The following is a 54,693-nucleotide window of genomic DNA, read 5'->3' as shown; positions in this document are numbered from 1 at the left end:
TGAAGTCGACGGTGAACACGATGGTGGACCAGCTGTCGTCGTTCGCGGACGAGGTGACCCGGGTGGCCCGCGAGGTGGGCACCGAGGGCAAGCTGGGCGGGCAGGCCCAGGTGCGCGGCGTCGCCGGCACCTGGCGCGACTTGACCGACAACGTGAACTCGATGGCGTCCAACCTGACCGCCCAGGTACGCAACATCGCCCAGGTCTCGACCGCGGTCGCCAAGGGCGACCTGTCGCAGAAGATCACCGTGGACGCGCAGGGCGAGATCCTGGAGCTGAAGTCGACGGTGAACACGATGGTGGACCAGCTGTCGTCGTTCGCGGACGAGGTGACCCGGGTGGCCCGCGAGGTGGGCACCGAGGGCAAGCTGGGTGGCCAGGCGGAGGTCAAGGGCGTCTCGGGTACGTGGCGGGACCTGACCGACAACGTGAACTCGATGGCGTCGAACCTGACCTCGCAGGTGCGCAACATCGCCTCGGTCACCACCGCGGTGGCGAAGGGCGACCTCGGTCAGAAGATCACCGTGGACGCGCAGGGCGAGATCCTGGAGCTGAAGAACACCGTCAACACGATGGTCGACCAGCTCTCCTCGTTCGCCGACGAGGTCACCCGGGTGGCCCGCGAGGTCGGCATCGAGGGCAAGCTCGGCGGTCAGGCGCAGGTGAAGGGCGTTTCCGGCACCTGGCGTGACCTCACCGAGAACGTCAACCAGCTCGCCTCGACGCTCACCACCCAGCTGCGGGCGATCGCCCAGGTGTCCACCTCGGTGACCCGGGGCGACCTGACCCAGCGGATCGCGGTCAAGGCGCAGGGCGAGGTCGCCGAGCTGAAGGACAACATCAACCAGATGATCGTCACCCTCCGGGAGACGACCAAGAAGAACGCCGAACAGGGCTGGCTCGACTCCAACCTGGCCCGCATCGGCGGCCTGCTCCAGGGCCAGCGTGACCTCGGCGAGGTCTGCCGCATGATCATGATGGAGGTGACCCCGCTGGTCGACGCGCAGCTCGGCGCGTTCTTCCTGGCGGACACCTCCGAGGGCGTGATGCGGCTGCGGCTGACCGCCTCGTACGGCTATGTGGCCCGCGGGCACGACGTGACCTTCGGGCCCGGGGAGGGGCTGGTCGGCCAGGCGGCGCTGTCCCGCCGCACGATCCGGGTCAACGCGCTGCCCGACGGGCGGCTCACCCTGCGGTCCGGGCTGGCCGAGACGCCCCCGGCCGACCTGGTCGTGCTCCCCGTCCTCTTCGAGGGCGAACTGCTCGGCGTGATCGAGTTCGCCGGCGTGGCCCGCTTCTCCGACCTGCACCTGCAGTTCCTGGAGCGGCTGGTGTCCACCATCGGCATCGCGGTCAACACCATCCAGGCCAACCGGCGTACGGAGGAGCTGCTGGCCCAGTCGCAGCGGCTGGCCCTGGAGTTGCAGGACCAGTCGGCCGAGTTGCAGCGCACCAACGCGGAGCTGGAGGACAAGGCCAAGCTGCTCTCCGAGCAGAAGGGCAACATCGAGACCAAGAACCGGGAGATCGAGCTGGCCCGGCTCGGCCTGGAGGAGAAGGCGCAGCAGCTCACCCGGGCCTCGGCGTACAAGTCGGAGTTCCTGGCCAACATGAGCCACGAGCTGCGTACGCCGCTGAACTCGCTGCTGCTGCTGGCCCGGCTGCTGGCGGAGAACCCGGAGCAGAACCTGTCCCGCAAGCAGATCGAGTTCGCCCGCACCATCCACGGCGCCGGTTCGGACCTGCTCTCCCTGATCGACGACATCCTGGACCTGTCCAAGATCGAGGCCGGCCGGATGGACGTCCAGCCGACCGAGATCCGGTTCGACGAGATCCGCGGGTACGTCGAGCAGGCGTTCGCCCCGCAGGCCGAGGAGAAGGGCCTGGACTTCCAGGTGCGGGTGGCCAAGGAACTGCCGCCGGCGCTGGTCACCGATGCCCAGCGGTTGCAGCAGATCCTGCGCAACCTGCTCTCCAACGCGGTCAAGTTCACCGACGACGGCGCGGTGACGTTGCGGATCGCCCCGGCCCCGGAGGACGCGGTCTTCGACGTGCCGGCGCTGACCAACGCCCGGCAGGTGATCGCGTTCACCGTGATGGACACCGGCATCGGCGTCTCGGACGACAAGCTGTCGCTGATCTTCGAGGCGTTCCAGCAGGCCGACGGCACCACCAGCCGCCGCTACGGCGGGACCGGGCTGGGACTGTCGATCAGTCGGGACCTGGCCCGCCTGCTGGGTGGCGCGATCACCGTCACGTCGGCGCCCGGTCAGGGCTCGACCTTCACCCTCTTCGTACCCGACGTGCTGGCCCCGGACGCGGTGGTGGCGCCGCAGGCCCCGTCGCCGCAGCGCGCGGGCCTGCCCTCGTCGCTGCTGATGCCGCCGATGGAGCTGCTTCCCCAGCCGCCGCAGGCCCCGGCCACCCGGCAGCTCGACGGCGCCACCGTGCTGATCGTCGACGACGACGTCCGGAACGTCTTCGCGCTGACCTCCGCGTTGGAGCTGCACGGCATGACCGTGTTGTACTCGGACAACGGGGTGGACGGTGTCCGCCTGCTGGCCGAGCATCCGGAGGTGGACATCGTGTTGATGGATGCGATGATGCCGGACCAGGACGGGTACGAGACCACGAGGCAGATCCGCCGCAACCACCGTTTCGCGGACCTGCCGATCGTCTTCCTGACGGCGAAGGCGATGCCGGGCGACCGCGAGTCGGCGCTCGCTGCCGGTGGCAGTGACTACATCACGAAGCCGGTCGACCTGGACGACCTGATCGAGCGGATGGCGTCGTGGATCAGCGGCAGCCGAGGCGAGGAGAATCCGTGACGCAGACAGCCAAGGCGTTGCTGGTGGACGACCGGCGGGAGAACCTGATGGCCCTGGAGGCCATCCTCCAGGGCCTTCCGGTGCAGTCGGTCGCCGTGGAGAGCGGCGAGGCGGCGTTGAAGCAGTTGCTGGTGGACGACTTCGCGGTGATCCTGTTGGACGCCCAGATGCCGGACATGGACGGGTTCGAGACCGCGAGCCACATCAAGCGGCGGGAGCGGACCCGGCACGTGCCGATCATCTTCCTCACCGCCGCCGACAAGGACGCCCAGCTCGCCCTGCGCGGTTACGCGGTGGGCGCCGTGGACTACCTCACCAAGCCCTTCGACCCGTGGGTGCTGCGGGCCAAGGTGTCGGTCTTCGTGGAGTTGTGGGTGAAGACCCGACAGTTGGCCGCGCAGTCCGACCTGGTGCGGGAGCGGGACGCCCAGTGGCGGGTGCTCATCGACGCCGTGGACGAGGCGACCGCGCTGCTGCGCGCCAACGACGACCTGGGCCCCCGCGACCGGGCCGTGGAGATCCTCGAACAGGCCCGCTGGGGCAACACCCCCTGACCCACCCCCCCCCGCGAGATCCGCGCACTTTCCGAGAAAGAGTGGCCATTCCCCGCGGAATGGCCACTCTTTCCGTGAAAGTGCGGCCGTCAGGAGTTGGCGGGGCGGGGCGGGTGGCCGGTGGCGGCGCGGCGGGCGCGCCAGCGTTCGCCGAGGGAGTCGATCTCCTCCTGGACGAAGACGAAGAAGTCCCGCATCTCTCTGACCCGCTCGCCGCCCGGGGTGGCCGGCCCCTGCAGAGCGTCCACGCCGGCGTCGGCGATGTCGATGAAGTTCTTGTAGAGGCCGGTCTTGGTGATCGTCGCCTCGTACCAGGGGTTGTCGGGCACCCGGTAGCGGTCGCGGCGGGAGCGGGGCACGGGCTCGCGGACCAGCATGCCGAACTGGGTCAGGTAGCGGACGGCGCCGGAGACGGCCGCCGCGCTGACCCCCAGCCGCTCGCCAATCTCGGCCGCGGTCAGCGGGTCGTCCGCGCTCATCACGGCGAAGAGCACCCGGGCGGCCATCCGCGGGAAGCCGACGTCCGCGAAGGCCATTGCCATCCGTTCGACGAAGAGGTGAACCTCCTCCTCGCGCTTGGCGGGCCGGCGGTCGTCTGACATCGGCGGGCGCTCCTCACTGAGGGTCGGGAAAGTTGATGGTGCCTCAGATCTCACGGTCTTCACAACTTTATGAATCGAGCGTAGCTTCTGATGTATGGAAACTCCCATAGCGGTGACCGGCCTGGTCAAGACTTTCGGCCGGATCCGGGCCCTCGACGGACTCGACCTCAGCGTCCGCGCCGGTGAGGTGCACGGCTTCCTCGGCCCCAACGGCTCCGGCAAGTCGACCACCATCCGGGTGCTGCTCGGCCTGCTGCGGGCGGACGCGGGGGCCGTCCGACTCCTCGGCGGCGACCCGTGGCGCGACGCGGTCGCGCTGCACCGCCGGCTGGCGTACGTCCCCGGTGACGTCACCCTCTGGCCGAACCTCTCCGGCGGCGAGGTGATCGACCTGCTCGGCCGGATGCGCGGCGGGCTCGACCCGAAGCGCCGCGCCGAGCTGCTGGAATCGTTCGAGCTGGACCCGCGGAAGAAGGGGCGCGCCTATTCCAAGGGCAACCGGCAGAAGGTCGGCCTGGTCGCGGCCCTGGCCTCCGACGTCGAACTGCTCATCCTCGACGAGCCGACCTCCGGGCTGGATCCGCTGATGGAGGAGGTCTTCCAGCAGTGGGTGCGCCGGGCCAGGCAGGACGGCCGCACCGTGCTGCTCTCCAGCCACATCCTCGCCGAGGTGGAGGCGCTCTGCGACCGGGTCACCATCATCCGCAACGGGCGGAACGTGGAGAGCGGGACCCTCGCAGAGCTGCGTCACCTGCAGCGCACCTCCATCGACGCCGAGGTCGCCGCCCCGCTGGACGGCCTGGCGGACCTCGCCGGCGTGCACGACCTGCGGGTGGAGGGCAACCGGGTGCGCTTCGACGTGGACAACCCGGCGCTGGACGCCGCGCTGCGGCGGCTCACCGAACTGGGCGTACGGAGCCTGGTCAGCCAGCCGCCGACGCTGGAGGAGCTGTTCCTGCGGCACTACGGGACGGCGACCGAGCAGCCGGCCGGGGCGACCCGATGAGCACGCTCACCGGCACCCGTCACCTGGTCCGCCTGATTCTGCGCCGGGACCGCGTCCTGCTGCCGCTCTGGGTGCTGCTGCTGGCCGTGCTGCCGATGACGTACGCGACGAGCTTCTTCGAGCTCTTCCCGACCGTCGCCGAGCGGGCCGCGTACGTCACCGGCACCGCGACGAACCCCTCGATCGTCGCCCTGCTCGGCCCGGTGTACGGCGACAGCGTCGGCGCGCTCACCGCCCAGCGGGGCGGCTTCCTGACCCTGATCGTCGGGCTGGTCAGCCTGCTCACCGTCATCCGGCACACCCGCACCGAGGAGGAGGCCGGCCGCCGGGAACTGCTCGGCGCCACCGTGCTCGGCCGGTACGCCGGCCTGACCGCCGCGCTGCTGGTCACGTACGCGGCGAACCTGCTGCTCGGCCTGCTCACCGCCGCCGGCCTGCTCGCCACCGGCCTGCCGGCGGCCGGCTCGATCGGGTACGGGTTGTCGGCCGCGCTGGTCGGGGTCGTCTTCGCCACCGTGGGTGGGCTCGCCGCCCAGCTCACCGAGACGGCCGGCGGCGCGCGGGGAATCGCCGTCGCGGTGCTCGGCCTGGCCTTCGCGCTGCGGCTCGCCGGGGACACCGCGGATCGGGACTGGCCGAGCTGGCTCTCGCCGCTGGGCTGGGCGCCGCGCATCCGCGCCTACGAGGGCGAGCGATGGTGGGTGCTGGTGCTGCCCGTCGCGCTGAGCGTGCTGCTCGCCGCGCTCGCGTACCCGCTGTCGGTGCGCCGCGACCTCGGCGCCGGGCTGCTGCCGCCCCGGCTCGGGCCGGCCCACGCCGGCCGCGGGTTCTCCGGGCCGTTCGGGCTGGCCTGGCGGCTGCACCGGGGGCAACTGCTCGGCTGGTCGGTCGGCTTCGGGCTGCTCGGGCTGATCCTCGGCGGCGCGGCGGAGGCCGCCGGCAGGTCGGTCGAGGGCAACGCCCAGCTGGAGGAGATCATGGCCCGACTCGGCGGTACGTCCGCGCTCGCCGAGGCGTACCTCGGTAGCACGCTGGCCCTCGTCGGCCTGGCCGCCGCCGGCTACGGCATCGCGGCCGCGCTGCGGATGCGCACCGAGGAGGTTGCCGGGCGGGCGGAGCCGCTGCTGTCCACCGGGCTGCACCGGTCCCGCTGGGTCGCCTCGCACCTGTTCTTCGCCCTGCTCGGGCCGGTGGTGGTGCTGGCCGTATCCGGGCTCGCCACCGGGCTCACCTACGGCCTCGGCGTGGGCGACGTGCCGGGCCAGCTGCCCCGGATGCTCGGCGCGGGCCTGGCCCAGGTGCCGGCGGCCTGGGTGCTGGCCGGCGTGGCGGTGCTGCTCTACGGGCTGCTGCCCCGGTTCGCCCCGGTGGCCTGGGGGGTGCTCGTGGTCTGTGTGCTGCTCGGGCAGCTCGGCGCGGTGCTGGAGCTGAGCCAGTGGCTGCTCGACCTGTCCCCGTTCACCCACACGCCGCAGGTGCTCGGCGGCTCCTGGACCGCCACCCCGCTGTTCGCCCTCACCGGCCTGGCTCTCCTGCTGGCCACGACCGGCCTGACCACCTTCCGCCGCCGGGACGTCCCGACGATCTGACCCGGTGGGCACCTCTCGTCGATCATGGGGTTGGCGGTGGCTCGGCAGACCGACACCGCCGTCGACCCCGTGGTCGGCGGGACGGTCAGGGGGCGGTTTCGTTGCGGATCATCAGGGCGGAGCGGAGGCCGGTGATGTCCAGGACGCGGAGCAGGAAGTCGCCGACGTTGCTGAGCACCAGCAGGGTCTGCGCGTGGCTGGCCTTGCGGCTGAGCACGACCAGGGTGCCGAGTCCCTGGGAGTCGCAGAACGAGACGCCGCCCAGGTCGAGCACGATGCGCGGCGGGGGGTCGGCGAGCACCTCGTTGACGACGGCCGACAGTTGGCCGGCCGTGAGCATGTCGATCTCACCGGCCAGGCGAAGGACCACTTCATCGCCCGTCCGGTGTACCGTGATGGACAGTTCGGCACGATCCACTCGGTCAGCCTATCGCGATCTCGACGGCCCGGCCCGACGAGACTGTCCCGCCGCCGGGAGCGCGCCGCCGGGTGAGTCTGGTAACCCCGTCCCGGGGTGGCTGCCGACCAGCGGTCCGGCGCTGACACAATGGCGGCACTGTGACCGACACCTTTTCCGCCGGATCCGGCCGCTACCCGGCCGAAGCGCCGGCCTCCGAGGCCCTGTTCGACCGCGCCAAGGCCATCGTGCCGGGCGGGGTCAACTCCCCTGTGCGTGCCTTCCGTGCCGTCGGTGGCACCCCGCGCTTCATGGTCCGGGGGGAGGGGCCCTGGCTCTACGACGCCGACGGACGGCGCTACGTCGACCTGGTCTGCTCCTGGGGCCCGCTGATCCTCGGCCACGCCCACCCCGAGGTGATCGAGGCCGTCCGGGAGGCCGCCGGCAAGGGCACCAGCTTCGGCACCCCCACCCCCGGTGAGGTCGAGCTGGCCGCCGAGATCGTCGACCGCACCCCGGTCGAGCAGGTCCGGCTGGTCAACTCCGGCACCGAGGCCACCATGTCGGCGATCCGGCTGGCCCGCGGCTTCACCGGCCGCTCCAAGATCGTCAAGTTCTCCGGCTGCTACCACGGGCACTCCGACGCGCTGCTCGCCGCCGCCGGCTCCGGCGTGGCCACCCTCGGGCTGCCCGACTCGCCCGGCGTCACCGGCGCGGCGGCGGGCGACACCATCGTGCTGCCGTACAACGACCTCGCGGCGGTGGAGAAGGTCTTCGCCGACGAGGGCCGGCACATCGCCGCGGTGATCACCGAGGCCGCCGCCGGCAACATGGGCGTGGTCGCCCCGCGCGACGGCTTCAACCAGCGGCTCGCCTCGATCGCCCATGCCGACGGGGCGCTGCTCATCGTCGACGAGGTGATGACCGGGTTCCGGGTCTCCCGCGCCGGCTGGCACGGCCTCGACCCGTCGGATGCCGACCTGTGGACGTACGGGAAGGTCATGGGCGGCGGCCTGCCGGCCGCGGCGTTCGGCGGGCGCACCGAGATCATGGCCCGACTGGCCCCCGCCGGCCCGGTCTACCAGGCCGGCACGCTCTCCGGTAACCCGCTGGCCTGCGCCGCCGGCCTGGCCACCCTGCGGCTCGCCGACGACGCGCTCTACCGCACGCTGGACGCCACGGCCGCCGCCGTGGGCCGGCTCGCCACCGATGCGCTGGCCGCCGCCGGGGTCCCGCACCGGCTGTCGTACGCGGGCAACATGTTCTCGGTCTTCTTCACCGACGCCGAGGTGCGCGACTACGACAGCGCCCGCACCCAGCAGGTGCCCGCGTTCAAGGCGTTCTTCCACGCGATGCTCGCCGCCGGCGTCTACCTGCCGCCGAGCGCGTTCGAGTCGTGGTTCGTCTCGGCGGCGATCGACGACGCCGCACTGGAGCAGATCGCCGCCGCACTGCCGGCGGCGGCCGACGCGGCGGCAGCGGCGGGCCACGGGGGGTAGGGAACGTGAGCGCAACGGTTGTCCACGTGCTGCGGCACGGCGAGGTGCACAACCCGGACCAGATCCTGTACGGACGGCTGCCCGGCTTCCGCCTCTCCGAGCTGGGCGTCCAGATGGCCAAGGCGGCCGCCCAGGCGCTCGCCGAGCGGGAGATCGTGCACGTGGTGGCGAGTCCGCTGGAGCGGGCCCAGCAGACCGCCGAGCCGATCGCCGCCCAGTTCGGGCTCCCCGTCGGGGTGGACGAGCGGCTGATCGAGAGCGCCAACTGGTTCGAGGGCAAGAAGGTCTCGCCGGGCGACGGCTCGTTCCGCGACCCGCGCAACTGGTGGGTGCTGCGCGACCCGGTCACCCCCTCCTGGGGTGAGGCGTACCAGACCATCGCGGAGCGGATGTTCGCCGCGCTGCACGCCGCCCGGGTCGCCGCCGAGGGGCGCGAGGCCGTGCTGGTCTCCCACCAACTGCCCATCTGGACGCTGCGGCGCCACGTCGAGCGCAAGCGGCTCTGGCACGACCCGCGCCGCCGGCAGTGCGGTCTGGCCAGCCTCACCTCGTTCCACTTCGACGGCGCGAAGGTCACCGGGATCGGCTACAGCGAGCCCGCCGCGCACCTGATCGCGATGTCGACGACAGCCCGGACGGCCAAGGGGGCCTGATGCGTTCCCGGAGGCCGATCGCCGCCCTGCTCACCGCCGCCACCGCCGTGACGGCGCTGGTCGGCTGCTCCGCCGAGAACGGGGAGAGCCGCTGCGCCAACGACGGCGGCATCATCGCCTGCGCGCCGGACCAGCGCTCGGCCGCCCCGAAGATCGCCGGTGACCTGCTCACCGGCGGCCCGTACGACGTCTCCCAGGCCCGCGGCCAGGTGGTCGTGCTCAACTTCTGGGGCTCGTGGTGCGCGCCCTGCCGTGCGGAGGCCGACGACCTGGAGGCCACCTACCAGGCCACCAAGGGCTCCGGGGTGATCTTCCTCGGCATCAACGTGCAGGACAGCAGGGACAAGGCGATCGCCTTCGAGGAGGGCCGGGTCACCTACCCGAGCCTCTTCGACCCGGCGAGCCGGCTGGCGCTGGCCCTGGAGATCCCGCCGAACACCATCCCGGCCACGGTCGTGCTCGACCGCGACGGCCGGGTCGCCACCGTGATCCGGGCGGCCGTCAAGCAGGACGGCCTGCAACCTATCGTCGAGCGGATCGCCGCCGAGCAGCCGGCCGCCGGTTCCCGCTGATGGGCGAGACGTTCCGCCAGGTCGCCGAGTCGGGTCCGCTGCTGCTGGCCATCGGCGCCGCGGCGCTCGCCGGGCTGGTCAGCTTCCTCTCCCCGTGCGTCCTGCCGCTGATGCCCGGCTACCTGTCGTACGTGACCGGGCTCGCCGGCGCGGACCTGGAGGGCCGGGCGCGCGCCGAAGGGTCGCCGGTCGGCGGCCTGACCCCGCCCGCCGGCGAGGGCCCGGCCGGCGGCGGGGTGGTCGTCGCGGCGCCCGTGGCCGCCCGGCCGGTGGCCGCCGTCAAGGGGCGGGTGCTCGCCGGGACGCTGCTCTTCATCGCCGGTTTCACCGTGGTCTTCACCGCCACCGCGATCCTCTTCGCCAGCTTCGGCCGGGTCTTCTTCGACCACGAGCGGACCCTGGAGATCGTCATCGGCGCGCTGGTCGTGCTGCTCGGGCTGAGCTACCTGGGCGTGGTGCCGGGCATGCAGCGCGAGTTCCGCATCCGGCGGCTGCCCGCCGCCGGGCTGCTCGGGGCGCCGGTCCTCGGTGCGGTCTTCGCGCTGAGCTGGCTGCCCTGCACCGGCCCGACCCTGGGCGCGGTGCTCGGCATGGCCACGGCGGCCGGCAAGACCGACCGGGCGGTGGTGCTGGCCGTGGCCTACTGCCTCGGGCTGGGGATACCGTTCGTCGTCTTCGGGCTGGGCTTCCACCGCCTGCTCGGGGTCTTCCGCGCCGTCCGGCGCAACAGCCGCTGGGTCACCCGCGTCGGCGGCGCCCTGCTGATCCTGGTCGGCCTGGCGCTGGTCACCGGCGGGTGGCAGAACTTCGTGATCTGGCTGCAGACGACCGTGGGCGTGGGCGAGGTGAGCATCTGATGACGACCGTGGACGAGCGGCCGGCCACCCCGCCGACCCAGGCGCCCCGGCCGCGGCCCAACCGGCTGCTGGCCCTGCTGCGCAACTCGTGGCGGCAGCTCACCAGCATGCGTACCGCCCTGGTGCTGCTCTTCCTGCTCGCGGTCGCCGCCATCCCCGGCTCGCTGCTGCCGCAGCGCGGGGTCAACCCGGAGAAGGTCGACGAGTACTTCCGCGCGCACCCGGAACTGGCCCCGCAGCTCGACCGGATCGGCGCCTTCGAGGTCTTCGCCTCGGTCTGGTTCTCCGCGATCTACCTGCTGCTCTTCACCTCGCTGGTCGGCTGCATCCTGCCCCGGATGCGCGACCACCTGCGCGCGCTGGGCTCCCGGCCGCCGGCCGCGCCGAAGCGCCTGGAGCGGCTGCCGCAGCACACCGCGCTGCCGGCGCACGCGCCCACCGACCCGGCGGCGATCGCCGCGGTGCTGCGCCGGCGCCGCTGGCGGGTCGAGGTACGCGGCAACGAGATCTCCGCCGAGAAGGGCTACCTCAAGGAGACCGGCAACCTGCTCTTCCACACCTCGCTGGTCGCCGTGCTGATCGGCGTCGCGCTCGGTTCCTGGTACGGCTGGCACGGCAACCGACTGCTGGTGGCCGGCGAGGAGAACGCCTTCTGCAACACCCGCCAGCAGTACAGCGAGGCCTCGCTCGGCCCGCGGGTGGACAGCGCCGATCTGCCCGGCTTCTGCCTGACCCTGGACGACTTCGACGCCCGGTTCCTCCCCTCCGGGCAGCCGGAGAGTTACCGGGCCTCGGTGACCGTGGACGAGCCGGACGGGTCGAAGCGGACGGCCGACTTCTCGGTCAACTCGCCGCTGCGGCTCGGCTCCGCCAACGTCTACCTGCTCGGCCACGGGTACGCCCCGATCCTGAAGTACACCGACCGGTACGGGCGCAGCCAGACCAGCACCGTGCCGTTCCTGACCACCGGGGACGCGAACATCACTGAGGAGGGGCTGGCCGCCTTCCCGGACGCCAACGTCGACCCGAAGACCGGCAAGCGCGCCCCCGACCAGCAGGTCGCCTTCGACGGGCTCTACCTGCCGACCGCGCCGGAGACCGCGCCCTTCACCTCATCGACGTACCCCACCGAGCGGAACCCGGCCGTGGTGCTGGTGGCGTACCGGGGGAACCTCGGGCTGGACGCCGGCATCCCCGGCTCGGTCTACGAGCTGGATCGGCGGCAGGTCGACAACGGCAAGCTCAAGCAGGTCGGCGAGAAGAAGCTGGGCCTCGGCGAGAAGTGGACCCTGGACGACGGCAGCAGCCTGGAGTTCCTGGGCACGAAGCCGTACATCACCCTCTCGGTGCGGTACGCCCCCGGCCAGACGCTGATGCTCGGCGCCTGCGTGGTGCTGCTGGCCGGGCTGATGGGTTCGCTCTTCGCCCGGCGCCGGCGGGTCTGGTTCCGGGTGACACCCGGCGACCCCGACGGTGGATCTCCGACGGGCGGTAGTAGTTTGGTGGAGGCCGGTGGGCTGCCGCGCACCGAGCATCCAGGGTTCGCCGACGAGTTCGCGCAGCTCGTCGCCGCGGTCAGCGACGACGGGCGGCCCGACGGACGGGCGCGAGAGGGAGCCGAGTGATGTCCGCAGTCTCCGACCAACTGGTGACGTTCGCGATCCTGGCGTACCTGGTGGCGATGATCAGCCACGCCGTCGAGTACGCGCTGGGCAACGTCCGCGCGGTGTCGGCCGCCGCCCCCGCCCGAGAGTTGGTCGGCGCGGGAGTGGGCGCCGCCGGCGGTCCGGTCGAGGCCCCCGCCCCGCCGGCCGGCGGCGAGACCCGGCGGAGCCGGTCCGGCCAGCGGGCCCGGCTGGCCGGGCGAATCGCCGCCTGGGTCACCGTGCTGGCCGCCGCGCTGCACCTCGGCGCGCTGGTCACCCGGGGCATCGCCGCGGACCGGATGCCCTGGGGCAACATGTACGAGTTCGTGCTGACGGTCACCTGGATCGGCACGGCGGCCTGGCTGGCGGTGCTCTGGAAGCGCCCCGCGCTGCGCCGGCTCGGGCTCTTCCTCACCCTGGTCATGGTGCTGCTGCTCGCCTTCGCCGAGCTGAAGCTCTACGTCCAGGTGGTGCCGCTGATGCCGGCGCTGCAGTCGTACTGGTTCATCATCCACGTGTCGACCATCGTCTTCAGCTCGGGCATCTTCCTGCTGGGCGTGGTGCCGGCGGCGGCGTTCCTGATCCGCAACGGGTACGAGCAGGGCCGGCGGAGCTTCCCGTACACGCTGGGCCGGCGGCTGCCCGCGGCGGCCGGCCTGGAGCGGTTGACCTTCGCGCTGCACGCCTTCTCGTTCCCGATCTTCACCTTCGCGGTCATCGCCGGCGCGATCTGGGCCGAGGCGGCCTGGGGTCGGGCCTGGGGCTGGGACCCGAAGGAGACCTGGGCGTTCATCTCCTGGGTGGTCTACGCCGGCTACCTGCACGCCCGGGCCACGCCGAGCGTGAAGCGCAACGTGGCCACCTGGATCGCCGTGCTCGGCTTCCTGACCGTGCTGATGAACCTGTTCGGGGTGAACTTCTTCTTCACCGGCCTGCACTCGTACGCCGGGGTCGAGTGACCCGTCCCGATCGGGGCGGGCCTGCGGCGCGTCACGCCACCGTTCTGCAAAATGTAGAAGTACACTTCTAAGAACTGTACTTCTACGAGATGCGGTGACGGCGTGACCGGGCTGGCGAAGCCGCAAGAGATCTTCGACCGGGACGTCGAGTGGGCCGAGTTGGCCCGCTTCGCCAGTAACGAGCGCTCGGGCGCCACGCTCGGGGTGGTCAGTGGTCGGCGTCGCCAGGGCAAGACGCTGCTGTTGTACGAACTCGCTCGGGCCAGCGGAGGCTTCTACTTCGGCGCCACCGAGGCGACGGCCGCCGAGTCGCTCCGACGGCTCGGCGAGGCGATCGGCGCGTTCACGGGCGCCCCCGGACCGGTCCACCTCCCGGACTGGGCCGCCGCCGTCGACGCGCTGCTCGCCCTCGGACGCGACCGGCCGACGACGGTGGTGATCGACGAGTTCCCGTACCTGGTCCGTGCCGCGCGGGACCTGCCGTCGATCATCCAGCACGCGCTCACCCCGGGGCGGCCGGAGCGGGTCGAATCGCGGACCCGCCTCCTGCTCTGCGGCTCGGCCCTGTCCTTCATGGGCGGTCTCCTCGCCGGTTCGGCCCCGCTGCGGGGCCGGGCCGGCCTGGAACTGCCGGTCCAGCCCCTCGACTACCGCGCGGCGGCAACCTTCTGGGGCATCGACGACCCCGTGCTGGCCGCGAAGGTGTTCGCCATCGTCGGTGGCACGCCCGCCTACCGGAGGGAGTACGTCCAGGACGACGCGCCGACCGGGCTGGAGGACTTCGACGCCTGGGTCGCCCGTGCGGTGCTCAACCCGGCACGCCCGCTTTTCCGGGAGGCGCGGTACCTGTTGGCGGAGGACCCGGACCTGCGTGACACCGCGCTCTACCACTCGGTGCTCGCCGCGGTCGCCGAGGGCAACGCCAGCCGTGGCGGAATCGCCGGCTACATCGGGCGGAAGGCGAACGAGCTGCAACATCCGCTCACCGTGCTGGAGGACGCCGGCCTCCTCGTCCGGGAGCCGGATCCGCTGAGGAGCGGGCGCAGCAGTTACCGGATCACCGAACCGCTCATCACGTTCTACCAGGCCGTCATGCGACCGGCCTGGACGGCGCTGGAGCAACGTCGGGGCGCGGACGTCTGGCCCAGGTCGCAGCGCCGGTACGCCAGCGCGGTGCTCGGACCGCGATTCGAGGAGATCGTCCGGCAGTGGTCGGTGCGCTTTGCCGACCCGGACGTCCTCGGCGGGTCGGTCGCCGAGGCCAGCTCGGCCACGTTGACCGACCCCGCCAGCCGGACCAGTCACGAACTCGATCTCGTCGCGCTCGGCGAGCCGCCCCTTGGCGACGGCCCCCGGCCACTGCTCGCCATCGGCGAGGTGAAGTGGGGCCGTCGGTTGGGCGTATCCGATCTGGAACGGCTCGGCCGGCTGCGCGAACTGCTGCTTTCGCGGCCCGGCTTCGACACGAGCGCCACCCGACTGCTGCTGGCGAGCGCGGAGGGTTTCACGGAGGAGCTGACGGGGGTGGCGAGCGGTCGCGCGGACGTCGTCCTGGTGGATCTCGACGTGCTCTACGCCGAGGCCTAAGACGCACACGACTGGGCGGGTCAGGCGCCGAACCAGCCGGGGACGTCGAGGCGGAAGAAGTGGGGCGGGGTGACCCGCCGCAGGTCGTCCTCCATGGCGCTGACCCGATCCTCGCCGAGCGTGGCCGCCCAGTGCTGGCGCAGCCGGTCGAAGACGACCGCCGAACGGCGCAGCCCGTCGACGCCCCGCTCGGTCATCCGGACCAGCTTGCGGCGGGCGTCGGCGGGGTCGTCGGCGCGTTCCAGGTAGCCGAGCGCGACCAGTCGGTCGACGGTCTTCCCGGCCGCCTGCTTGGAGACGCCGAGGCGCTGGCCCAGCTCGCCGGCGGTGGTGCCGTCGACGCCGACGGCCTGGAGGACGAAGCCGTGCAGCGGTCGGAGGTCCGGGTGCCCCTGCCGGGCCAGTTCGGCGTGCAGGTCGTCGATGAGGGTACGGAAGCCGGCCAGCAACAGCAGGGGCAGCAGGTAGCCGGAGCGCTCGGGGTCAGGTGTTGCCATGTTCGACAACCTCGTTTACTATCTGGTCAACCACGTTGACCATCGTACCCGAGGGGCACGTCATGTCCGTCTTCACCGCCCACACTCCCGAAACCGCACCCGCCGCCGCCCGCCCGACCATGGCCCGCGTGCAGCGCAAGCTCGGCCACCTGCCCGTCGCCGTCGCCCGGATGGCCGAGTCCCCCGAGCTGCTCACCGGGTTCCTCACCGCCAACGCCACCTTCGAGTCCACCGACCTCGACCCGGTCGAGCGGGAGGTCGTCGTGCTGACCGTCGCCACCCGCAACGAGTGCCACGTCTGCGTGGCGATGCACACCGCCACCCTCACGCGGCGCGGCACCGACCCGGAGCTGATCGCCGCGCTGCGGGCCGGCGCGCCGCTGGCCGACCCGAGGCTGGAGGCGCTGCGCCGGTTCACCGTCGCCGTCCTCGACCACCGGGGTGCGGTGCCGGAGGCCGAACTCCACGGGTTCCTCGCCGCCGGCTGGCGCCCCCGGCACGCCCTCGACGTGGTGCTCGGCGTCGGCACGTACACGATCTCCACCTTCGCCAACCGGCTCACCGACGCCCCGCTCGACCCGCCCCTGACGGCGTACGCCTGGGCATCGGCGACCGCCTGACCGGTGAAGGCCTGGGGTCTTCGCCGGCGAGGCCGAACCGATCTCCCCGCGCCCGAAAGCATCACCTGCATTTGTCGGAAGTGGTTGTCGGAGCGGGCGACTACGCTGCGAGGGTTGTCGACAACAGCGAATGCTGAGCGGTTGTTGCACACTTCAGGTTGGTCAGAGTCCCGAACAATTCGCGAGGCTTTCGTGCCTCGTTTGCGTGTTCCCGGCTGGACGGAGGCGGCGTGGCAGCGGGATTATCCGATCATCGAGCATGGCAGTCGGCGCCGCTGCGAACGGACATCGCGCTGAAGCATGGCGACCGACCGATCGCGGTCGTGGAGGCGAAGGCAAGCCCCAAGGATTTCCGTACAGGGGCCCAGCAGGCGCGCCGGTACGCCGACAGGCTCGATGCGCCGTTGGCCTATGCGACCAGTGGGCGCCAGATCATCGAGATCGATATGCGTGATCAGATCGAGCAGGAGGTGACTCACGCCCCGGCGTCGGCGTTGGTCCTTTGTGTCCTTGTGATGATGGAGTGTCGCGCACGCGGTCAGGGCGTGGTCAACAACAGGGTCGATCGGGGAAGATGACGACACGAGCGCGACTCCTGAGACGATCTTCTGGCGTAGACACCCGAAAGATCACCAGAAGTCGCGCTCGTCCCACAACTCCAACCTCGTCCGGTCCCCAACACGGACAGAACACCTCAAGCCAGAACAACGCCGGGGCCGTGCCTCAACCCGGACATCATCATGACTTTGCCGGGACCTGGGGCGAGCACGCCGGCCACGTCGCGATCGAGGCGGCGGTGGCGATGTCGCACGAGAAGTGGATAACGCCGCCCGATGAGGCCCGTCGGCACGGTAACGGGTAACGGGTAACGGGGGCGGTGGGAACCGGCGGGGAATCGGTTCGCAGCGCCCCCGCGTTGGTGGATCGACCAGGTGGACCGGGAGGTGCCTACCCTTCGGTCAGCCGGTAGGCTCGGATAATGGCCTGGTCCACCGTGTTGCCCGCGCTGTCGGTGCTCCTGGCCCGCAGTGACACATAGCCGGCGGTTGCTGGATGACGCACGGTGAGCATCCCGCCAGCGTCGGACCGCTTCAGCTCTGCCCGCTGCCACGTCCGCCCGTCGTCATAGGAGACGTCGACGGTGAGATCACGGACCATTCCGGTGGGCGCACCCGGCTGGCGGTACACGGTCACCGGAATCTTGACGGTGGCTCCGGCCGGCGCCGCGTTGGCCTCGTCCAGCTGCGGAGCGAACCGCACCACCGAGACCGGCAGCGGAGTGCTGCTGCCGGGGCTGGCGGCGGACCGGAACGTCCACTCGACGCTGGTCCGGGTGGCCAGGCTGGACGGCGCGTCGCGTCGGGCGTCGAGCCGGAGCCGGTAGCCGGCCTCGTCGGCGGGCACCTCGAACGTGCTCTCCCACCCTTCCGCCGTGCCGAGCAGGACCCCGTTGCGGTAGAGCGAGGAGGCGTATTCCGCGTCTTCCGAGAGCGCGAACCGGTCCGCCGTGTCCGAGTACAGCGAGAGGTAAGCGCGAATCGTGTTGTCCGTCCGGGCGACTCCCTTCGGTTCGCCGTCCGGGATATCGAGCCCGAAGAAGGCCGGCCCGAACACGCCACGGTTCCAGTTCTCCCGGTAAGTGCGGCCCGGCTGGTAGCGGCCCACGCCCCACAGTGAGGTCACGAAGTGCTGATTGTCCGCGCTGTGCTCGAGAAAGCCGTTTTCCCAGGTCACCCCAGTGTCGACGTTGTAGTACTCGGTTCGGGTCATGGGCAGCGCGAAGTCGACCTCGGCAAAGAAGCCGCCCGTGGGCAGATCCTCGGCCGAGGCGATCGCGTTGAAGCGGCCGCGTAGTCCCGGGGCGGTGCTGGCGTACGAGGCTTGCACCGTGGCCAGTTCCTCGGGGCGTACGTCCCGGACAAACCCCGTGGGCACGCTGCCCCGCACATACCAGGCGAGCCGATAGCCGTACGGGCTGTCGGTCGGGCCGGCGTCGCCGCCCCGGGCCCACTGGCTACCGACCTTCGCCCACACACCGTCGTGCGTGCCGACCGGCCCGAGCTGCGCGCTGTACACCTGGTCGAACGAGTCGCCGAACGTGAGGGTGGCGATGTCGGACTTGTCCTCGGTCGGAACGCCCACGATCAGCTCCGCCTTAAGTGAGCTGGCCGTGGGGTTCGGCACGGTCACCTTCAGCGGTTCAGCCAGCCGGGCGTCGAGGTTGACGGTCTGGTTCCGGGTCAGCTCCAGTCGGGGCTGCACCAGGTGGGTCAGGTCACCGTCGGGCTCGTAGATCCAGGTGCCGACCATGTACGTCCCGCGCGGCAGCCGCAACGTGCCACTTGCCGGCACCAGAAGCCAGTCGGTCGCCCCGTCGATGCGGAAGACCATCGGCTGCACATCGGTGGCCGGGGCGCCGTCCCGGTCGGTGTGCACCAGCGTCATGTCGTAGCTTTCGATCTCCCTACCGACCGACAGTGGCGTGTTCACCACCAGATCGCCGGCGGTGGCGACCAGGTAGCCCCCGTAGTTGCCGTCCGGCGCGTCCAGCCGGGTAGAGGCGGTCAGCGTGGTCTGGGCGGTGCCGCCGGCCGGTACGGTGAGCCGGTTGGCGGCCAGGGTGAACATCCCGGCCGGGGCCGGCTGATTGGTCGGACCGGTGGCCTGGACGGTCAGCGCCAGCTCGATCGGTCCGCTGCTGCTGTTGTGGTAGGTGACGGTCCTGGTCACCGGCTCGTCATCCGCGTGTGGCCACTGCTGCAACCCGAACGCCACGCTTGGTGGACTCGCCGTGATCGACTGCGTGACCGCCCGACCGACGTCCACCCGGCCGGCGCCCTGTTCGAAAACTCCGCTGTCAGGGACCCGAACCGCAGCAGCCATCAGCGTCGCCTTGAGCTGCTCGCCGGACCAGTCCGGATGCTGCTGGGCCAGCAGCGCCGCCGCACCGGCCACGTGTGGGGTCGCCATCGACGTGCCGGAAAGACTCATGTACGCGTCGCCGGGCGTGCCGAGGCCCCCGTCCGAGCTGCGGGCCGCGGTGATGGCGACCCCGGGCGCGGTCAGCTCGGGCTTCGCCGCGGCGTCGGCGGTCGCCGGTCCCCGGCTGGAGAAATCGGCGAGGACGTCGTCACGGTTCACCGCGCCGACGGCCAGCGCGGCGGGGGCGCTGGCCGGTGAGCCGATCGACTGCGCGGGTCCCGCGTTGCCGGCGGCCACCACGAACAGGGTGCCGTACTGGGCGCTCAGGTCGGTCACCGTTTGCTCCAGCGGATCCGTTTCCGGACCGTCCGGGCCGCCGAGGCTCAGGTTGACGACCTTCGCGTGCTGCTCGGTGACCGCCCACTGCATCCCGGCCATGATCCACGACTCGGCGCAACCGAAGACGACACAGACCTTGCCGCTGACCAGGTTGGCGTCCGGTGCCACCCCTCGGTTGCTTCCGTCGGAGGCGGCCCCGCTGCCAGCCACCGTGGACGCCACGTGCGTGCCGTGTCCGAGCAGGTCCCGGTCGTCCTCAAAGCCCTCGGTGAAGTTCTTCGAGGCCGCGATCCGACCGGTCAGGTCCGGGTGATCGCCGTCGACGCCGGTGTCCAGGATCGCCACCGTCACGCCCTTACCGGTGTAGCCGGCCTGCCAGGCGGCCGGGGCGCCGATCTTCGGCACGCTGGTGGCCAGCGCCGGCTTGCGCAGGCCGTCCAGCCACACCTTGCGTACGCCGCTGGTCGGGGCGGCTGCCCGCGCCCCGACGGGCAGGCTCCGCCAGAACTGTCCGGCGTCGCTCCGTGCGGCGCGTACCGCGAAGTTGCCCTTACCCGGCAACGCCCGTACGACTCGGGCCCCGGCTGTGGCCGCGCCGGCCCGCGCGGTCCGCCCGGCGGCGCCATCGGCGTACGTGACGATCAGCGGCAGCTCGGCGGCCCGGTCGTCGTAGCCGCTGTCGAGCAGTGTTGTCACATCGAACAGCCGGCTGTCCAGCAGTCCGTCACGCAGCGGGCCGACCGCGTCGCTCGGCACCACCCGCAGATGGCCGGCGGCCCTGGTGGCGGCGAACGTGACGTGCTCCCGCCCCTTACCTCGGGTTATCGAATAGCGGGCGGCGTCGGCACCGTAGATGGTGACCCGGTCGCCGGTGAGCAGGGTGACCGTCCGTACCGGCTCCACCGGCGTGGGGTTGGTCCGAGGGGCGGCGGCGCTGGTGGTGCCCGCAGTGGCCTGACCGGCCGTGACCTGGGCGCCAGTCAGGACAGCCAAGGCGAGGCCCAACCGTGCGGCGGTATGCCAATGGGATCGCATCAGTTTCCACCTGCCTGGCATTGCCACCGGACCGGCTTGTGCCCGCTCGTACCGGCGGCCTGGGTACCCGCGTCGCTGACCGCGAAGGCATAGGCGTTGTTTTCACCGGGGAGGCTGGGCAGCTTGCGGAGCGTGCCGTCCGCGGAGCGCAGCGAGGCGGTCCGGTCGTCGTGGTTGACCACCATTTCGCCGCCGGAGTTGACGGCCCGGACCTCGCCACCCGACACAGTGGTCGCCTGACCGGTCCGAAGGTCCCAAACCACTGCTACCTTCTGGCTGTCTGCAGTCTGGGCGTCCGGCGTCGGCGGAGTGGCGACCCGGTCGCGGCTGTGCTGGGTCCTGCTCGGCACCTGAGTCGGCCCGGACGGCCCGACTCCCCGACGGAACAGGTCCGCGTACGCCCACTCACCCTGAGCACCGCGCATACGCGAACTAGATAATCCGTCCGGGACGGTCGGGTGGCTGCCCTGTCCCTGAGCGTTCCACATGTAGGCCGAGCCGCCCTGGTCGTCGTCCAGGGCACCGACCACGACCCCGCTGTCCGAGATGCCGAACGCCATCGCCCGGCCCGGTGCCGGAAGGATGTCCACCTGGGCGTTCGCGCTGGTGCCGCGCCATACGGCCGCTGCCGTCCTGTCACCGCCGAAGAGCACTCCAGCCACGTCCCCGCGAGCGTTGATCGCGGTCGCTTCCGCGCCGGTGTAGCCCTCAGGGATCGGCAGAGTGATCACCTTGCCGTTGACGTACGCCCAGGCGACCGACCGGCCACTCGCGTCCTGGCCGCTACCCACCGTGACCCCGCTGTCGTTGACGCCCTTGGCCTCAGCGGGCCCGTTGACCTTGATGGGCTCGGCCCGCGTGCCGTCCCAGCGGACCGGCGTGGCCAGCGCGTTCCCGACCGAGGAGAACCCGGCCAGGAAGCGACCGCTCGGTGAGCCGGCGTTGACCTCGGCGGTCGTGGCCTTCGGCGGTAGCTCCAACGCCGCCACGGTGCAGGGGGCGGAAGGACCCGCGGTGCCGACTGCGGCGGGGCTCAGGACCTGGCTGCCGCTGTCGTCCCGGCTGCGGTCGAACGCGCTCACCCCGCCAACGGTGGCGAGGCTGAGCACGAAGACCCCGGCGACCGCAGCCGCCGACCGGCGCCGGCGACGGGCCCGCCGGCCGTCGGCGAGCAGGCCGGCCGCCGCGACCCGGCCCGGCGGAGGCGCTACTGTGGACAAAAGGGTACGGACTACCGCGGCGTCGCGGTCTTCATCGCCATGCATTACACACTCCTCGATTCTTGAAGACGGCCTTGATCAACGCCAGGCCACTGCTCACTCAAGAGGCGACGCATTGTGGCGAGCCCACGTGATGTCTGGCTCTTGACGCTGCCGGTGGAGCAGCCCAGCGCCGTCGCGGCCTCCTGCACCGACATGTCGCAAAAGAACCGCAGGACCAGCACACTGCGCTGGCCCCGACTCAACGCTGCGAGGGCCGAGCGCACGGCATCGGCGTCCTCCACGCTCGGTCCCGCCGATGACGGCAGCTCGGGCGTCCGCCAGGACAACAGCACCTTCGCCCAGGACCGGCGGGCCTCGTCGAGGTATCGGCGCACCAGGATGCGGTGCACGTACCCGTCGAGGTTCTCGACCGTCCTTATCTTCGACCAGCGCAGGTAGACCGTGACCAGGGCGGACTGCACGATGTCGTCGGCGCGATGCGCGTCGCCGCAGAGCAGATACGCGGAACGCCGTAACCTACTCAGCGCCACCGAGACGTACTCGACATACTCCTCGTCCTCTTCTGCCGACAATTGGTCTCCTCTCTCCGACATCACTTCTATCGGCGCCGCGTCAGGATCCGGTTGTCGGCCATCGCCGAAATCTTGCCGATGCCTCCAGTCGATGCGGCTCATCTTGATCGAGCCGCAGCACAGCGGCGGTGATCGGGCAACAGCAAACGGTCGCGGAAGACGATCGTGGCGGCACTGGTGACCCAGGGCTTGGGTGCCGCTGGCTCGGGTTCGGTGGCGGCGAGGTCGGGGCCAGACGATCACAGCGAGTTAACCAACAGAGTCAACGCCTCCGCTGCGGGATTGCGGTCGTCCGGCAGTCAAGCGTCCGGGGACTGCGGCAGCCGGGGTGCGCGTGGGGCTGCCCAGCCGAGGAAGCGCTCGTGCAGCGCTCCGGGCTTCGGCCTGTTGTGCGGGTTGAGTCGGTGCAGGTCGTCGACGGCGTTGTACAGCATCCCGGCGAGGTAGATCGACAGGGCGACGTGGCTGCCCCGGTAGTCGGCCAGGAGAGTTAGCCGTGCCGTGCCGCAGGGCCACGGAGCGCCACAGGCCCGGCAGAGCCACAGCGGGCAGAGGGGGACATGGAGCCGCGTGGGCTGAGAAGAGCCGGTCACCGGCGCCCTCCTTTTCTCGGCAGCTGACCTGGCGGAGGGGCCGTCCGTCGCCGACGTGCCGGACGGCCCCTCCGCGATTCCGCCCGTCTCCCGGGTTGGATCCGGGCGGCTCCGTTGTGCACAGTCTGGTGAGGACATCACTACGCTCGGAAGGCATTCGGCTGCCCTGTGTGCCTGGCGAGGTCGCCGGTGAGGTCGGTGAGAATCGCGGGCGCGGTGGTGAGGAGACGTGCGGATGGACGAGCGGTCACGGTGCTGATCGAGGAGCTGCGGCACATGCGGGTGGCGCGGCGGATGACCCAGGAGGACCTGGCCAGGGCGATCAACTATTCGCCGTCGACGGTCGCGATGGTCGAGACCGAGGCCCGTAAGCCACCGCCCGACTTCTGGGAGCTGGTGGACACGGCGCTCGACACTGGCGGTGCGTTCGCCCGGATGCTGGTCCGGTTCGGCTCGCCGCAGTGGATGCGGGAGTGGGAGGCCAACGAGCGGCAGGCGACCGTACTCCGGTCATTTCAGAACATGGTGGTGCCGGGCCTGTTGCAGACGGCGGCCTACGCCCGCGCCCTGTTCCGCAGCGTCGGCTTGTTCGACGAGGAGGAGGTGGAGCGGCGGGCGGCGGCGCGGCTGGAGCGGCAGGCGGTGCTGACCGGCGAGCGGCCACCGCAGCTCGTCGCGGTGCTCGACGAGCACGTGCTGCGCCGCCCGGTCGGCGGCCCGCTGGTGATGCGCGAGCAGTTGCTGCGCTTGGTGAAGGTGGTTACGGAGCATCCCCGGGGCGGCTGCAGGTCGTGCCCGCCTCGGTCGGCGCGTATCCGGGTGTCGCCGGAGCCTTCGTGCTGGCTGGCTACGCTTCCCACCGGGGAGGATGTCGCCTACCTGGACGACCAGCTCAAGGGCAAGGTGATCGACCACACCGAGGACGTGCTGGCGGTCCGGACGTCCTGGGAGTCGATCCAGGGTGAGGCGCTCCCGCCCCGGCAGTCGATCGAGTTGTTAGCGAAGGTGGCGGAATCATGGAGCTGATCGGCGCCCGGTGGCGCACCAGCACCCGGAGCAGCACCAACGGCGGGGACTGCGTCGAGGTGGCCGACAACCTCTCCGGCGTGGTCGCCGTACGCGACAGCAAGGACCGCGAGGGCGGCGTGCTGACTTTCAGCCCGGCCGCCTGGCGCGCGTTCGTGGACCTGACGCGCAACCGCTGACCTGCACGACAGTCAATCAGTCCCGCAGGAAGGGTAGCAGCAGGGCGGCCAACTCCGCCGGCCGCTCCTCGAAGAGCCAGTGGCCGCTGTCCTCGACCACCTGGCCGGTGACCGTGCCGGCGTACCGGCGCACCTGGTCGGCCACCTGCTCGCCGAGGCTGGCCCGGGCGCCGACGGCCAGCACCGGCATCGGCAGCGGCGTCTTCCGGTACGCCGCGTTGTCCGCGACGTCCTGCCCGAACGCCCGGAAGTAGGCGAAGCTGGCCCGCAGGTGGGCCGGGTCGCTCAGGTGCCGGGCATACTCCTCGATGTCGTCCGCGCCGATGCTGTCCTTGTTCACCATGATCGAGTCGGTGAAGCGGTCCACCCAGAGCGATTCCCGGCCGGCGACCAGCTCCTCCGGCAGGCCGTTGGGGACGTTGAAGAAGCCGAAGTTCCACACCGCCGGTCCGGCGGCGGTCAGCGCCGGGATGGTGTAGATGCTCTCGTCGGGGATCGGCGCCTCGGTGAGCACCAGGCGGGCGACCCGGTCGGGATGGGCGGCGGCGTACGCGTACGCGACCATGGTGCCCAGGTCGTGGCCGACCAGCCGGACCTCCTCGGCCAGGCCGAGCCCGGTGAGCAGCCCGTGCAGGTCGGCGGCGACGGTCTTCTTGTCGTACCCGCCGGGTGGGGCGTCGCTGTCGCCGAAGCCGCGCAGGTCGGGTGCGACCACCTCGTACGAGGTGGCCAGCTGCGGCAGCAGCCCCCGCCACATCCGCCAGCACTGCGGATAGCCGTGCAGCAGCACCACGGTGGGCCCCCGGCCGCCCCGGACATAGTTGATCGCCACGTCACCGACCTGGGCCCGCTGCTCGGTGAACCCCGCCGGAACCCGTCCGTCGTCCATCGCCGCTCCCCGTCTCGACCGGCGGCTCGACTACCCGGCCGGCTGCCGCCCATGCCAGCGGGCGACAAGGTCGGGTCGCCCTCGGCAACCCGGCGCGACGGGACGCCCGCCCGGGCCGGGTGCCGGACGGGCGGGGAGACGCACGCGCGGCGGGTCGTGCGCCCGGACGCGTGGGGAGACGCACACCGCCCGGGCCTACCCGGCGTGGGCGGCGCGTCCCGTGGTGCGGGAGACTGGCCGCATGGCGGCTCGTGGCTTCCCGTACACCGATCTCAAGGACTTCCTCGCGGCGCTGGAGCGCGCGGGCGAACTGCGGCGGGTGAGCGTCCCCGTCGATCCCACGCTGGAGATCAGCGAGGTGGTCACCCGGACCGTCCGCGCGGGCGGCCCCGCGCTGCTCTTCGAGCGTCCCACCCGGGGCGAGATGCCGGTGGCGATCAACCTCTTCGGCACCGAGAAGCGGATGGCGATGGCGCTCGGCGTCGAGTCGCTGGACGAGATCGGCGAGCGGATCGGCGCGCTGGTCAAGCCGGAACTGCCGGTCGGCTGGTCGGGCATCCGCGAGGGCCTGGGCAAGGTCATGCAGCTCAAGTCGGTGCCGCCGCGCAAGGTGAAGACCGCCCCCTGCCAGCAGGTGGTGTACCGGGGCGACGACGTCGACCTGAACCGGCTGCCGGGCCTGCAGGTCTGGCCCGGCGACGGCGGGATCTTCCACAACTACGGGCTGACCCACACCAAGCACCCGGAGACCGGCAAGCGCAACCTCGGTCTTTACCGCCTCCAGCAGCACAGCCGCAACACCCTGGGCATGCACTGGCAGATCCACAAGGACTCCACCGCGCACCACGCCGTCGCCGAGCGGCTCGGGCAGCGGCTGCCGGTGGCCATCGCCATCGGCTGCGACCCGGTGGTCAGCTACGCCGCCTCCGCGCCGCTCCCCAGTGACATCGACGAGTACCTGTTCGCCGGCTTCCTGCGCGGCGAGCGGGTCGAGATGGTCGACTGCCTCACCGTGCCGTTGCAGGTGCCCGCGCACGCCCAGGTGGTGCTGGAGGGCTACCTGGAGCCCGGCGAGCGGCTGCCCGAGGGGCCGTTCGGCGACCACACCGGCTACTACACCCCGGTCGAGCCGTTCCCGGTGCTGCACGTCGAGACGATGACCATGCAGCGCGAGCCCGTCTACCACTCGATCGTCACCTCCAAGCCGCCGCAGGAGGACCACGGCCTGGGCAAGGCCACCGAGCGGATCTTCCAGCCGCTGCTCAAGCTGCTGATCCCGGACATCGTCGACTACGACCTGCCGGCCGCCGGGGTGTTCCACAACTGCGCCATCGTGTCGATCCGCAAGCGCTACCCGAAGCACGCGCAGAAGGTGATGAACGCGATCTGGGGCGCGCACCTGATGTCGCTGACCAAGCTGATCGTGATCGTGGACTCCGACTGCGACGTGCACGACTACAACGAGGTCGCCTTCCGCGCCTTCGGCAACGTCGACTACGCCCGCGACCTGCTGCTCACCGAGGGCCCGGTGGACCACCTCGACCACTCGTCGTACCAGCAGTTCTGGGGCGGCAAGGCCGGCATCGACGCGACCCGCAAACTGCCCGCCGAGGGCTACACCCGGGGCTGGCCGGAGGAGATGACCATGTCGCCGGAGGTCACCTCCCTGGTCGACAAGCGCTGGAAGGAGTACGGGATCTGATGGCGGTCCTCGACGCGCCGGCCGAGAAGCCGGGCCGGGTCAAGTCGTTCCTCAGGCTGGTCGCGATCGAGCACTCGGTCTTCGCGCTGCCGTTCGCGTACCTGTCGGCGCTGACCGCGATGCGGATCGACGGCGGCCGGGTGCGCTGGCTCGACCTGTTGCTGATCACCGTCGCGATGGTCGGGGCGCGGACGTTCGCGATGGCCGCCAACCGGATCCTCGACCGGCGGATCGACGCCCGGAACCCGCGTACCGCGAACCGGGAACTGGTCACCGGGGCGGTGAGCGTGCGCACGGCCTGGACCGGCGCGGCCGTCGCGCTGGTGGTCTTCCTGGCCGCCGCCGCCCTGCTCAACCCGCTCTGCCTGGTGCTCGCGCCGCTCGCCGTGATCCCGCTGGTCGGCTACCCGTACGGCAAGCGGTTCACCAACTGGCCGCACGCCATCCTGGCGATCGCGCAGGCGGTCGGCCCGGTCGGCGCCTGGCTCGCGGTCACCGGCACCCTGGACGGCTCCTGGCCGGCCTGGCTGCTCGGCGCGGCCGTGGGGCTCTGGATCGGGGGCTTCGACCTGATCTACGCCTGCCAGGACGCCGACGTCGACCGCACGATCGGCGTGCACAGTGTCCCGGCGCGGTACGGCCTGCGCTTCGCGCTGCACGCCTCGACCGTCGCGCACGTGGTCACCTTCGCGCTCTTCATCTGGTTCGGCACGCTGGTCGGCTTCGGCTGGCTGTGGTGGATCGGCCTGGCGCTCACCGCCGTCGCCTTCGGCTACCAGCACCTGGTGGTCAGCCCCACCGACCTGAGCAAGGTCAACCGGGCCTTCTTCACCGCGAACGGCTTCGTCGGCATCGCGCTCTTCCTCCTCGCCCTCCTCGACCTCGTCGTCCGCCTCCACCTCCGCCCCTGACCCCCCACCCCCACACGCCCCACGATCCGCGCACTTTCTCGGAAAGAGTGGCCTTCGCTCGCGGAATGGCCACTCTTTCCGGGAAAGTGCGCGCGAAGGCGACGCGGGGTGCGGGGGTCAGGCGTCGTGGGGGGTGGGGTAGCGGGCGCTCTCCACCGTCCAGTCGATCGTGCCGCGGACGGCGTCGGCGATCCCGTCGAGGTGGCTGGCGACCGCTGGGTCCAGGGCCGGGCCGAACGACGGCACCGACGCGCGCAGCGCGACGAAGCGGTCCATCGCCGCCCGCCAGCGCTCGGCGACCAGGTCGACGGCGCCGTCCAGCGGCACCCCCCGCTCGGCGGCCACCGCCAGCACCAGGTTGTGCCCGCCCGAGGTGTCCCGGTCCCGGTCCAGCGAGGCGAGGTCGTTGTACCAGGAGAGCAGGTCGTTGCCGAGCTCGCCGATCCGGCGTAGCGACGGGTGGTGGTGGACCGGGTCCGGCAACGGCCGCCCGGTGGCGAACTCGATCAGGGGGTACGACACGTACGCCGCCGACGTCGCCCGGCGCAGCTCCACGTACTCGGCCACCGAGGGCCGCCGCCCGAGGTCCCTGGCCACCGCCTCGCGCCACGTGCCGTCCAGGTGGTGGGCGACCGCGTCGGCGAAGCGCAGCCGCCAGCGGGACGGCATCCGGCGCCGGGGCACCCGCCAGGCCTCGACCAGCAGCCGGCGCAGCGGCCCGCCGAACCCGGGGTGCCGCCGCCGCGGGCCCTCCCGCAGCAGGCTCAACGCCCCGGCCCGCAGCGCCTGGATCTGCGGTGGGGCGAGCCGGCCCGGCCCGTCGCAGGCGTCGTCGACCAGGAAGAACCAGGTGAAGAGGGCGGCCAGGGTACGCAGGTCCGGCTCGCTGGCGTCCGGGTAGAGCCGGCCCGCGTACCGGGCGAAGCCGGCCCGGTCCAGCCGCTCCCGGGCCGTCCCGTCCAGCGGCAGGCCCAGCCGGGGCAGCCGGTCCAGCAGCCACTTCTGCACCGGGTCCGCGTACGGCGACAGCCGGGGCGGGATCGGGCACGCGGCCCGCAGCGACCGGAGGACCTCCTCGACCATCGTTCGATTCCTCCCGTACGGCGCGGATCGCCGACGGCAGCATCGCAGGTCGGCTCCGCCGCCGTTGTCCCGGTTCACGGCGGGACACACCGGGGACACGGAGCGCAGCCGTCGGGGGGTCGCCCGGCGGGGCGCGGCGCCGACCAGGCACGCTGGACGACATGCGCGAACCATGGGTGGTCGGGGTCTCCGGGGCGTCCGGCACGCCGTACGCGGCGGCCGTCGTCAACGGGCTGCTCGACGCCGGTGAGCCGGTGGACCTGATCGTCTCCCGGGCCGCCCGGTTGACCGTGCTCGACGAGACGGGCCGCCCGTTCCGGGACGGCCACTGGGCCGAGGACCTGGCCGCCTGGCTCGGCCGCGACCTCGTCGACGCCGACGTGCGGCACTGGCCGGCCGGCGACCTCGCCGCCGGCCCCAGCAGCGGCTCCTACCGGGTACGCGGGATGGCGGTGGTGCCGGCGAGCACGGCGGCCTGCGCGGGCATCGCGATCGGGCTCTCCAAGGACCTGCTGCAGCGCGCGGCCGAGGTCAACCTCAAGGAGCGCCGGCCGGTGGTGGTGGTGCCCCGGGAGACGCCGGTGACCCGCAGCCACCTGGAACACCTGATCGCGTTGCACGACGCCGGAGCGGTGGTGCTGCCGGCCAGCCCGGGCTTCTACGGCTCCGGGGCCTCGGCCACCGCCCAGCAGTTGGTCGACTTCGTCGCCGGCAAGTTGCTGGACGTCCTCGGCGTGCCGCACACGCTGTTCCGGCGCTGGTCGGGGCAATTGGCCGCCGACCGGTCGTAGCGGAACCTCACCCCGGACGGGGCGCGGACCGGACCTGTCGGCCGGCCCGCGGATCCGTCTCGCACCATTCAGTACATGCCGGCGTTGGCCGGACCCGGCCCGGTCGAGGCGGCGGGGCCGACATTGCGCGGCTTGCCGATGTCCTCCGCCTCGTCCAGCATGCCCTCCCCTTCCAGCAGGGCCCGCACCTCGGATTCCCGAAACCGGCGATGCCCGCCTGGAGTCCGGATGCTGCCGATCCGGCCGGCCGCCGCCCAACGCGTCACGGTCTTCGGGTCAACCCGAAACAACGCGGCGACCTCACCCGGTGTCAGCAGGCGATCTCCAGTGTCCACAGCCCCCTCCTCGCGTCGACGAAGCCCCCGGCTGAACACACTGCCCCCGGCCGGTGCGAGCCCAGAGCCGTCATGAGGGACGTATGGCAATTACAGCACCAGCGACCTGGCCTGTCCGCCAAACGCGAAAAACGCACTGAGTGGGAAGTTAGTAAATGGTACCGGTGCCGAGCCCCCTTGACCGTTGGTCTGCGAAGTGTGACGCCCTGTCAGGTGCAACGGGTGCCGGACGCTCGCCGTTACGCCCGGACGGCTAGGGTCACTCTCCGTGGACGCAATCGACCTGAGCCTCGTCGACCTGCTGCGCGGCAACGCCCGCCTGTCGTACGCCGAACTGGCCCGGCAGGTCGGCCTCTCCGCTCCGGCCGTACACGAGCGGGTCGGCAAGCTGGAGTCCGGCGGCGTGATCCGGGCGTACCGGGCGGAAGTGGAGCCGGAGGCGGTCGGGCTCGGCGTGACCGCGCTGATCGGCATCGTCGAGGACTCCGGCGGGGACACCGACGACGTGCTGGAGACGCTCCGCCGGATGCCCGAGATCGAGTCCTGCTACTTCATGGCCGGCGTCGAGTCCTTCCTGCTCAAGGCGCGGGTCGGCACCATCGCCGAACTGGAGCAGCTGATCGTGCGGCTCAACCGCACCCCGGGCGTGGCGTCCACCCGCACCGGCATCGCCCTGTCGACCAAGTGGGAGAACCGTCCGCAGCCGCTGGCGTCGCCCACCACCTGACCGTCGGGGTCTGGCGCCGCCCGCCCGGCGGCGATACCTTGCGCCGATGACCACCCCCGTACGCGGCGCCGCCGTGGTGACCGGTGCGGCCGGCGGGCTGGGCCGGGCCATCGCGGCCGCGCTGCACGCCGACGGCTGGGCCGTACTCCTCACCGACCTGGACGCCGGCGCCGCCGCCACGGCCGCCGCGCCGCTCGGTGGCTGGTCCCGGGCGCTGGACGTACGCGACGAGACGGCCTGCGCCGAGGTCGCCGCCGAGGCGGCCGGCGGGACGGCCGGCGGGCTCGGGCTCTGGGTCAACAACGCCGGCATCCTGGTCACCGGGCCGTCCTGGGAGCAGGACGCGGCGACCCGGCGGCGGGTGGTCGAGGTGAACGCGCTCGGCGCGATGACCGGCACCCTCGCCGCGCTGGCCGTGATGCGCGCCCAGGGTCACGGGCACGTGCTCAACGTCGTCTCCCTCGCCGGCCTGATCGCCGCGCCCGGCGAGACCGTCTACGCGGCCAGCAAGCACGCGCTGCTGGCGTTCAGCCTCGGCACCCTCGCCGACCTGCGGATGGCCGGGCTCCGGGACGTACACGTGTCGTGCCTCTGCCCGGACGGGATCTGGACGCCGATGCTGCACGACCGGCTCGACGACCCGGGGGCGCTGGCCTCCTTCACCGGAACGATGCTGACGCCGCAGCGGGTCGCGGCCCGGGCCGCCCGGCTGGCCCGCCGCCCCCGCCCGGTGGTCAGCCTGCCGCGCTGGCGTGGCGCGCAGGTACGGCTGCTGGACGCGTTGCCGCGGTTGGCGCTCGCGCTGACCCCGGTGGTCCGGGCCGCCGGTCGGGCCGGGCAGCGCCGGCAGCGGCGCCGGGCCGGGCCGGACCGGAGCCGGGCTCACTTGTAACGTTGCCGGCGTGACTCATCTGGAGCGGTGCGACGAGGCCAGCCGGACGTGGGTGACCGAGGCGATCGCCACGGTCGAGGCGGACGCCAACCGCTCCGCCGACACCCACCTGCTGCCCTTCCCGCTGCCCCGGGCGTGGGGGATCGACCTCTATCTCAAGGACGAGTCGGTGCACCCCACCGGCTCGCTCAAGCACCGGCTGGCCCGCTCGCTCTTCCTGTACGGGCTCTGCAACGGCTGGATCGGCCCGGAGACCAGCGTCATCGAGGCGTCCTCCGGCTCGACGGCCGTCTCCGAGGCGTACTTCGCCCGGATGCTGGGGTTGCCGTTCATCGCGGTGATGCCCGCCTCCACCTCCCTGGAGAAGATCGCCCAGATCGAGTTCCACGGCGGGCGCTGCCACCTGGTCGAGGACCCGGCCAGGGTGGTGATCGAGGCGCGCTGGCTGGCCGAGGACAGCGGCGGGCACTTCATGGACCAGTTCACCTACGCCGAGCGGGCCACCGACTGGCGGGGCAACAACAACATCGCCGAGTCGATCTACGCGCAGCTGGCGCTGGAGCGGCATCCCGTACCGGCCTGGGTCGTGGTGGGCGCCGGCACCGGCGGCACCAGCGCCACCATCGGCCGGTACGCCCGCTACCGGCGGCTGCCCACCAAGCTCTGCGTGGTCGACCCGGAGAACTCCGCGTTCTACCCGGCCTGGCAGGCCGCCGACTGGTCGGTGTGCACCGGTCGCGGATCGCGGATCGAGGGGATCGGCCGGCCGAGCGTGGAGGCGTCCTTCCTGCCCTCGGTGGTGGACCGGATGACCCAGGTCCCCGACGCGGCCTCGCTGGCCGCCATGCGCGCCGGCTCGGCCGTGCTCGGCCGCCGGGTCGGCGGCTCCACCGGCACCAACCTCTGGGGCGCGTTCGGGCTGATCGCCGAGATGCTCGCCGCCGGGCGGACCGGCTCGGTGGTCACCCTGATCTGCGACGCCGGCGACCGGTACGCCCGCACCTACTACGACGACGCCTGGGTGGCCGGGCAGGGGCTGGACCTCGCCCCGCACCTGGCCACCGTCGAGCGGTTCCTGGCCACCGGCGCCTGGCCGGCCTGAGCCGGGCCTCGGCTCAGCGGGCGTCGGCCCGCTCGGCCAGCCCCGGATAGCGCAGCACCAGGCCGTCGGCGTCGAGCGTCAGGTCGGCCCGGAAGGTGTCGCTGGCGAACCGGACCCGGCCCGGGCCGAGCGGGGTGTAGACCTGCTCGGTGCGGACCACCTGCAGGCTCGGCACCAGCACCCACGCCACGGTGACGGTGTGCGGGAGATCCGGCGCCGCGCCGGTCAGCCCCAGCCGCCGGACCGGCAGGGCGTTGAAGAGCGGGGACCCGCCCAGGTCGACGTCGAGGGCGTCGTGCAGCCGCTCCGGGTCGTCGGACCCGGGCAGCCCGGCCGGTGGTTGCCCGGCGACCCGCAGTGCCGCGTCCAGGTCGCCCTGCTCGGCGGTGGTCACCCGCCAGCCGTCCGCGCCGCGCTCCAGCCGTACGCTCCGCGACCAGCCCGCCCCCTCGACCGCCACGTCCAGGGCGCTGGTGACCCCGTCCGCCCTGGCGGCCAGCCGGTAGCGGCACGTCCAGGGGATCGGGTCGACGGCGAGCTGGGTGCCGTGCGCGAGGAACCCGGGACCGTCGTCGAGGACGGCGTGCTCGGCCCCGGCGATGTCCGTCCGGATCCAGAAGAGTGACCTCGGCATGGTTCGGACGGTACGCCAGCCGGCCGACACCGGCAGCGCATGCGGAAACGCCGCCACGGAGCGCGAGCTCCGCGGCGGCGTGCCGGATGGTCGGATGGATCAGTGGGTACGCGCCGGCGGCCGGCCGCCGAAGCCACGCCGGTCGTCGCGCGGCCGGTCCTCCCGGCCCCGCCCCTCGGGGCGGAACCCGCCGCGACGGTCCGTGCCACGCTGCTCGCCGCCGAAGCGGCGCTCACCGTGCGGCCGGTCGCCGGAACGCGGCTCGCCCCGGTCGCCGAAGCTCCGCTCGCCCCGGTCGCCGTAGCGCTCGCCGGTCGGGCGGTCGGTGCGGTCGCCGAAGCCCCGCTGGCCGCGCTCGCCGACCGGCCGGTCGCTCCGGCCGTCGAAGCTCTGCTCGCCGGTCGGGCGGTCGCCGCCACCGGCGAAGCGGCGGTCACCGTAGCGCTCGCCGCGTCCCTCGCGGTCGCCGTAGCGGCGCTCGCCCTGCGGACGGTCCGCGTAGCCGCGGTCGCCCCGGTCCCCGAAGGAGCGCTCGCTCGCCGGGCGGTCGCCCCGGCCGTCGAAGCGGCGCTCACCGTAGCGCTCGCCGCGTCCCTCGCGGTCGCCGAACCGGCGCTCGCCGGCCGGCCGGTCGCCGTAGCGGCGCTCGCCCTGCGGGCGGTCACCATAGCGGCGCTCCCCGGTCGGGCGGTCGCCGTAGCGGCGCTCCCCGGTCGGGCGGCCGCCGAAGCGGCGCTCCCCGGCGGGGCGGCGCGGCTCGGGCTCGTCGCGGACCGGGACGCCGCTCGGCTCGCGGGCACCGGTCAGCTCGGCCAGCGCCGGGTCGCCGGCCCGGACCCGGGCCTCGGCCGGCGCGACGCCGGCCTTCTCCATCATGGCCAGCGTGGTGCGGCGCTGCTTCGGCAGCACCAGGGTCGCCACCGCGCCGGACTCGCCGGCCCGGGCGGTACGGCCCGCGCGGTGCAGGTAGTCCTTCGGGTCCTTCGGCGGGTCCACGTGCAGCACCAGGGAGACCCCGTCGACGTGGATGCCCCGGGCGGCCACGTCCGTGGCGACCAGGACGTTCATCCGGCCCTCGCGGAACTCGGCCAGCGTCTTGGTGCGCATCCGCTGGGTCTTGCCGCCGTGCAGGCCCCCGGCCCGCACACCCACCGCGGCGAGCTGCTCCACCAGCCGGTCCACCCCGAGCTGGGTACGCGCGAAGAGCATGGTCCGGCCGGAGCGGGCCGCGATCGACGCCGCCACCGCGAACTTGTCGTGCGGCGGGATCAGCAGCAGGTGGTGGTCCATGGTGGACACGGACGCGGTCGACGGGGCGGTCGAGTGGGTCACCGGGTCGGTCATGAACCGCTTGACCAGCGAGTCCACGTCACCGTCCAGGGTGGCGGAGAAGAGCAGCCGCTGGCCGCCCGCCGGCGTCTTCGCCAGCAGCTCGGTGACCTCGGGCAGGAAGCCCATGTCGGCCATCTGGTCGGCCTCGTCGAGGACGGTCACCTCGACGTCGTCCAGGCGGCACACGCCCCGGTTGATCAGGTCGCCGAGCCGGCCCGGGGTGGCCACGACGATCTCCACGCCGCGGCGCAGCGCGTCGATCTGCCGGTCGTACGGGACACCGCCGACGGCGGTCTTGAGGAAGATGCCGACGGCCTTGCCGAGCGGCATCAGGGCGTCGTTGACCTGCATGGCGAGTTCCCGGGTGGGGACCAGCACCAGGGCCCGGGGGTGCAGCGGACGGGCCCGGTTGCGGTCGGCGAGCCGGGCGATCAGCGGCAGCCCGAAGGCCAGGGTCTTGCCGGAGCCGGTCTGGCCCCGGCCGAGCACGTCCCGGCCGGCGAGGGCGTCCGGCATGGTCGCCCGCTGGATCTCGAACGGGGTGGTGATGCCCTGTCGGGCGAGCGCCTCGACCAGCGGGCGGGGCAGGCCCAGGTCGGCGAAGTCGACGGCGGGGGCGGGGGCGTCGTCCCCGGCGGTCGGGTCGAGGACGGACGGAATCGTGCCGGGGTCAGCGGAGATGGTCAAGAAATGCCTTTCGAGCGGGGCGCATCTTCGCGATGGCCCGCTGCGGCTGAACGCCGCCGAATCGCCCGCAAGATCGCCCATGGGCGCGCACCACGCGCGCCGGGTCAGTGATCTGCACCAGTGTACGGCGGCCCGGCGAGGTCGCCAGCCGAGCGCCCGGGGGTAGTGGGCGGACTCACCATCGCGGGCGTACCCCGGGGCGTGGCGGACGCGGGCCGGGACCGGCCCGGCTCACTTGGACAGGATGTTGCCCACCAGCCCGTCCATGGCGTCGTTGGCGAGCAGCACGATCAGCACGCTGATCGCCACCAGCAGCCCCAGGGCGGCGGCCAGGACGACCACCACCCGGGTGGTGCGGGACCGTTCGACGGGCGTGTCGGCCCAGCCCTGGGCCAGGATGTGCCCGGTCAGCGAACCGGAGTTCTCCAGCGGGCTGCCGGCCGGGAAGGAGACCGTCGCGAAGCCGGGTCCCCCGGTGCCGCCGTACCCGGTGCTGGCCAGGTCCGGCCCGCCCCGGTACGTCGTGCCGGGCTGGCCGCCGGTCCCGGCGGCCGGCGTGGCCCAGGAGGGGCGCTCGCGGGCCGGGGGAGTCGACGGCGCCCACGCCGGCGTCGCCGGTGGCGCCGAGACGGGCGCGGCGGCGCGGGCGGGTGGCGCGGAGACCTGCGCGGCGGCCCGGAACGGCGGCGCGGCAGCGGGCGGGGCGGAGAAGGGCGGCGCGGAGGCCGGCGGGGTGGCGACAGGTGGCGCGGAGACCGGGGCCGTGGCGCGGGCGAGCGGCGTGTTCGGACCCGGCACGGCCGGCGGCGGCGGGAACGGCGGCGCCGGCATCGGGCCCGGCGGCGGCGGGGGCGGTGGCACCGCCGGCCCGGGCGGGGGTACCGGCGGACCGGGCACGGGTGGGACCGGCCCCGGCGGGGTCGGGCGCGGACCGGGCGGCGGGGCCGGCAGCGGTGGCACCGGCGCGGGGAACGGCCCGGGAGCCGGCGGCTCCGGAATCGGCGCGGGCCTGGGTGGCGCCGGCGTGGGAGCGGGCTCCGGGGTCGGGGCGGGCTCCGGCTCGGGCGTCGGCGGGGTGGGCGGCTGGGCCGGCTCCGGGGGCTGGGCGGGCTCGGGCGGCTCCGGGTTGACCGGTGCCGACCGGTAGACCGTGGCGGCCCGGCCGGCCCGCGCGACCTCGCCGGCCGCCCCCGCGGCGGCCTCCTCGGCCGAGATCCGGCTGAGCCCCGGCACGGAGGCGCTGGCCCGGGTGCCCGGCGTCGACCCGCCGTCGCGCTGCCCGGGCACCGACGCGGCGCCCACCACGGGCCCGGAGCCCGCGGCCCGGGCGGCGGCGCTCTCCCCGCCGGTAGGGGTGCCGTCGGCGGTGTCCGGTGCGGCGGCCCGGTAGGTGGTGCCGGAGGCGGGGGCCACCGGCAGGTGACCGTCCTGGGGTGGCGCGGTCACGGTGGCGACGCTGGCCCGGGCGCGGGCCGGCACGCTGGGCGGTGGCGAGTCTGGGGTGGCCGGGGCCGCGTCGGCGCTCGTGCGACCCGGTGGGACGTCCCCGCCCCCTGCGGGATCAGGGGCGGCCAACGAGGCGTCCACTCCCGCGCCGTCGACTCCGGACGGTCCCGTCCGGGCGGGACGGGTCGTGGCGGCCGGTTCAGGCACGGATCCGCGGTCGACGGTCTCCGCCGGAATCTGTAGCTCGCCCATGCTCGCCCTCCGTGCCGCGCTCGCACCCGCACCCGTGACGCCGGGCCGGGAGTGCCTGCATGTCACGGTGCCACATTCCTCCCCGCCGGCACAGCCGGAGCGCGTACCGGGCGGGGCCGGTGTGGTCGCGGCGGGTCAGGCGCCGGTGCTCGCCGAGGCCGGGGCGCTGCTCTCCGGGGCCAGGCTGCTCGACGCCGTGCTGGGCTCCGCGCTGCTGGTCGTCGGGCTCGTCGTCAGCGACGGGCTCGGCGACGGGGTCTCCTCCGACGGGGTCTCCTCCGACGGGGACGTCGGCGGGGTGGACGGCGGAGTGGTGGGCGGGGTGGACGGCGGCCGGGTCGGTGCCTTCGTGGAGGTGGGCGAGGGATGCGGCGCCGGGGTGGTCGGCTTCGGTGAGCCCGAGCCGGTCGGCTTGGGGGCCGGCGTGGTGGGCGGCGGCGGCGCCGGGGTGGTCGGCGCGGGCACCGCACCGACGACCCGGGTGGCGGCGTAGAGGCCGGACCACCGGACCGTGGAGATCTTGACCACGTCGCCGGTGGACGGGGCCTGCACCATCTTGCCGCCGCCGATGTACATCCCGACGTGGTGAATGGTCGTCCAGCTGCTGCCCGAGGCGAAGAAGAGCAGGTCGCCGGGGAGCAGCGCGCTGCGGTCCACGGTGCGGGCCCGGGTGGCGTAGTACTGGTCGCGGGAGACGCGGGGCAGGTCGTAGTAGCCGGCCGACCGGTACGCGGCCCACATCAGGCCGGAGCAGTCGAACCGGTCCGGCCCCTCGGCAGCCCAGAGGTACGGGTCGCCGAGCTGTGCCAGCGCGTACCGGACGGCGGCGAGGGCCTGCGGGCTGGCGATCAGGCCGGTGGTGCTCTGCCCCTCGACGTACGCGGCGCCGAGCTTCTGCTCGGCGGCCTCCTGCTGCCGTTCCAGCTCGATCAGCTGGGCCTGGTTCTCCGCGCGGAGCTTGACCAGCTTCCGCTCGTTCTCCCGCAGCGCCTTCTCCACCGCGGTGAACTGCTCCTCGGCCCGGCGGACCCGGTCCTGTGCGGAGGCGACCGCCTGGGTGGCCACCTGCTCGGCCGTCCGGGCGCGGGAGAGTTCGCCGGCCGCGGCGGTGGTGGCGCCCTCGGCCTGCTCGCCGCGGGAGATCCGCTGCAGGACGCTCAGCCCCTGGAGGTCCTCGGCGATCTCGCCGGGCGGCAGGGCGGCGGCGGCCTTGAAGGCGTCGGCGGCGACGGTGTCGGCGCGCTGCTGGGCCCGGAGCAGAGCGTCGCGGGCGCGGGCCAGCTCACCCTCGGCGGCGGTGACCTGCGTCCGGGCGTCGTCGCGCTGCTGGCGGAGCTCGAGCAGTTGGTCACCGAGCTGGCCGTTCTGCGTCTCCAGGGCGGTGATCTGGGCCAGCAGCGGGCTGGTGGCGACCCCGCCGACCGGCAGGGTCGGCGTGCCGCCGGGCAGGCCGGTCGCGCCGCCGGTCAGGCCCGGGGTCCCGCCGGGCAGCCGCAGGCCGCTGGCGGTGACCGGGCGGGAGCCGGTGTCGGGCACGACGTTGGGCAGCGCGGGTTCGGCGTACGCGGGGGTGGCCAGGGCCATCGCCGCGACGGCGCCGAGCAGGGCCGACCAGAGCGCGGGACGCAGCACCGGCGAGATCACCGGGCTCCTGCGTCGTCGCTGCCGTTGCCCGTGCCCGCTGTCGACCATTCCGCTCCCCGTCCGGCGTGCCGTGCCGCGCCCGGTGGGCGCGGCGCCCGGGACGCTACCAGTGTGTGTCGCGCCCCACCCTGTCTACCGCACCGGGGCAGCGATGTCGATGCGTCGGCCGGTTACGGGAGCCTGAGAGTCCGGTGAAGTGGGTCGCTGATGGTGCCCGTGCTGCGGGGTGGTCGGTGCGCCGACGTAGGCTCGACCGGGACCGCAGGCGGAAGGGACGTGGCTTTCGATGGACGCCGGACTCAAGCGCGAGCTCGAAGCGAAGGTGTACGCCGGTGAGCGGCTGACCCGTGAGGACGGGATCGCGCTCTACGACAGCGACGATCTCGCCTGGCTGGGGCGGCTGGCCCACCATCGCCGTACCGAGCTCAACGGCGATCGGGTGATGTTCAACGTCAACCGGCACCTCAACCTGACCAACGTCTGCTCCGCCTCGTGCGCGTACTGCTCGTTCCAGCGCAAGCCGGGCGAGAAGGACGCGTACACGATGCGCATCGACGAGGCCGTGCGCAAGGCCAAGGAGATGGAGGACGAGCAGCTCACCGAGCTGCACATCGTCAACGGCCTGCACCCGACCCTGCCGTGGCGCTACTACCCGAAGGTGCTGCGCGAGCTGAAGGCGGCGCTGCCGAAGGTCAAGCTCAAGTGCTTCACCGCCACCGAGGTGCAGTGGTTCGAGAAGATCAGCGGGCTGAGCGCCGACGAGATCCTCGACGAGCTGATGGACGCCGGCCTGGAGTCGCTGACCGGCGGCGGCGCGGAGATCTTCGACTGGGAGGTCCGGCAGCACATCGTCGACCACGAGTGCCACTGGGAGGACTGGTCGCGGATCCACCGGCTGGCCCACTCGAAGGGCATGAAGACCCCGTCGACCATGCTCTACGGCCACATCGAGGAGCCCCGGCACCGGGTCGACCACGTGCTGCGGCTGCGCGAGCTGCAGGACGAGACGGGCGGGTTCGCGGTCTTCATCCCGCTGCGCTACCAGCACGACTTCGTCGACTCGGCGGACGGCAAGATCCGTAACCGGATCCAGGCCCGGACCACGATGGCGTCGCCGGCCGAGTCGCTGAAGACCTTCGCGGTGTCCCGGCTGCTCTTCGACAACGTGCCGCACGTGAAGTGCTTCTGGGTGATGCACGGCCTGTCGGTGGCCCAGCTCTCGCTCAACTTCGGCGTGGACGACCTGGACGGCTCGGTCGTGGAATACAAGATCACCCACGACGCCGACTCGTACGGCACCCCGAACACGATGCACCGGGACGACCTGCTGCACCTGATCTGGGACGCCGGTTTCCAGCCGGTCGAGCGGGACACCCGCTACCACGTGGTCCGGGAGTACGACCGGGCCCCGTCGCTGGCCGAGCGTCGTTCCGAGCCGCAGCAGGTCTGGGCCTGAGCCGGCCCGTATCCTCGTAGCACCATGACCGAGCAGCGGAGCGGCTTCCCCCGGCGGGACGCCGAGGGGCGCATCCTCACCCTGGGCGACCTGCTCGGGGTCAGCCTCGCCGGGTGGGTCATCGGGGTGCTGGCGCTGGTGCTGTTCGACTGGGCCTTCGCGGCGATCGGCGCGGGAGAGTTCGGGCGCACCAACGGCTGGCTGGCGGTGATCCTGCCGGCGTGGCTGTTCTGGGACGACTTCCGGGCCTGGGAGTTCGGCGCGGCCCGGGTGGCGGCGGCGCTGTTCGCCGCGATCGTCGCGGTGGTCGGCGGCCTGCTGGTCGCCGGGCTGGCCGCCGGCCTGGCGCCGCTGGCCACCGGCGGCCTGGCCGCCCTCGCGTTCACCCTGGTGTACGCGGTGCTCTGGTTCCATGGCGTGCACTGGCTGGCCCGACGCACGGGCTGAACCCGGCCCGGGTCACCCCGGCGGCGGAGAACGGAGTGGGAACGTGAGCGCGGCGCTCAAGTACACGCTGGGCCGGATCGGGCTGTTCGTCGTGGTCGTGCTGGCCCTCTGGCCGGTCCACATGAGCGTTTTTCTCAAGCTGATATTGGCGCTGGCGTTCTCCGCCGCGGCCTCGTTCTTCCTGCTGCGGGGCTGGCGGGACGAGATGGCCGAGGAGATGGCCGCCGCGGCCGAGCGGCGGCGCGCCGAGAAGGAGCGGCTCCGGTCGGCGCTGGCCGGCGAGGACCAGCCCGACCAGGCCGACCCGCACCGCGAGGGGTAAGGCCGCGACGGGGCGGCGAAATCGGGAAGGCCCCGTTAGTGTCTGCCGACATGGACAAGATCAACGGGTGGCGGACGAAGATTTTCGTCTGGATCGGGCTTCCGGTCATTGCCGCCATCGGGCTGATGCTGGGCGCCACCGACCTCGTGCCGGCCTGGCAGGCGAAGGGTGGCAGCGGGACGCCGGGCACGTTCACCGCGGTGGACGAGGAATGCTCGCGGCGCAACTGTGAGTGGCACGGGGACTTCGTGGCCGCCGACGGCGGTGCCCGGCGGACCGACGTCATCCTCTACGACGCGCCCGACGGGCTCAGCCAGGGCGGCACGGCGCCGGCCCGGGACACGGACGCGCGCAAGGGCGTCTTCTCCACCACGGGCGGTTCCACCTGGCTGCTCCTCACCGGGCTCACCGTGGCCGGCCTGGTCGCCGCGGTTGCCTGGGTGGTCATCGTGGTCCGGCTGATCCGCCGTCGGCGGCAGGCAGACGAGACGTCCGCGCCGTTCGCCCCGTCGAGCTGAGGGCCGACGACCTTCACCGACCGGCGCATCCGACCGACGAGCCCGGCACGGAACTCCGTGCCGGGCTCGTCGCGTCCGGGAAGGCTGTTACCAGTTGGTGGAGCCCGGCACCGTCGGCCAGGACCGGTCCGCCGGCTTGATCAGGTACGCGATGCCGCCGGAGCCGCCGGCCACCGTGCCGTTGGCCCGGTAGCGCTTGGTCCGCAGCCAGATCTGCTCGAACTGCTCGCGCTTGTAGACGTTGCGCACCTCGGGATTGGACGAGGAGGCCGGGTCGTTGACGATCACGTCACCGTCGGCGGTGAAGCCGACCACCACGAACAGGTGGCCCGAGGTGCCGTAGTTGGAGCCGTCCAGCTCGGTGCCGAGGAAGGACTGCGAGGTGACGACGGGGATGCCCGCCTTGATGAAGCGCTCCACCTCGTCCAGCGAGTGCAGCCGGGTCACCCGGGCGTCGATGTCGGGGAAGCTGGCCGCGTACGCGGTGTTGAACGGCCAGTTGCCGGCGCCCTCGTACTCGTAGTCCCAGGTCATCCGGGCGGCGTGGGCGACCTGCGGGTCGGTGTAGCCGGGGGTGACCCAGGCCAGGTCCTCGGCCGACGGGCCGCGGCCGTAGTACTCCAGCACCATCGTGGTCGAGGTGGGGCTGCACCAGACCTGCCCCCCGCCGCCCCACTCCGGGTAGTTGCCCCGGTGGATCATCTGGGAGCGGGCCGGCACGGGCAGTTCGGTGCCCCAGGCGATCCCGCCCTTGCTGGGGGTGACGGTGAACCGGTCCGGCACGTTCGAACTCATCGCGCCGAGCATCCGGACCTGGGGTGACGCCGCCTGACCGGGCGCGCGGTAGAGGCTGAGCCGCAACTGGTACGACCGCAGCAGCACGCCGGCCTTCGCGTCGTCGATGGAGAAGGTGTCGGTCCAGATGGTCGACCAGGGGTCGCCCTGACCGTCCAGGGTGGCCCGCTTGATGTCCTGGTCACCGGAGGCCCAGCGGCCCATCACGTACCAGGGGGTGGCGGTGCCGGTGTTGTAGGTGCCCTGGAGTTCGACCTGGATCCAGGTGCCGGCCGGGGTCTCCGCGTTCCAGGAGGCGACCAGTTCCGTGGCGTCGAAGCCGATCTCGGTGCGGGGCGAGGTCCAGGTGGCGTACTCCCAGGTGCGGGTGGCGCCGCCGTGCGGGTCGGTGAAGGTGGTGGTGCCGGCCGGGCGGTCGATGGTGATCCCGGTCCGGTGGCCCGGGACGGCGTACGTGCCCTGGTGGCTGCCGGAGCGCCAGTCGGGGTGGCTGGACCACTCCTGGAAGGTGATCTGCTCGTCGTGCGCGGCGACGGGCAGGTTGTTGTCGGCATGGGCCGGGACGGCGGTGCCGAGGAGGGTGAGCGCGGCGACGCCGGCGAGGGCGACTGCGCGCAGGGATGTGCTGGCCATGGCAACTCCGCGAGGTGGGGAATCGTTGCCGTTCACTGTCCCGCCCGGAGGGAAGTTACGCCAGATGTCCAAGCATGGAAAATAATTGCCGAAGGGAGGATATGGCTGATGGGCCATGGCAACGACGGATGGTCATATGACCAGCAGCCAGAGGATTGTGAGCAACGCCGCCCGCCCTCCCGTCCGGACGATCTCCGCTGGTCGTGCGCTACCGTGACACCGACCAACCCGCAGCGAAGCCGGTGCGAAACCGGCGCTGTCCCGCAACTGTGATGCCCCGCCCCGCGCGGGGACGAGCCAGGTCGCCTGCGGCTGGTCGCGACACGCGCTCTCGAGGAAGGGCGCCTCGCGGACGGGTACCCAGGGTCCTGTCGGCGAAGCACCACGCTCCTCGACCGACAGGAGGACAGATGTCCGGACGTACCCCCCGGCTGCTCGCCGCAACCCTCGCGGTGGCCGCACTGACCCTCGGCGCCTGCGCCGAGAAGACCTCGACCGACACCCCCGCCGCCGGCAGCAGCCCGTCGGCCACCTTTCCCGTCACGGTCGGCGAACTGACGCTGGAGAAGCGCCCCGAGAAGATCGTCTCGCTCTCGCCGAGCGCGACCGAGATGCTCTTCGCCATCGGTGCCGGCAAGCAGGTCACCGCCGTCGACGACCAGTCGAACTACCCGCCGGAGGCGCCGAAGAGCGAGCTGTCCGGCTTCCAGCCGAACGCCGAGGCGATCGCGGCGAAGACGCCCGACCTGGTGGTGCTCTCCAACGACACCAACAAGATCGTCGAGCAGCTCACCACGCTGAAGATCCCGGTGCTGCTCACCCCGGCCGCCGCCACGCTCGACGACTCGTACCGGCAGATCACCGACCTGGGCGCGCTGACCGGCCACCCGGATGAGGCCGCCGACATCACCAAGCGGATGAAGGACGACATCGCCAAGCTGGTCAAGGACCTGCCGCAGCGGTCGGAGAAGCTGACCTACTTCCACGAGGTGGGCCCGGAGCTGTACACCGCGACCAGCAAGACCTTCATCGGCTCGATCTACGCGCTGGCCGGCCTGGAGAACATCGCCGACCCCGCCGACGCCGACGGCAAGAACGGCGGGTACCCGCAGCTCTCCCAGGAAGTGATCGTGAAGGCCGACCCCGACTTCGTCTTCCTGGCCGACACCAAGTGCTGCCAGCAGACCCCGGAGACGGTCAAGGCCCGCAGCGGCTGGGCCGGCCTCACCGCCGTCAAGAACAACCAGGTGATCGTTCTCGACGACGACATCGCCTCGCGCTGGGGTCCGCGCGTCGTCGACCAGGTCCGGGCGATCGTCGACGCGGTCGCCAAGGTGCCCGCGTGACCGTCCCTCGCCCGTGACCGTGCGACCCACGGAGCCCCGGCCGGCCGGGACGCCCGACGCGTCCCGGCCGGCCGGCGTGTCCGCCTCCCGCCAACCCTCCGGCTCCGCGCCGGCCCCGGACCGCCCAGCCTCGGCGTCGGGTCCGGCTCTGGCGTCGCGTCCCAGCCGAGTGCTGGGCGAGCCGACCGACCCGCGCCGCTCGTCCGGCGCGCGGTCGGTCGCCGGGCCGGCCGCTTCCCGTACCGCCCGGCCGGCCGGACTGCGCCGGCGCTGGCTGGCCGCCGGACTGGGCGCGGTACTGGTCGCCGTGGTCGCCGGGGTGTCGCTCGGCCCGGTCAGCCTGCCGCCCGGCAGCGTCGCCGCCGAGCTGCTGAACCTGCTGCCCGGCGTGCACCTGGACAGCGGCCTGACCGTCAGCGAGATCGCCATCGTCACCGAGCTGCGGCTGCCCCGGGTGGTGCTCGGCCTGCTGGTCGGCGCGCTGCTCGCCCTGGCCGGCGGCGCGTACCAGGGGGTGTTCCGCAACCCGCTGGCCGACCCGTACCTGCTGGGCGTGGCGGCCGGGGCGGGGCTGGCGGTCACCGCGGTGATCGCCCTCAGCGCGGGCGGGGAGGCGCTGACCGGGCTGCCGCTGACCGTGCCGCTGGCCGCGTTCGTCGGCTCGCTCGGCGCGGTGGCGATGACATACCTGCTCGGGGTGGCCGGCGGGCGCGGCCGTTCCCCGGCGACGCTGATCCTGGCCGGGGTGGCGGTCTCGGCGTTCCTCTCCGCAGGGCAGACGTACCTGCTGCAACGGCGCTTTGACAGCATCCAGCTGGTCTACTCCTGGCTGCTCGGCCGGCTCGCCACCGCCGGCTGGCACGAAGTCCTGCTGGTCCTGCCCTACTTCGTGCTCACCGCGGTCGTGGTGCTGCTGCACCGCCGCGAGCTGGACGTGCTCTCGCTCGGCGACGACGAGGCGACCAGCCTCGGGCTGCACCCGCAGCGCTCCCGCTACCTGCTGATCGCCGCCGCCTCGCTCGGCACCGCGGCGGCCGTCTCCGCGGCCGGGCTGATCGGCTTCGTCGGGATCATCGTCCCGCACACCGTCCGGCTGCTCGCCGGGTCCAGCTACCGGGTCATCCTGCCGCTGTCCATGCTCTTCGGCGGCGCGTTCCTGGCGCTGGCCGATGTGGTGGCCCGGACCGCCGCCGCGCCGGCCGAGATCCCGATCGGCGTGGTCACCGCGCTGCTCGGCGGCCCGTTCTTCGTCCTGGTGCTGCGCACCTCCCGGCGGGTGCTGTCATGACGCCGGCGGTCGAGGTGCGCGACCTGCACGTCAAACTGGGCGGCGTGCCGATCCTGGCCGGGGTCGACCTGACCGTCGCGTCCGGCGAGTGGGTCACCGTGATCGGCCCGAACGGCGCCGGCAAGTCGACTCTGCTGCGCGCCGTCGGCGGCCTGCTGCCCGCGCCGCACGCCGTCTCCCTCTTCGGTACGCCCCTGCGGGCGCTGCGCCCCCGCGACCGGGCCCGGGTGGTGGCCACCGTCGCCCAGTCCCCGGTGGTGCCGGCCGGGATGTCGGTGCTCGACTACGTCCTGCTCGGCCGCACCCCGTACATCCCGCCGCTGGGGCGGGAGTCCGCCGCCGACCTGGCAGCCGTGCACGAGGTGCTGGACCGGCTGGACCTGGCCGCGTTCCACGGCCGGGAGCTGGCCACCCTCTCCGGCGGCGAGCGGCAGCGGGTCTTCCTGGCCCGGGCGCTCGCCCAGGGCGCGACCCTGCTGCTGCTCGACGAGCCGACCAGCGCGCTGGACATCGGCCACCAGCAGGAGGTGCTGGAGCTGGTCGACCAGCTCCGCCGGGCGCACGGGCTCACCGTGTTCGCCACCATGCACGACCTCTCCGTCGCCGGCGAGTACGCCGACCGGCTGGTGCTGCTCGCCGACGGCCGGGTGGTCGCCGCCGGCCCGCCCCGCGAGGTCCTCACCCAGGAACTCCTCGCCACGCACTACCGCGCCCACGTCCGCGTCGTCGACGGCGACCACGGTCCCCTGGTCGTCCCCGTCCGCCCCCGTTGATCAGAGGCGGGTGAGGTCAGGGCAGGGTGATGACGGAGAAGAGGGCGCCCTGCGGGTCGCGGAGGGCGGCCAGGCGACCCTGGGGGATGTCCCGGGGCGGGACGAGGATGGTGCCGCCGAGCGCGGCGGCGCGGGCGGCGGTGGCGTCGGTGTCGGCCACGGCGAAGTAGACCGACCAGTAGGCCGGCAGGTCGGCGGGGAAGTCGTCGTCGAGCGGCGGCATCATGCCGGCCACGATCCGCGCCCCGCAACGCCAGCCGGTGTAGGTGATCGGCCCCATCGGCTCGTCCTCCGGATGCCAGCCGAAGACCAGCTCGTAGAAGGCCTTCGCGCCCTCCGGGTCCGGGGTGACCAGCTCGTTCCAGCTCATCGCCCCGGGCACGTTGAACAGTTCCGCGCCGGTCATCGCCATCGGCTGCCAGACGCTGAAAACCGCGCCGGCCGGGTCCGCGAAGACCCCCATCCGCCCCTGGTCGAGGACGTCGAACGGGGCGACCAGCACCTGCCCGCCCGCCGACTCGACCCGGGTGGCGGCCAGGTCGGCGTCGTCGGTGGCCACGTACGTGGACCAGATCGGCACCTGGTCCGGCGTGGCCGGCGGCCCCGCGCCCGCCACCGCCCGCCCGTCCTTGAGGAAGGTGGTGTAGCCGGCAGCCTCCGGCTGCGGCGCGACCCGGCCCGTCCAGCCGAACAGTTCGGGGTAGAAGCGTTTCGCGTCCGCCAGGTCGGGGGTGGCCAGGTCGGCCCAGCAGGGCGTGCCTGGCTCGACGCCGCTCACCGAACTGCCGCCAGGATGCCCCGTCCTTCAGGGCGGGGAGGAATGGCGGTCGTGTTTGCCTCAGCCATGATCGGCCTTTCTGGTTAGATTTGTCCTGTGAGGACGGCGTACAAGTGTCGGGCGTACCCGACACCGGAGCAGGCCAGCGTGCTGAACCGCACGTTCGGCTGTGCCCGGGTGGTCTGGAACCGCACCCTCGCCGCCCGCCACGCCCGCTACCACGTTGAGGGCAAGTCGACCTCGTACGCGGAGACGGACCGGGCGCTGACCGAGATGAAGCGGCTGCCGGAGTTGACGTTCCTCAACGAAGTCAGCTCCGTGCCGTTGCAGCAGACGTTGCGGCACCAGCACACCGCCATGACCGGGTTCTTCGCCAAGCGGGCCCGCTACCCCCGGTACAAGTCGCGGCACGGCCGCCAGTGCGCCTCGTACACCCGCTCGGCCTTCCGGATGCGTGACGGGCAACTGTCCCTCGGCAAAACCCCGGGAACGTTGCGGGTCGTGTGGTCGTGGCCGGATGTGGACGTGACCGTGCTGGACCCGTCGACGGTGACCGTGTCGCGTGATCCGGACGGCCGCTGGTACGTCACCTTCGCCGTCGACGTGGACGCCCCGGACGGCCCCGAACCGGACGGCCCCGAACCGGCCGGCCAGGTTGTCGGCGTCGACCTCGGCCTCACGGACTTCGCGGTACTGTCCCAGCCGGTGCCGGGCCTGACCGACGATGAGGGCAGGATCGCTCACCCGAAGCACATGGAGCGCCGCGAACGCCGGTTGAAGCGGTACCAGCGGATGATGGCCCGCAAGCGGAAAGGTTCCGCGAACCGGGCCAAGGCCAAGCAGAAGGTCGCCCGCGCGCACTCCCGGGTGCGGGATGCCCGCCGCGACTTCCTCCACAAGACCAGCACAGCCTTGGTGCGCCGGTTGGACGCCATCGCGGTTGAGGATCTGGCGGTGGCGAACATGGTCCGTAACCGCAGCCTCGCCAAGGCGATCTCCCGTACCGGCTGGGCCGAGTTCCGGACCCTGCTGGCCTACAAGGCGCACCGTGACGGCCGGCACCTCGCCGTCGTGGACCGCTGGTATCCGTCCAGCAAGACCTGCTCGGCGTGCGGGCATCTGCTCGCCACACTCTCGCTCGGCACACGTCACTGGACGTGTCCGAGTTGCGGCACCCGGCATGACCGGGACGTCAACGCCGCCAAGAATCTCGTTGTCGCCGCCGGGCTGGCGGAGACGAAAAACGCCTGCGGAGCGGACGTCAGACACGAAGGGCAACCTTCCGTGCAGTCTGCGATGAACCAGGAACCCTCCCGGGTGACCGGGGGAACCCCCCGCCTTTAGGCGGGGGAGGATGTCAAGATGGCCCCTCTCCGCGTGCGGTGTGGCGGCCGCCAACGGCACGCCCTGCCGGCATCGTGGCACCGTCCGGCCGCCGGGCGCGGCGGAAACGGACGAAAGGTCAGCCGTACCGGCGACCCTCGTCCCGCCGGTACGCCCACCCGGCGAGCGCGGCCAGCACCACCACCCAGACCGCAAGCATGGCCAGGGCGAGTGGGTCGGGCCGCCAGTCGGTGACCGCCGCCCACATCAGCTCGACCGCTCCCCGGGTCGGCAGGAAGGGTGCGATCGCCTTGATGAAGCCGGGCGCGTCGTCCGGGCCGGAGAGCAGGCCGCCGCCGAAGGCGAGCGGGAAGAAGGTGACCTGGGCGACCACGATCGCCGCCTTGCTCGGCAGCGAGTAGCCGATGGTCAGGCCCAGCAGGGTGAACGGCACCGACACCACGGCCACGGTGGCCGCGCCGAGCAGGAACTCGACCGGGGTGACCCGGGCTGCGGTGGCGACCGCGGCGATCACCACGACCGGCAGCATCGACAGGTACGTGAGCACCAGGCCGGCCAGGATCCGCCCGGCGAGGCGCGGCCCCGGCCCGGCCGGCAGGGTCCGCGTGTACGGGTTCCAGGGCTGGTCGCGGTCCTCTGCGACGCCGATGCCGTACTGGAAGATGTTGGCGCTCATCACCGCGAAGGTGACCATGGCGGCGGTGGCGTAGGTGGCGCCGGTGGGGTCGTCCCCGGCGAACGGCACGACGAAGAAGAGCATCGCGGCGGCGGGGAAGAACGCGCTGCCGACCACGGCCACCGGGATCCGGATGATCTCCAGCAGTTGATAGCGCGCGTGGACGAGCGTGAGCTGCACGGCGGTCGGCTCCTCAGACGGTGGTGGAATGGCCGGCGGCGGCGGTGGCGGGCCGGGCGCCGGATTGCTCGCCCGTGGTGATGGCGAGGAAAGCCTCCTCCAGCGAGGTGGGGCGGACCTCCAGCTCGCGGAACGCCACCCCGCCGGTGACCAGATCGCGGACGAGCTGGTCGGCGTCGGTGGTGAGCAGGTGCGTACGGCCCTCGGCGTGCTCGGTGGCGACCACGCCGGGCAGCGCGGGCAGCTCGTCGGCGATAAGGCTGACCCGGCGGACGCCGACGATGCCGCGGACCGCGTTGACGGTGTCGTCGGCGAGCACCCGGCCCTGCCCGATTACCACCACCCGCTGCGCCAGCGCCTCCACCTCCTCCAGATAGTGGCTGCTCAACAGCACCGTCCCGCCGTCGGCGTGGAACGCCCGGATCGCCTCCCAGAGGGTGTGCCGGGCCTCGACGTCCAGCCCGGTGGTCGGCTCGTCCAGCACCACCAGCCGGGGCCGGCCGACGAAGGCCAGGGCCACCGCGAGCCGGCGGCGCTGCCCGCCGGAGAGGCCGCCGGTCTGCCGTTTCACCTGATCGGTCAGGCCGAAGCGGTCCAGCAGTTCGGCCTTCGGGACCGGGTCGGGGAAGTGCGCGGCGACGAAGTCGACCACCTCGCCGACGCGGAGCGTGCCCGGCAGGCCGGTCTCCTGCGGGGTGACCCCGAGCTGCCGGCGGGACGCCGGGTCGCGGGGGTCGCCGCCGAAGAGCTCCACCCGGCCGGCGGTGGGGCGGCGCAGCCCGACCAGGAGGTTGATCAGGGTGCTCTTGCCGGCGCCGTTCGGCCCGAGCAGGCCGACCAGCTCGCCGGCGCGTACCTCCAGGTCGAGCCGGTCGAGGGCGAGCACGTCGCCGTACCGGCGGGTGGCCTGGTCGGCGCGGGCCAAAATCATGTGAGCTCCTCGGGGTTGCGGACCCGGACGAACGACCGACCCCGTTCTACCCCTCGGGCGCCAGCCCCGGTGTCCCGTGGCGCCCCGCGCCGGTCCGCTCAACCGGCCGGCTCGGTCAGCGGGGCGGGCAGCGGCGCGGTGTGCAGCACGGCGAGCCGGGAGACCGCCCGGGTCAGCACCACGTAGAGGCGGTGCAGGCCGCGCGGTTCGGCGGCCACGATCGCGGCCGGTTCGACGACCACGACGTGGTCGTACTCCAGGCCCTTGACCAGCGTCGCGGGGACCACGGTGACCCGCGCCGCGGTCTCGACGTCGTCGGCGGTCGCGGTCGGGACACCGGCGGCGGCCAACGCCGCGCGGAGCCGGTCCACCGCGTCGTCGGCAGCTATCACGCCGACGGAGCCGTCGTGCGCGAGTGCCGCCCGCACCTCGGCCACCGTCGCCGCGTTTAGGTCGGTCACGGTACGCACGTCCAGCGTGCCGTCGCGGCGCAGCGACTCCGCCGGGGGTACGTCGACGGCGAGCGCGGGCAGCAGCCGGTTGGCGAACGCGACCACCACCGCGGGTACCCGGAAGCCGACGCTCAGCAGCACCACCGCCGCGTCCGGCTTGCCCAGGTGGGTCAGGGACTCCCGCCAGTCGGTGGCCGCCCATGGGGCGGTGCCCTGGGCCAGGTCGCCGAGGAGGGTGATCGAGCCGTGCTCGCTGCGCCGGGCGATGGCCCGGCACTGCATGGGGGAGAGGTCCTGCGCCTCGTCCACCACCACGTGCCCGAAGCCGGCGGGCCGTTCGATCAGCCCGGCCGCCTCGTCGATCAGCACCGCGTCGGCGGCGGTCCACTTCGTCGCCTTCGGGGTGCGCCCGAGTCTCGTCCCCGTCCCCGTCGCCGTCGGGTCAGTGCGTCGCCCGGTCGCCGCCGGGTCGTCCGGTCCCGCGACCGACCGGGCGGTGATGGCCGGGCCGAGCAGCAGCGCCTGTTCCTCGCCGGTGAGCAACCCGTCGGCGGCCGTGGCGAGCACCTGCGGGTCGCCGAGCAGCGTGTGCACCAGCCCGTCCGGGGTGAGCGCCGGCCACACCGCGTCCAGGAAGGCGGTGACCGGCCCGGCCTTGCCCATCCGGCGCAGCCAGGCGTCGCTCGGCGACTCGGCCCGGCGCGCCTCGGCCTGACGTTGCAGCAGCCCCACCACCCGGGCCCGGACGCGATCCCGGCCGGTGGCGTACGGCAGGCCCTCCCGGCGGGTCTCCTCGACCACGCGGTGCAGCGGGTCGAGGCCGATCCGCCAGCGGAACGAGCCGTCCGACACCATGATCGGCTCGGTGGGCGCGCCGATGTGCGCGTCGACGGCCCGGCGCAGCACCTCGGCCATCCGTACGTCGTGCTTGAGGGCGGCGACGGCGGGGTGGTCGACCGCGCGCACCGGCACCCGGGCGACCAGGTCCTCGACCGTGGCCTGCTCGACCTCGACCTCACCGAGCGCCGGCAGCACCGCCGCGATGTACGACAGGAACGCCCGGTTCGGCCCGACGATCAGCACCCCCGAGCGGCGCAGCCGCTCCCGGTGCAGGTAGAGCAGGTACGCGGCCCGGTGCAGCCCGACGGCCGTCTTGCCGGTGCCCGGCGCGCCCTGGACGCAGATCGAGTCGGACAGGTCGGCCCGGACCAGTTCGTCCTGCTCGGGCTGGATGGTGGCGACGATGTCGCGCATCGGGCCGACGCGGGGGCGCTCGATCTCGGCGGTGAGGATCCGGCTGGCGGTGCCCAACTCCTCGCCCCGGTCCAGGTGTTCGTCCTCGAAGCTGGTCAGTACGCCGCCGCTGAACCCGAACCGCCGCCGGACGGCGAGGCCCTGCGGATCGCGGGCGCTGGCCCGGTAGAACGACCGCGAGACCGGGGCGCGCCAGTCCAGCACCAGCGGCTCGCCCAGTTCGTCGGTCACGTGCCGCCGGCCGACGTGGTAGTTCCGCCCGGCGTGGTCCGCGTCGTCGTGCTGACTGTCGGCGGTCCCGCCGCTGTGCTGGCTGTCGGCGGTCCCGCCGAAGTCGAGCCGGCCGAAGAAGAGCGGGGTGGTCGGGTCGTCGGCCAGTTCGGCGACCCGCCGGGCCAGCGTCCGGCCCAGCATCTCCGCCGCGTACGGGTCGCCGGCGACCTGCTCGCCGCCGGCGAAGAGCGCCTCGGCGCGCTCGCGCATCCGGCGCAGTGCGGCGCGGGAGGTGTCCAGGTGGGCCCGCTCGGCGGTGAGCTGCCCGTCCAGGGTGCGGGCCGGGTCGACGTCGGCCCGACCGGTGCCGGCCCGAGCGGCGCCGGTTGGTGCGGTGACGGCCGGAGCTGGGCGCTCAGCCGGGCCGGTGGTTGGTGTGGCGGCACGGGTCATCCGAGGCGACCTTCCGGTGGCGTTCGTGTGATCGGTTGACCTGGGCCGCCCGGCGCTCCGTCAGACGCGGTACCGGCTGTGCCCGGTGGGGGAAGGCGCGCGGTTGCGCGCGCGGCGCTCCACGTTACGCCCCGCCGCCGGCGGCGGCCACGCATTTCCGCCACCGCCCGGTCGGCGCGGGCCGGCGCCCGCCTCCCTGGCCTGAGTCGAGGTGAGCTGCCCGGCACCCGGCGGCGGCCTGGCCTCCGCCGGGTGCCGGCTCTCTACACGGCGCTTTGGAGCTGATGTCGCAAACGATTCAGCCCGGCCGGTCTCGGGTCCTCCGGCTCGGCACCCGGGCTCGGCACCCGGGCTCGGCACCCGGGCTCGACACCCGGGCTCGACACGTGAAGATCGTGCTGTTCCTGGCCGTGGTGGCATCCCCTTCCGCGCCGGGCCGAAGCAGCTCGGGGAAGCAGCACGACCGTGGCGGCGCACAACGAGGGCACCGCTCGTGGCTGGCACCTCCGGCCGGTTGAGTCGTTTGCGTCATCAGCTCCAAAGCGCGGTGCGAGGGACCCGGCTGGTGGTGGCGGTCGGCACCGGCCTGGGGATCTGGTCGTCGGCGTTGCGGGCGCTGAACCGGCTCGGTTGTGGCGCTGGCGGCCCGGGGGGCCGCGGGCAGGTCGTTGTCGGGCTGACCGGACCGGCGCTGGTCGAGCCGGCCGGCGGGGCGGGATCATGGGGGGATGACGGAGGCGCGCCCCGAGCAGCGCCGGATGACGATCAGCGACCCGCAGGTCATGCGGGCGCTGGCCCATCCGGCCCGAATCGCGATCATGGAGTATCTGAGCACGGTGGAGGGCGGTGCGACCGCCACCGAGTGCGCCGAGCTCGTCGGCATGTCACCGAGCGCGACCAGCTACCACCTGCGGGCGCTGGCGAAGTTCGGCCTGGTCGAGCCGGCGCCGAGCCGGGGCGACGCGCGGGAGCGGGTCTGGCGCACGTTCAGCCACAGCTGGATGGTCGAGGCGGGCCAGGGCGCTGGCCCGGAGGCCCGCGCGGCCGAGCAGGCGCTGGTGGAGGCGCACGCCGCCCGGGACATCGAGCGCACCCGGGACTGGTTGCGGCGCGCCGCGGACGAGTCCCCCGAGTGGTACGACGTCGCGCTGTTCAGCGACACGTTGCTGCTGCTCACCGCCACCGAGCTGGCCGAGCTGAACGATGCCGTGCTCGCGCTGTTCGAGCCGTACCGGCAGCGGAATCGGCGGGCGGCTCCGCCCGCCGGGGCGCGTTCCGTGGCGGCCCAGTACAAGGCGGTGCCGCTGGCGTAGCAGGGGGTTGAGCCGATCAGGTGTGAAGCATTATCTTCGAAGTATGTCCTTCGCATCTGACGGTTCACGGTGGTCCGACGTCTGGCTGGCCGCCACCGCCCGCGGCACCACGATCTGCGGCGACTTCCTCGCCGCCACCGCGCTCGCGCTCGCCCTCCAGGCCGCCGGTGCCAGCGGGCTCGCCGTTTCCGGGCTGCTGCTGGCGGCCACCCTGCCCCTGGTGGTGCTCGCCCCGCTCGCCGGGCGGCTCGCCGACCGGGTCGACAGCCGCGCTCTGCTCGTCACCGTCGGGCTGGTGCAGGCCGCGCTCTGCGCCCTGCTCGCCTTCGTCCACCATCCGGTCCTGGTCATCGGGCTGGTCGCACTGCTCGCCTGCGGCCTCGCGGTCACCCAGCCCTGTTTGGCGGCGCTGCTGCCGGCGATGGTGCGCCCCGACGACCTGCCCAGGGCCAGCGCGGTCAGCCAGACGGCGGTCTCCCTCGGCGCGCTCGCCGGCCCGGTGCTCGCCGGGCTGCTGGTCGGGCAGTTCGGCACCCGCGTACCGCTGCTGCTGGACGCCGCGAGCTACCTCGCGCTGGTGGTCGCCGGCCTGCTGCTGCGCACCCGGCGGGGCGGCCGGCGTGGCGCGACCGCCACCGCCGCGACCGCGACCCGGCCGGCACCGTCCTGGCGGCTGCGCCGCGACCCGCTGCTGCTGACCACGGTGGTCACCACGGCGGCGGTGATCGCCGCGATCGGCGGCATCAACGTGATCGAGGTGTTCTTCATCCGCGACACGCTGGACGCCTCGCCCACCACGTACGGCCTGGTCGGTGCGGCCTGGATGGCCGGCATGCTGCCGGGCAGCTGGCTCGCCGCCCGACTGGCCCGCCGGCTCACCGACGCCGGCGCCCTGGTGCGCGGGGTGCTGGCCACCCTCGGCTGCTGCTGCCTGATGGTGGTCCTCGCCTCGGCCGTGCCGGCCGCCGGGCTGCTGGTCCCGCTCTGGCTGGTGGGCGGCGCGGCGAACGGCGGCGAGAACGTCTTCGCCAACGTGCTGACCGCCCGACGGGTCCCCGAGGCACACCGCGCCCGGGCGTACGCCACCTACGGCGCGGCCGTTCAGGGCGGCTCGATGGCCGGGTACCTGGTCGGCGGCGCGCTGCTGGCGGTGCTGCCGCCGCGACCGTTGATGGCGGTGGCCGGGGTGGCCGGCCTCCTGGTCGTGCTCGCGTTCGTGCCCGTCGTCGCCCGCGCCGTCCGGCGCGCCGGCGCGGGGGCGACCATCGCGATGGCCTTCGTCACCGGCGACCGGTACCTGCTCGGCGGTGCGCTGTTCCTCGTCGCCAACATCGCCTTC

50 protein-coding genes and 1 riboswitch are annotated in these 54,693 nt (G+C 72.9%); of the genes, 31 read left to right on the top strand and 19 right to left on the bottom strand.

The features are described from left to right. Positions 1 to 2,828 (top strand): HAMP domain-containing protein (locus AB0I41_RS08665; RefSeq protein ID WP_357103640.1); only part of this gene is annotated, 2,828 nt, incomplete at its 5' end. Next, positions 2,825 to 3,382: a response regulator gene (locus AB0I41_RS08660; protein ID WP_357103637.1), complete on the top strand. Its 558-nt coding sequence runs from the start codon at positions 2,825 to 2,827 to the stop codon at positions 3,380 to 3,382. The genes AB0I41_RS08665 and AB0I41_RS08660, both read left to right, overlap by 4 nt. Positions 3,383 to 3,471: 89 nt before the next feature. Here AB0I41_RS08660 and AB0I41_RS08655 read toward each other — a convergent pair whose 3' ends face one another. Then, positions 3,472 to 3,984 (bottom strand): helix-turn-helix domain-containing protein, encoded by a 513-nt coding sequence (locus AB0I41_RS08655; protein WP_357103634.1) that lies wholly within the window; start codon positions 3,982 to 3,984, stop codon positions 3,472 to 3,474. Positions 3,985 to 4,078: 94 nt separating this feature from the next. Here AB0I41_RS08655 and AB0I41_RS08650 point away from each other — a divergent pair, with 94 nt between their 5' ends. Beyond that, on the top strand, positions 4,079 to 4,990 hold the full coding sequence (locus AB0I41_RS08650) for an ABC transporter ATP-binding protein (RefSeq protein WP_357103631.1): 912 nt from the start codon (positions 4,079 to 4,081) through the stop codon (positions 4,988 to 4,990). After that, a complete protein-coding gene (locus AB0I41_RS08645; RefSeq protein WP_357103628.1) occupies positions 4,987 to 6,579 on the top strand; it encodes an ABC transporter permease in 1,593 nt (530 codons plus the stop codon). Before AB0I41_RS08650 ends, AB0I41_RS08645 begins: the two co-directional genes overlap by 4 nt. 85 nt (positions 6,580 to 6,664) lie before the next feature. Here AB0I41_RS08645 and AB0I41_RS08640 read toward each other — a convergent pair whose 3' ends face one another. Beyond that, complete coding sequence (locus AB0I41_RS08640) at positions 6,665 to 6,997, bottom strand: STAS domain-containing protein (protein WP_357103625.1); 333 nt, start codon at positions 6,995 to 6,997, stop codon at positions 6,665 to 6,667. A 140-nt stretch (positions 6,998 to 7,137) separates the two neighbouring features. On the opposite strand from AB0I41_RS08640, the gene hemL reads away from it, so the two are divergent. From hemL to AB0I41_RS08605, 7 genes are all read left to right on the top strand, one after another. Next, a complete protein-coding gene (gene hemL, locus AB0I41_RS08635) occupies positions 7,138 to 8,475 on the top strand; it encodes a glutamate-1-semialdehyde 2,1-aminomutase (protein WP_357103623.1) in 1,338 nt (445 codons plus the stop codon). A 5-nt stretch (positions 8,476 to 8,480) separates the two neighbouring features. Beyond that, the gene (locus tag AB0I41_RS08630; RefSeq protein ID WP_357103620.1) at positions 8,481 to 9,128 is read left to right on the top strand and encodes a histidine phosphatase family protein; all 648 of its coding nucleotides are present in this window, start codon (positions 8,481 to 8,483) and stop codon (positions 9,126 to 9,128) included. Beyond that, positions 9,128 to 9,700, top strand: a complete 573-nt coding sequence (locus tag AB0I41_RS08625) for a TlpA disulfide reductase family protein (RefSeq protein WP_357103617.1) — start codon at positions 9,128 to 9,130, stop codon at positions 9,698 to 9,700. The genes AB0I41_RS08630 and AB0I41_RS08625 overlap by 1 nt, the downstream gene beginning before the upstream one ends. Further along, positions 9,700 to 10,557 (top strand): cytochrome c biogenesis protein CcdA, encoded by an 858-nt coding sequence (locus AB0I41_RS08620; RefSeq protein ID WP_357103614.1) that lies wholly within the window; start codon positions 9,700 to 9,702, stop codon positions 10,555 to 10,557. The genes AB0I41_RS08625 and AB0I41_RS08620 overlap by 1 nt, the downstream gene beginning before the upstream one ends. Continuing rightward, a complete protein-coding gene (locus AB0I41_RS08615; protein ID WP_357103611.1) occupies positions 10,557 to 12,182 on the top strand; it encodes a cytochrome c biogenesis protein ResB in 1,626 nt (541 codons plus the stop codon). The genes AB0I41_RS08620 and AB0I41_RS08615 overlap by 1 nt, the downstream gene beginning before the upstream one ends. Continuing rightward, positions 12,182 to 13,162 carry a c-type cytochrome biogenesis protein CcsB gene (gene ccsB / locus AB0I41_RS08610; protein ID WP_357103609.1) on the top strand — a complete coding sequence of 327 codons (981 nt, stop codon included), beginning with the start codon at positions 12,182 to 12,184 and terminating at the stop codon, positions 13,160 to 13,162. The genes AB0I41_RS08615 and ccsB overlap by 1 nt, the downstream gene beginning before the upstream one ends. A 102-nt stretch (positions 13,163 to 13,264) precedes the next feature. Continuing rightward, positions 13,265 to 14,749 carry an ATP-binding protein gene (locus tag AB0I41_RS08605; protein WP_357103606.1) on the top strand — a complete coding sequence of 495 codons (1,485 nt, stop codon included), beginning with the start codon at positions 13,265 to 13,267 and terminating at the stop codon, positions 14,747 to 14,749. A 20-nt stretch (positions 14,750 to 14,769) separates the two neighbouring features. Here AB0I41_RS08605 and AB0I41_RS08600 read toward each other — a convergent pair whose 3' ends face one another. Continuing rightward, complete coding sequence (locus AB0I41_RS08600) at positions 14,770 to 15,246, bottom strand: MarR family winged helix-turn-helix transcriptional regulator (protein ID WP_357103604.1); 477 nt, start codon at positions 15,244 to 15,246, stop codon at positions 14,770 to 14,772. A 35-nt stretch (positions 15,247 to 15,281) separates the two neighbouring features. Here AB0I41_RS08600 and AB0I41_RS08595 point away from each other — a divergent pair, with 35 nt between their 5' ends. Together AB0I41_RS08595 and AB0I41_RS08590 are read left to right on the top strand one after the other, a co-directional pair. After that, the gene (locus AB0I41_RS08595; RefSeq protein ID WP_357103601.1) at positions 15,282 to 15,866 is read left to right on the top strand and encodes a carboxymuconolactone decarboxylase family protein; all 585 of its coding nucleotides are present in this window, start codon (positions 15,282 to 15,284) and stop codon (positions 15,864 to 15,866) included. 230 nt (positions 15,867 to 16,096) lie between these two features. Beyond that, entirely contained in the window at positions 16,097 to 16,444 is a 348-nt protein-coding gene (locus AB0I41_RS08590) for a hypothetical protein (protein ID WP_357103598.1), read from the top strand. A 370-nt stretch (positions 16,445 to 16,814) separates the two neighbouring features. Here AB0I41_RS08590 and AB0I41_RS08585 read toward each other — a convergent pair whose 3' ends face one another. From AB0I41_RS08585 to AB0I41_RS08570, 4 genes are all read right to left on the bottom strand, one after another. Then, complete coding sequence (locus AB0I41_RS08585) at positions 16,815 to 20,120, bottom strand: S8 family serine peptidase (protein WP_357103596.1); 3,306 nt, start codon at positions 20,118 to 20,120, stop codon at positions 16,815 to 16,817. Positions 20,121 to 20,161: 41 nt separating this feature from the next. Continuing rightward, a complete protein-coding gene (locus tag AB0I41_RS08580) occupies positions 20,162 to 21,427 on the bottom strand; it encodes a hypothetical protein (RefSeq protein ID WP_357103593.1) in 1,266 nt (421 codons plus the stop codon). Next, positions 21,427 to 22,059 carry a SigE family RNA polymerase sigma factor gene (locus AB0I41_RS08575; protein ID WP_357103591.1) on the bottom strand — a complete coding sequence of 211 codons (633 nt, stop codon included), beginning with the start codon at positions 22,057 to 22,059 and terminating at the stop codon, positions 21,427 to 21,429. Before AB0I41_RS08575 ends, AB0I41_RS08580 begins: the two co-directional genes overlap by 1 nt. 197 nt (positions 22,060 to 22,256) lie before the next feature. Next, the gene (locus tag AB0I41_RS08570) at positions 22,257 to 22,550 is read right to left on the bottom strand and encodes a hypothetical protein (RefSeq protein ID WP_357103588.1); all 294 of its coding nucleotides are present in this window, start codon (positions 22,548 to 22,550) and stop codon (positions 22,257 to 22,259) included. Positions 22,551 to 22,802: 252 nt separating this feature from the next. Between AB0I41_RS08570 and AB0I41_RS08565 the strand changes: the two genes are divergently transcribed. After that, complete coding sequence (locus AB0I41_RS08565; RefSeq protein WP_357103586.1) at positions 22,803 to 23,576, top strand: helix-turn-helix transcriptional regulator; 774 nt, start codon at positions 22,803 to 22,805, stop codon at positions 23,574 to 23,576. Then, positions 23,567 to 23,755, top strand: coding sequence for a DUF397 domain-containing protein (locus AB0I41_RS08560; RefSeq protein WP_357103584.1), 189 nt, complete (start codon positions 23,567 to 23,569; stop codon positions 23,753 to 23,755). Before AB0I41_RS08565 ends, AB0I41_RS08560 begins: the two co-directional genes overlap by 10 nt. A 16-nt stretch (positions 23,756 to 23,771) precedes the next feature. On the opposite strand, the gene AB0I41_RS08555 is transcribed toward AB0I41_RS08560, so the two are convergent. Then, on the bottom strand, positions 23,772 to 24,644 hold the full coding sequence (locus AB0I41_RS08555; RefSeq protein ID WP_357103582.1) for an alpha/beta hydrolase: 873 nt from the start codon (positions 24,642 to 24,644) through the stop codon (positions 23,772 to 23,774). 241 nt (positions 24,645 to 24,885) lie between these two features. On the opposite strand from AB0I41_RS08555, the gene AB0I41_RS08550 reads away from it, so the two are divergent. Both AB0I41_RS08550 and mqnP read left to right on the top strand, forming a co-directional pair. Beyond that, positions 24,886 to 26,346 carry a menaquinone biosynthesis decarboxylase gene (locus AB0I41_RS08550; RefSeq protein ID WP_357103580.1) on the top strand — a complete coding sequence of 487 codons (1,461 nt, stop codon included), beginning with the start codon at positions 24,886 to 24,888 and terminating at the stop codon, positions 26,344 to 26,346. Then, positions 26,346 to 27,257, top strand: coding sequence for a menaquinone biosynthesis prenyltransferase MqnP (gene mqnP, locus AB0I41_RS08545; protein WP_357103578.1), 912 nt, complete (start codon positions 26,346 to 26,348; stop codon positions 27,255 to 27,257). Before AB0I41_RS08550 ends, mqnP begins: the two co-directional genes overlap by 1 nt. A 117-nt stretch (positions 27,258 to 27,374) precedes the next feature. Here the strand turns inward: mqnP and AB0I41_RS08540 are convergent, their stop codons facing one another. Continuing rightward, positions 27,375 to 28,340 (bottom strand): terpene synthase, encoded by a 966-nt coding sequence (locus AB0I41_RS08540; RefSeq protein ID WP_357103575.1) that lies wholly within the window; start codon positions 28,338 to 28,340, stop codon positions 27,375 to 27,377. Positions 28,341 to 28,501: 161 nt separating this feature from the next. On the opposite strand from AB0I41_RS08540, the gene AB0I41_RS08535 reads away from it, so the two are divergent. Beyond that, complete coding sequence (locus tag AB0I41_RS08535) at positions 28,502 to 29,131, top strand: UbiX family flavin prenyltransferase (RefSeq protein WP_357103573.1); 630 nt, start codon at positions 28,502 to 28,504, stop codon at positions 29,129 to 29,131. A 68-nt stretch (positions 29,132 to 29,199) separates the two neighbouring features. On the opposite strand, the gene AB0I41_RS08530 is transcribed toward AB0I41_RS08535, so the two are convergent. Beyond that, positions 29,200 to 29,466: a BldC family transcriptional regulator gene (locus AB0I41_RS08530; RefSeq protein WP_204925734.1), complete on the bottom strand. Its 267-nt coding sequence runs from the start codon at positions 29,464 to 29,466 to the stop codon at positions 29,200 to 29,202. Positions 29,467 to 29,734: 268 nt separating this feature from the next. Between AB0I41_RS08530 and AB0I41_RS08525 the strand changes: the two genes are divergently transcribed. The 3 genes from AB0I41_RS08525 to AB0I41_RS08515 are packed head-to-tail and all read left to right on the top strand — an operon-like array spanning position 29,735 to position 32,187. Beyond that, on the top strand, positions 29,735 to 30,193 hold the full coding sequence (locus AB0I41_RS08525) for an Lrp/AsnC family transcriptional regulator (RefSeq protein ID WP_357103570.1): 459 nt from the start codon (positions 29,735 to 29,737) through the stop codon (positions 30,191 to 30,193). A gap of 46 nt (positions 30,194 to 30,239) precedes the next feature. Further along, positions 30,240 to 31,085 carry an SDR family oxidoreductase gene (locus AB0I41_RS08520; protein WP_357103567.1) on the top strand — a complete coding sequence of 282 codons (846 nt, stop codon included), beginning with the start codon at positions 30,240 to 30,242 and terminating at the stop codon, positions 31,083 to 31,085. Between the two features lie 10 nt (positions 31,086 to 31,095). Beyond that, positions 31,096 to 32,187, top strand: a complete 1,092-nt coding sequence (locus tag AB0I41_RS08515) for a PLP-dependent cysteine synthase family protein (RefSeq protein WP_357103564.1) — start codon at positions 31,096 to 31,098, stop codon at positions 32,185 to 32,187. Positions 32,188 to 32,200: 13 nt separating this feature from the next. Here AB0I41_RS08515 and AB0I41_RS08510 read toward each other — a convergent pair whose 3' ends face one another. From AB0I41_RS08510 to AB0I41_RS08495, 4 genes are all read right to left on the bottom strand, one after another. Continuing rightward, a complete protein-coding gene (locus AB0I41_RS08510; protein ID WP_357103561.1) occupies positions 32,201 to 32,821 on the bottom strand; it encodes a putative glycolipid-binding domain-containing protein in 621 nt (206 codons plus the stop codon). A 99-nt stretch (positions 32,822 to 32,920) separates the two neighbouring features. After that, a complete protein-coding gene (locus AB0I41_RS08505; RefSeq protein ID WP_357103558.1) occupies positions 32,921 to 34,840 on the bottom strand; it encodes a DEAD/DEAH box helicase in 1,920 nt (639 codons plus the stop codon). A gap of 231 nt (positions 34,841 to 35,071) precedes the next feature. After that, on the bottom strand, positions 35,072 to 36,286 hold the full coding sequence (locus tag AB0I41_RS08500; protein WP_357103555.1) for a hypothetical protein: 1,215 nt from the start codon (positions 36,284 to 36,286) through the stop codon (positions 35,072 to 35,074). Positions 36,287 to 36,673: 387 nt separating this feature from the next. Beyond that, positions 36,674 to 38,230 carry an NlpC/P60 family protein gene (locus tag AB0I41_RS08495; protein ID WP_357103552.1) on the bottom strand — a complete coding sequence of 519 codons (1,557 nt, stop codon included), beginning with the start codon at positions 38,228 to 38,230 and terminating at the stop codon, positions 36,674 to 36,676. A 238-nt stretch (positions 38,231 to 38,468) separates the two neighbouring features. Between AB0I41_RS08495 and mqnE the strand changes: the two genes are divergently transcribed. From mqnE to AB0I41_RS08475, 4 genes are read left to right on the top strand one after another with little or no spacing between them, the layout of a single operon-like run. After that, the gene (gene mqnE, locus AB0I41_RS08490) at positions 38,469 to 39,638 is read left to right on the top strand and encodes an aminofutalosine synthase MqnE (protein ID WP_357103549.1); all 1,170 of its coding nucleotides are present in this window, start codon (positions 38,469 to 38,471) and stop codon (positions 39,636 to 39,638) included. A 24-nt stretch (positions 39,639 to 39,662) separates the two neighbouring features. Then, the gene (locus AB0I41_RS08485; protein ID WP_357103547.1) at positions 39,663 to 40,085 is read left to right on the top strand and encodes a hypothetical protein; all 423 of its coding nucleotides are present in this window, start codon (positions 39,663 to 39,665) and stop codon (positions 40,083 to 40,085) included. A 43-nt stretch (positions 40,086 to 40,128) separates the two neighbouring features. After that, the gene (locus tag AB0I41_RS08480; RefSeq protein ID WP_357103544.1) at positions 40,129 to 40,407 is read left to right on the top strand and encodes a DUF4229 domain-containing protein; all 279 of its coding nucleotides are present in this window, start codon (positions 40,129 to 40,131) and stop codon (positions 40,405 to 40,407) included. A gap of 50 nt (positions 40,408 to 40,457) precedes the next feature. Next, positions 40,458 to 40,925, top strand: coding sequence for a hypothetical protein (locus AB0I41_RS08475; RefSeq protein ID WP_357103541.1), 468 nt, complete (start codon positions 40,458 to 40,460; stop codon positions 40,923 to 40,925). 87 nt (positions 40,926 to 41,012) lie between these two features. Here the strand turns inward: AB0I41_RS08475 and AB0I41_RS08470 are convergent, their stop codons facing one another. Then, positions 41,013 to 42,353: a peptidase C39 family protein gene (locus AB0I41_RS08470; RefSeq protein WP_357103538.1), complete on the bottom strand. Its 1,341-nt coding sequence runs from the start codon at positions 42,351 to 42,353 to the stop codon at positions 41,013 to 41,015. Between the two features lie 238 nt (positions 42,354 to 42,591). Then, positions 42,592 to 42,655, top strand: a riboswitch (cobalamin riboswitch). 108 nt (positions 42,656 to 42,763) lie between these two features. On the opposite strand from AB0I41_RS08470, the gene AB0I41_RS08465 reads away from it, so the two are divergent. The 3 genes from AB0I41_RS08465 (at position 42,764) to AB0I41_RS08455 (ending at position 45,760) form a co-directional block, all read left to right on the top strand. Continuing rightward, positions 42,764 to 43,699, top strand: a complete 936-nt coding sequence (locus AB0I41_RS08465; RefSeq protein WP_357103535.1) for an ABC transporter substrate-binding protein — start codon at positions 42,764 to 42,766, stop codon at positions 43,697 to 43,699. Positions 43,700 to 43,958: 259 nt separating this feature from the next. After that, on the top strand, positions 43,959 to 44,987 hold the full coding sequence (locus AB0I41_RS08460) for an iron ABC transporter permease (RefSeq protein WP_357103903.1): 1,029 nt from the start codon (positions 43,959 to 43,961) through the stop codon (positions 44,985 to 44,987). Then, complete coding sequence (locus AB0I41_RS08455; RefSeq protein WP_357103532.1) at positions 44,984 to 45,760, top strand: ABC transporter ATP-binding protein; 777 nt, start codon at positions 44,984 to 44,986, stop codon at positions 45,758 to 45,760. The genes AB0I41_RS08460 and AB0I41_RS08455 overlap by 4 nt, the downstream gene beginning before the upstream one ends. Before the next feature lie 16 nt (positions 45,761 to 45,776). Here the strand turns inward: AB0I41_RS08455 and AB0I41_RS08450 are convergent, their stop codons facing one another. Beyond that, positions 45,777 to 46,538, bottom strand: coding sequence for a VOC family protein (locus tag AB0I41_RS08450; protein WP_357103529.1), 762 nt, complete (start codon positions 46,536 to 46,538; stop codon positions 45,777 to 45,779). Positions 46,539 to 46,634: 96 nt separating this feature from the next. Between AB0I41_RS08450 and AB0I41_RS08445 the strand changes: the two genes are divergently transcribed. Continuing rightward, a complete protein-coding gene (locus tag AB0I41_RS08445) occupies positions 46,635 to 47,882 on the top strand; it encodes an RNA-guided endonuclease TnpB family protein (protein ID WP_357103526.1) in 1,248 nt (415 codons plus the stop codon). Positions 47,883 to 48,000: 118 nt separating this feature from the next. On the opposite strand, the gene AB0I41_RS08440 is transcribed toward AB0I41_RS08445, so the two are convergent. From AB0I41_RS08440 to AB0I41_RS08430, 3 genes are all read right to left on the bottom strand, one after another. Then, positions 48,001 to 48,738, bottom strand: coding sequence for an ABC transporter permease (locus AB0I41_RS08440; RefSeq protein ID WP_357103524.1), 738 nt, complete (start codon positions 48,736 to 48,738; stop codon positions 48,001 to 48,003). Positions 48,739 to 48,751: 13 nt separating this feature from the next. Beyond that, positions 48,752 to 49,669 (bottom strand): ABC transporter ATP-binding protein, encoded by a 918-nt coding sequence (locus AB0I41_RS08435; protein WP_357103521.1) that lies wholly within the window; start codon positions 49,667 to 49,669, stop codon positions 48,752 to 48,754. A 98-nt stretch (positions 49,670 to 49,767) separates the two neighbouring features. Then, a complete protein-coding gene (locus AB0I41_RS08430; protein WP_357103518.1) occupies positions 49,768 to 52,041 on the bottom strand; it encodes an AAA family ATPase in 2,274 nt (757 codons plus the stop codon). A gap of 728 nt (positions 52,042 to 52,769) precedes the next feature. On the opposite strand from AB0I41_RS08430, the gene AB0I41_RS08425 reads away from it, so the two are divergent. Both AB0I41_RS08425 and AB0I41_RS08420 read left to right on the top strand, forming a co-directional pair. Next, on the top strand, positions 52,770 to 53,354 hold the full coding sequence (locus AB0I41_RS08425; protein ID WP_357103516.1) for a winged helix-turn-helix domain-containing protein: 585 nt from the start codon (positions 52,770 to 52,772) through the stop codon (positions 53,352 to 53,354). A 43-nt stretch (positions 53,355 to 53,397) separates the two neighbouring features. Further along, positions 53,398 to 54,693, top strand: a 1,296-nt coding sequence (locus AB0I41_RS08420) for an MFS transporter (protein ID WP_357103513.1), incomplete at its 3' end; no start/stop codon positions are given.

This window comes from Micromonospora sp. NPDC050200 (assembly GCF_040656135.1).
Classification (GTDB): domain Bacteria; phylum Actinomycetota; class Actinomycetes; order Mycobacteriales; family Micromonosporaceae; genus Micromonospora.
This window is presented reverse-complemented; position numbering and strand designations above follow the sequence as displayed.

Excerpts from the sequence above, each read along its gene's own strand:
- AB0I41_RS08555 (WP_357103582.1), bottom strand. The coding sequence starts at position 24,644 with ATGGACGACGGACGGGTTCCGGCGGGGTTCACCGAGCAGCGGGCCCAG.
- AB0I41_RS08650 (WP_357103631.1), top strand. The coding sequence starts at position 4,079 with ATGGAAACTCCCATAGCGGTGACCGGCCTGGTCAAGACTTTCGGCCGG.
- AB0I41_RS08455 (WP_357103532.1), top strand. The coding sequence starts at position 44,984 with ATGACGCCGGCGGTCGAGGTGCGCGACCTGCACGTCAAACTGGGCGGC.
- AB0I41_RS08550 (WP_357103580.1), top strand. The coding sequence starts at position 24,886 with ATGGCGGCTCGTGGCTTCCCGTACACCGATCTCAAGGACTTCCTCGCG.
- AB0I41_RS08470 (WP_357103538.1), bottom strand. The coding sequence starts at position 42,353 with ATGGCCAGCACATCCCTGCGCGCAGTCGCCCTCGCCGGCGTCGCCGCG.
- AB0I41_RS08435 (WP_357103521.1), bottom strand. The coding sequence starts at position 49,669 with ATGATTTTGGCCCGCGCCGACCAGGCCACCCGCCGGTACGGCGACGTG.
- AB0I41_RS08560 (WP_357103584.1), top strand. The coding sequence starts at position 23,567 with ATGGAGCTGATCGGCGCCCGGTGGCGCACCAGCACCCGGAGCAGCACC.
- mqnP (WP_357103578.1), top strand. The coding sequence starts at position 26,346 with ATGGCGGTCCTCGACGCGCCGGCCGAGAAGCCGGGCCGGGTCAAGTCG.
- AB0I41_RS08485 (WP_357103547.1), top strand. The coding sequence starts at position 39,663 with ATGACCGAGCAGCGGAGCGGCTTCCCCCGGCGGGACGCCGAGGGGCGC.
- AB0I41_RS08475 (WP_357103541.1), top strand. The coding sequence starts at position 40,458 with ATGGACAAGATCAACGGGTGGCGGACGAAGATTTTCGTCTGGATCGGG.
- AB0I41_RS08425 (WP_357103516.1), top strand. The coding sequence starts at position 52,770 with ATGACGGAGGCGCGCCCCGAGCAGCGCCGGATGACGATCAGCGACCCG.
- AB0I41_RS08575 (WP_357103591.1), bottom strand. The coding sequence starts at position 22,059 with ATGAGCCGCATCGACTGGAGGCATCGGCAAGATTTCGGCGATGGCCGA.
- AB0I41_RS08535 (WP_357103573.1), top strand. The coding sequence starts at position 28,502 with ATGCGCGAACCATGGGTGGTCGGGGTCTCCGGGGCGTCCGGCACGCCG.
- AB0I41_RS08510 (WP_357103561.1), bottom strand. The coding sequence starts at position 32,821 with ATGCCGAGGTCACTCTTCTGGATCCGGACGGACATCGCCGGGGCCGAG.
- AB0I41_RS08620 (WP_357103614.1), top strand. The coding sequence starts at position 9,700 with ATGGGCGAGACGTTCCGCCAGGTCGCCGAGTCGGGTCCGCTGCTGCTG.
- AB0I41_RS08520 (WP_357103567.1), top strand. The coding sequence starts at position 30,240 with ATGACCACCCCCGTACGCGGCGCCGCCGTGGTGACCGGTGCGGCCGGC.
- AB0I41_RS08645 (WP_357103628.1), top strand. The coding sequence starts at position 4,987 with ATGAGCACGCTCACCGGCACCCGTCACCTGGTCCGCCTGATTCTGCGC.
- AB0I41_RS08580 (WP_357103593.1), bottom strand. The coding sequence starts at position 21,427 with ATGCATGGCGATGAAGACCGCGACGCCGCGGTAGTCCGTACCCTTTTG.
- mqnE (WP_357103549.1), top strand. The coding sequence starts at position 38,469 with ATGGACGCCGGACTCAAGCGCGAGCTCGAAGCGAAGGTGTACGCCGGT.
- AB0I41_RS08625 (WP_357103617.1), top strand. The coding sequence starts at position 9,128 with ATGCGTTCCCGGAGGCCGATCGCCGCCCTGCTCACCGCCGCCACCGCC.
- AB0I41_RS08600 (WP_357103604.1), bottom strand. The coding sequence starts at position 15,246 with ATGGCAACACCTGACCCCGAGCGCTCCGGCTACCTGCTGCCCCTGCTG.
- AB0I41_RS08655 (WP_357103634.1), bottom strand. The coding sequence starts at position 3,984 with ATGTCAGACGACCGCCGGCCCGCCAAGCGCGAGGAGGAGGTTCACCTC.
- AB0I41_RS08430 (WP_357103518.1), bottom strand. The coding sequence starts at position 52,041 with ATGACCCGTGCCGCCACACCAACCACCGGCCCGGCTGAGCGCCCAGCT.
- ccsB (WP_357103609.1), top strand. The coding sequence starts at position 12,182 with ATGTCCGCAGTCTCCGACCAACTGGTGACGTTCGCGATCCTGGCGTAC.
- AB0I41_RS08495 (WP_357103552.1), bottom strand. The coding sequence starts at position 38,230 with ATGGTCGACAGCGGGCACGGGCAACGGCAGCGACGACGCAGGAGCCCG.
- AB0I41_RS08615 (WP_357103611.1), top strand. The coding sequence starts at position 10,557 with ATGACGACCGTGGACGAGCGGCCGGCCACCCCGCCGACCCAGGCGCCC.
- AB0I41_RS08540 (WP_357103575.1), bottom strand. The coding sequence starts at position 28,340 with ATGGTCGAGGAGGTCCTCCGGTCGCTGCGGGCCGCGTGCCCGATCCCG.
- AB0I41_RS08465 (WP_357103535.1), top strand. The coding sequence starts at position 42,764 with ATGTCCGGACGTACCCCCCGGCTGCTCGCCGCAACCCTCGCGGTGGCC.